The following is a 57075-nucleotide window of genomic DNA, read 5'->3' as shown; positions in this document are numbered from 1 at the left end:
TGGCCGCCGCCCTGGCCGGTCCGGCCGCCGCGGCGGCGGAGGCGGCGCCGAGCCGGTCCGGCCAGGTCGTCGACGCGGCGACGGCCGCCACGACGGCAACGACGACGACCGGGGCGATCGACGGGCGGACCGCCGGGCTGGAGTGGAACAGCACCACCTCCGACTGCGTCGTCCCGCCCGGCCGGACCACCTGCCACTGACCCCGCCGGAGGACACCGGACGGCCGCCCCTCCCGGGCGAGTGCCCGGGGAGGGGCGGCCCGTTCAATCCGGTTCCGGCGCAAGCTCGGCGAGGAGCGCCTCGGTGTCGGCCGCGTTGGGCAGGGCCAGCCGCTCGAACAGGGCGTGCGCCTGCCGGAGGTGCCGGCGGGCGGGCCCGGTGCGGCCGAGGTCGGCCAGTGCCCGGCCGAGCACCACCAGGGCGAGGGCCCGGTCGCGTTCCGCACCGAGCTCCTCGCAGATGGCCAGCGCCTGCTCGGCCCGGTGGACGGCCTGTTGCGGGTGGCCCTGGGCGCGCAGGCTGTCCGCGAGCCGGTACCCGGCGTGCGCCTGCCGGGCCCGCAGGCCCGCGTCCGAGGCCAGGGTCAGGCACTCGGTGAACCGGACCGCCGCCTCCTCGAAGCGCTCCAGGTCGTGCAGGGCCAGGCCGAGCACGTACAGCGCGTAGGCGGTGCCGGCCGTGTCCCGCAGCACCCGCACCTCCGCGAGGACCTCCTCGCAGGCCCGGGCCGCCTCCGCCGGGCGGCCGCCGCGCAGCCGGGACATCGCGGCGTTGACCGTGGTGGCCAGTTCGCCCGAGCGGTGGCCGAGCCGGCGGGCCAGTTCGATCGCCTCGTCGTAGCAGTCGATCGCCTCGTCGAAGCGGCGCAGCGTGTGCGCGATGAGGCCCAGGTCGTTGAGGGCCTGCCGCAGGATGACGGTGTCGCCCACCTCCCGGCAGGCCGTGGCGGCGAGCCGGGCCTCGGTCCTGGCCTCGGCCAGCCGGGTGGCGCCGAGCGCGACCGTGCCGCTCAGGAAGCGGGCCCGGCCCTCGGCCCGGCGGTCCCCGCCCCGCTCCGCGGCCCGGGCCAGGGCCCCGGCGGTGGAGGCCAGGCGGCCGTACTGGCAGTCCGGGCCGAACGGGCTGAGCGCGATCAGCAGGTCGATCACCGTGCTCAGGTCCGCCGGGGCGCAGGCCGGCTCCGCCCCGGCCAGCCGGCCGGCCAGCGCGATCGCCCCCGGCAGCTCGGCGGTCACCCAGCTCCGGGCCTCCCGCAGACTGCCGAACTCCGGCCCGCCCGAACCCGGTTCACCCGAACCAGAGCCCGAGCCCGAGCCCGACCCCGATCCGCCCGGCTCCGACCCGCCGCCCGGGTACCCGCCGTCCGTGTGCCCGAGCCCGCCCGCGTGCCCACCCGCGTGCCCGCCGCCCGTGTGCCCGAGCGCGCCCGCCGTCGGGTCGCCCGGCACGCCCAGCTCGAACGCGGCGCAGGCCCCCGCGAGCAGGACGCCGAGCAGCCGGCCGGTGGTGCGGGCGGACTCCCCGGCGTCCCGGGCGGTGGAGCGGCGCTGCGCGAAGACCCGGAGCAGGTCGTGGTAGCGGTAGCGGCCGGCCACGGGTGATTCGAGCATCGCCACGTCGACCAGCGACTCCAGCAGGTCCTCCGCGCGCCGCACGTCCAGCGCCAGGACCGCGGCCGCCACAGTGAGGCCGATGTCCGGCCCGTCGGCCCAGGACAGCAGCCGCAGGGCGTCGGCCTGTTCGGGGGTCAGCTGGTCGTAGCCGAGGGCGAAGACGGCGTCCACCGCGAGGTCGCCGATCCGCAGTTCGTCGATCCGGCGCCGTTCGTCGGCCAGCCGGTCGGCGAGGTTGCGCACCGTCCAGGCGGGGCGGGCCGCCAGCCGGGCCGCGACGATCCGCACGGCCAGCGGCAGGAAGCCGCAGGCGGCGACGAGTTCCAGGCCGCTCTCCCGCTCGGCGGCCAGCCGCCCGGGGCCGATCACCCGGCCGAGCAGGTCGGTGGCCTCCGCCGGGGTGAAGACGTTCAGGTCCAGCTGGAGGACGGCGGGCAGGCCCACCAGCCTGGTGCGGCTGGTGACCAGGACGGCGCACTCGGCGGCGCCCGGCAGCAGCGGCCGGAGCTGGGCGCTGTCGTGGGCGTTGTCCAGCACGATCAGCAGGCGCCGGCCGGCCGCCATCGAGCGGAACAGGGCGGAGCGCGCCGGGAGTCCGTCCGGGATGCTCTCCGGCGGGGCGCCGAGCGCGGCCAGGAAGGTCGCCAGCACGACGCCGGGATCGGCCGGTTCGCACTCGTTGCCGCGCAGGTCGGCGTAGAGCTGGCCGTCGGTGAAGGCGGGCCGGGCCAGGTGCGCGGCGTGCAGGGCCAGCACGGTCTTGCCGACGCCGCCCATGCCCGCCACGCAGGCCAGCGCGAGCGAGCCCCGGTCGGGGGCGGTGAGGGCGGCCCGGAGTTCCTCGACCAGGTCCTGCCGTCCGGTGAAGTCGGCGATGTCCGGCGGGAGATGGGCGGGCCGGGGGAGCCCGCGGCCGACCGGGTCGGGGCCGGCCGGGTCGGAGCCGTCGGCGGCCGCCGCACCGCCCGCGAGGGTGGACGGGCCGGCCGGGGCGGCGGGCGGCGGATCGGCCGGGGTGGCGACCAGCTCGGGGTCCCCGTCCAGGATGCGCCGCTGGAGCTCGGCGAGTTCGGGCCCGGGGTCGACGCCGAGCTGCTCGGCCAGCAGCTCGCGCGCGGCCCGGAACACCCCGAGCGCGTCCGCCTGGCGGCCCGCCTGGCACAGCGCCCGCATCAGCAGCGCGTACGGCCGTTCCTGCAGGGGGTGTTCGCCGGTGAGGGCCGTCAGTTCGGGGACGCAGCGGGCGCCCCGGCCGAGCCGCAGGTCCAGCCGGATGCGTTCCTCCAGCAGGCCCTGCCGCACCTCGGCCAGCCGGGCCCGCTGCTGTTCCGCGTACGGGCCGGGCACCCCGGCCAGCGGTTCGCCCTGCCACAGGCGCAGCGCCTGGGCCAGCAGGTCCCGGGCCTCCTCCCACCGGTCGGCGGCGGCGGCCAGTTCGGCCCGGTGCGCCAACTGCTCGGCCTGGCGCACGTCGAGGGCGTCCGACGGGAGGACCAGCCGGTACCCGTCGCCCAGCGAGAGCAGCACCTCGGGCGCCGCCCGGTCCGCTTCGAGCACCTTGCGCCAGCGCCAGGCGTAGGTGCGGATCGTGGTGGTGGCCGCGGGCGGCGGCTCCTCGCCCCACAGGGCACTGATCAGCTCCGGCGCGCCGGCCGATCCGCCCGGCCGCAGCAGCAGCACGGCCAGCATGGCCTGCTGCTGCGGACTGCCCAGCTTCAGGCTCACCGCGCCGCGGTAGCCCCGGATCGGGCCCAGCAGTGAGAACGTGAGGTCCTCCACCCTCTCCCCCATTTCTCCGCACAGAAATGCCATCGGCGATCTTGGATCGGCTCAGGCTAGCGGCTGGCAGCTCGTACACCTACCGGTCGAACGGCCCCGATTTCCGGTGCGTCGACGGATTCGTCCACCCGGCGTCGAACGGACCGGCGTCCGCCGGGATCGCGGGTTGATCGGGGGTAGATCACCGCCTCCTACCTTGAGGGCGTCGGCACGGAGCGGGACTTCGGCGAAGCGCCGGCGACCTGGGGCGGGCAAGCCGTGCGCGCCCCGCGGAAAAGGAGGAATTCCCATGGACGACATCTTCGAGCTCGACGTTCTCGAGATCGCCGCCCCCACCCAGGACGCCATCGACGCGGGCGAGCTCGGCGCGAGCAGCTCCTGGCCGTTCTCCTGCGAGTCGACCCGAAACTCGCGCTGCTGCATCTGACCCGTCGGACGCACGTCGGCGGGGCGGCCCCGGGGCCGCCCCGCCGCGCCGTCCCCCCGCACGAGTGACCCGGAGGAGGGGCCGCCATGTCGACTCCCGTACCCGGCAGGACGGCCGGCGCCACCGGCCCGTCCTCGCCCCCCGCTGTCCCCGCTGTCCCCGCCGCCCCGGCTTACGCCTGCGCGGAGGTCGCGCTGCTGCGCGCGGCGGTCCGCCCCCCGCAGGCGGCGCCCGGCGCCGCGCGGACGGCCACCGGCACGTCGCCGACCGACCTCGACCTGCTGCGCGCGGCCGCCCACGATCCGCTGCTGTACGAGGCGGTCGCCGTGGCCAGCGCCTCGCTCGCCCGGGTGCTGGACCGGGTTGTGGCGCAGGAGCCGGTCCCGGCCAAGCAGGTGCGGCGCGCGGCGCGCGCGGTCGCCCGCTACCGGCTGCGGATGACCGGCCGGGCCACCCCGTTCGGGCTGATGGCGGGCGTCGCCCCGGCCGGTTTCGGCCCCGCGGCCGAGGTCCGCTGGGGCTACCAGCACACCAAGGCCGTCCGCCCGGACACCGAGTGGCTCTCCGGTCTGGCGGCCGGTCTGGAGGCCGACCCCGAGGTGCTGGCCGGGCTGCTGGTCAGCGCCAACGACCTGCGCCGGGTGCGCGGCGACCGGGTGGTGCTCGCGTACGCGCCGCTGCTCGGGGGCGAGGCCGGGGCGCTGCCCCAGGAGGTCTCGGTCCGGTGCACGGACGCCGTCCGATCGGCCCTGGAACTGGCCGAACTGCCGCTGCCGTACCGCGAGTTGCACCGACGACTGGGTGCCGCCCACCCCGGGGCGGACCCGCGGGCGGTCGACCGGCTGCTCGGCGGGCTGGTCCGCACCCAGCTGCTGCTGACCGACCTGCGGCCGCCGCTGGAGTCCGCCGACCCGCTCGGCCACCTGATCGACCGGCTGCCCGACCGCGAGCACTGCCCGGTCGGCGGCGAACTGCGGGCGCTCCGGCGCGAGTTGGCCGAGTACGCCGCGGCCCCGCTGGGCGCCGGCCGGCAGCTCTGGCGGTCCGCGACCGCCCGCATGCGCCGCCTGCACCCGACCGACCGGCTGCTCCAGGTCGACATGGCCCTCGACGCGGACGTCGAACTGCCCGCCGTCGTCCGGGAGGAGGTCGAGCGGGCGGCGCAGGCCCTGTGGTCGGTCGCGGCCGGCCGGCCCGGCCCGGCGCACCTGCGCGAGTACCACCAGGACTTCCTGGAGCGCTACGGGACGCAGCGCGCCGTCCCGGTGCTGGAACTGCTCGACCCGGACACCGGGCTCGGGCCGCCCGCCGGGTACCTGGTACCGGCCGGGCCCCGCCGGCCGCGGGCGGGCGCCGAACCGGCCGACGAGCGCGACGGGCTGCTGCTCGCGCTGGCCCAGCAGGCCGCGATGACCGGCGCCGAGGAGATCGAGCTGGACGACGAGCTGCTCGCCCGGCTGTCCGGCACCGGCACCCCGCCGCCCTCCCTCGACCTGCTGGCCCAGCTCCAGGCCGACTCCCCGCAGGAGCTCGACCGCGGCGAGTTCGAGCTGGTCGTGGTCGGCACCGGCCCGACCGCGGGCGCCCTGGCCGGACGCTTCGGCCACCTGCTGGGCGCCGCCGGCGAACGGTACGGCCGGCTGCTCCGCGCGCTGCCCACCGACGATCCGCGGGCCGTCCGGGCGCAGCTGTCCTTCCGCACGCCGCGCCCGAAGGCCGCGAACGTGGCCCGGGTGCCGCGCTGGCTGGAGCACGGCATCACGCTGGGCGCCCACGCCGACCGCGGCGCGCCCGGCGCGCTGGGCCTGGACGACCTCGTCGTGGTCGCCGACCTGGAGCGGCTCGCCGTGCGGTCGCTGCGGCTGGGCCGCGAGGTGGTGGTGACCCTGCCCAGCATGATCGCCACCGACCTGCACGCCCCCAACGCGGCCCGCCTGCTGGAGGAGGTCTCCCGCAGCGGCCTGCCGACCTGGCCGCGCTGGCGCTGGGGACCGGCCGGGTCGCTGCCGTTCCTGCCCCGGGTCCGGCGCGGCCGCACCGTGCTCTCCCCGGCCCGCTGGCAGTGCGCCGAGCCCGCGCTGCGCGACGCCTCGACGGACTTCGGGCAGTGGTGCGCGCTGCTGGCCCGCTGGCGCGAGCGGTGGCGGGTGCCGCGCGAGGTGCAGGCGGTCAGCGGCGACAACCGGATCACCCTGGACCTGGAGGACCGCCACCACCTCGCCCTGCTGCGCAACGAGTGGGCCCGGCAGCCCGACTCCTTCCTCCAGGAGGTGCCGCGCGGCGGCACCGGCTGGCTGGCGCCCGACGGGCGCAGCAACGAGATCGCCTTCTCGCTGCTGCGGCGCGAGCCCGGCACCCGGCACGCCCCGGCGGTCGCCGCGCCGCGCCCGCGCACCGTGCACCCGCCCGGCTCCGACTGGCTGTTCGCCAAGCTCTACTGCTCGCCGGAGCGGCAGGACGAGGTGCTCGCCCGGCACCTGCCCGGCCTGCTGTCCCGGCTGCCGTCCGAGGTGGGCCGCTGGTTCTTCATCCGCTACGTCGACCCCGACCCGCACCTGCGCCTGCGCTTCCACGGCGCCCCGGCCGCCCTCAACTCCCGGCTGCTGCCGGCCCTGGGCGGGTGGGCGGGCGAACTGGCCGGGGCCGGGCTGAGCGGGCGGCTGGTGCTGGACTCCTACGAGCCCGAACTCGAACGCTACGGCGGCACGGCCGCGATGGCGGCGGCCGAGCGGGCCTTCGAAGCCGACAGCCTGGCCTGCCTGGAGCAGCTCGACCTGCTGCGCGGCGGCCGGCTCCGGCTCGACCGGACGGTGCTGGCGGCCGCCAACTACGTCGACCTGGCGCACCGGTTCGGCGAGCCGGAGCACTTCCTGCGGCACTACGCGTCCACCGGCCGGATCAGGACGGCGAACGCGGTCCGCGAGGAGGCCCGGCTGGTCATCGACCCGGACGGCCACTGGCACCACCTGCGCACCCTGCCCGGTGGCCCCGAGCTGCTGGCGGTCTGGGAGCGCCGCGCCGCCGCCGTCGAGCAGTACCGGGCCCGGCTGGGCAGCGCGCCCGACGGCCTCGACACCGTGCTCGGCTCGCTGCTGCACATGCACCACAACCGCCTGACCGGCATCGACAGCGCCGCCGAGGACCGCTCGCTGTCCGTCGCCCGCAAGGCCGTCCACGCCCACCACGAACGCCGGAAGGCCCTGGCATGAGTCTGCAGGAGCGCGCCGCCCGGGCGGTGGCCGGCACCGCCCGGCTGCTGGCCGACCCCGAGGAGGTGGCCCGGCGCCGCCGGGACGCCGGACAGACCTGGACCGGGGGCGGCCTCGCCGACGGCTGCGCGGGCACCGTCCTGCTGTACGCCGAACTCTCCCGCCGGTACGGGCGGTACCGCGCCCCGGCACACGCCTGGCTGGCCGGGGCGGTCCGTTCGGCGGGCGGCGGCCGCGCGCCTGGCGGCCCGGACTCCATCGGCCTGTACGGCGCGCTCCCGGCGCTCTCCTACGCGATGCACCGGGCCGCGCTCACCCCCGCCGACCACCGGGGCGCGCGGGCCCACCTCGGCCGGCAGGTCGCCCTGGTGGCGGGCCGGCTGGCCGACCGCGAACTGCGGCGGATGGCCGACGGGGCCGACTGCACCCGGATGGAGGGCTACGACCTGGTCTCCGGCCTCACCGGACTGGGCGCCCACCTGCTGGAACTGTGCGAGGTCGGCGAGAGCGGCGACGACGCGCTGGAGCAGGTGCTGACCGCCCTGGTCGCGCTGACCCGGCCGCTCGGCCCGCTGCCCGGCTGGTGGGTCGCCCAGGACGTCCGCACCTACGACCCCACCGCGCCCGAGCGGGGGCACGCCAACCTCGGCCTCGCGCACGGCGTGCCCGGCCCGCTCGCCCTGCTCGCCCTCGCCTGGCGCCAGGGCGTCCGGGTGCCCGGCCAGCAGCAGGCCGTCCGCACCCTGGCCGACTGGCTGCTCGCCCGGCGGCGCGAGGACGCGGCGGGGATCTGGTGGCCGGAGTCGGTGGAACTCCCGCCGGAGACCCGACCGGAGACCCTGTCCGAGACCCCGTCCGAGACCCCGGCGGAGCGCCCCGCCGCCCGGCCGCCCCGGGCCTCCTGGTGCTACGGCACCCCGGGGATCGCCAGCGCCCTCCACCTGGCCGGCACCGCGCTCGACGTGCCGCACTGGCGCGCGGCGGGGATCTCCGCGCTGCGCCAGGCCCTCGCCCGCCCGGACGCCGGACCGACCGACGCCGGCCTCTGCCACGGCCGGGGCGGACTGCTCCAGGTCACCTGGCGGCTGGCCCGGGAGAGCGGCGACCCGCAGCTGGCGGCCGAACTCCCGCGACTCGCCGAGCAGTTGCTCGACCGCTACGAGGAGGCGGGGCCGTTCGGGTTCGCCGCCCCCGCTCGGCGCGGCGACTGGGCGGACGACCCGGCCGGCTTCCTGACCGGCGCGGCGGGCGCGGCCCTGGCCCTGCACACCTTCGCCACGGACACCGCCCCGGCCACCCGCTGGGACCGCGCCCTGCTCCTGGCCTGACCCACCCCCGTCCACCGCAGAGACCACGCCACGCAGAGATCACGCCACAGAGAGAGGCACCCATGACCGGGGACGAACTCCCGCGCTGGGTCGGCGACCCGGCCGCGTTCCACCGCGAGCACTGGCGCCGGCGCCCGGCCGTGCTGCGCCCCGCGCACCCGCCCGCCGCGCCGATGACCCTGGCGGACGTGGACGCGGCCCTGGACTCCGGGCTGCTGCGCACGCCGTACGTGGAACTGGCCAGGGCCGGCACCACCGTGCCCGCGGCCGCCTACACCAGGAGCACCACGGTCGGCGGCGAGCCGGTGCACGGCCTCGCCGACCCCGCCGCGCTGCTGGCCCGGCTGGCGGACGGCGCCACGCTGGTGCTCCGCAACACCGAGCACTGGCACCGGCCGACCCGCGCGCTCACCGAGCGCCTGCAGGCCGAACTCGGCCGCCGCGTCGAGGCGTTCTACTTCGTGACGCCGCCCGGCGCCCAGGGGCTCGACGTGCACCGGGACGACGCGGACGTGCTGCTGCTCCAGGTCGCGGGCCGCAAGCGCTGGCGCGTGCACGGCGGCCCGCCGGACGGCTCCTGGGGGCCCGGCGAGGTCGCCGAGCCCGGCCCGGTGCTGCTGGAGGAGACCCTCGGCGAGAACGAAGTCCTGTACATCCCCCGGGGGTTCGCCCACGCGGCGGTCGGCGACCAGGGGCTCTCCGCGCACCTGTCGCTGACCGTGCGCGAGGTCGGCAGCCGACAGCTGTACCGCGCCCTGCAGGACCTCCTGCTCGGCGAACACCGGCCGCCGGCCCGCCCGTTGGACGACGACGCCCTGCTGGCGGGCGGGGCGGCCATGATCGAGCGCCTCCGGCACGGGCTGGCGGCGGTCACGCCCACCGCCCTGCTCGACGCCGCCCGCGCGGCCCAGCGCGCCGCCGCCCCGGCACCCGCCGCCACCGGCGGCCTGACCGCCCTCGCGGAGCGGCTCCGATGACCACCGCCCTCACGCACGCATCCTCCCCCGCCGCCTCCCCGGTCCCGTCCTCCTGGCGCCTGCTGGCCCGTCACCTCCGGCCGCAGGCCGCCCGGTTGGCGGCCGGCGCCGCCCTGACCGTGCTCGGCGGCCTGGCCGGACTGCTCCAGCCCGTGGCGGCCGAGTCCCTGATCGCCTCCCTCACCGCCGGCCGGTCCGTCGCCGCCCCGGCCGCGGCCCTGGCCACCCTGGTGCTGACCGGCGCGCTGCTCGGCGGCCTCGGCGACTACCAACTGCAGTGCACCGCCGAGGGCGTGGCCCGCCGGGCCCGGACCCGGCTCACGGCCAGGGTGCTGCGGCTGCCGGTGGCCGAGTTCGAGCGGCTCCCCCACGGCGACCTGATCTCCCGGCTGACCTCCGACAGCTCACTGCTGCGGGTCGCCGCCGGCCAGGCCCTGGTGGGCTCGGCCACCTCGGTGCTGACGGTGCTCGGCGGGCTGGTGGCGATGCTGCTGCTCGACCCGGCCCTGTGCGGCACCGCCGTGGGCGTGATGGCGCTGGTCGGCGCGGTCGCGGCCGTCACCCTGCCGCGGATCATGCGCACGGCCCAGCAGGGGCAGGCCCTGGTCGGCGAACTCGGCTCCGTCCTGGACCGCGCCCTGGGCGCCTTCCGGACGGTGAAGGCCAACGGGATGGAGGAGCAGCTGACCGCCGAGGCGACCGCGGTGGCCGACCGCGCCTGGCGCAGCGGCGTACGCGGCGCCGGCCTGCTGGCGGTCGCCGACGCGGCGGCCCAACTGGCCGTCCAGCTGGCCTTCCTGGCCGTGCTCGGGGTCGGCGGCGCCCGGGTGGCCACCGGGCAGCTGCCGCTCCCCGGGCTGATCGCCTTCCTCTTCTACCTGGTCTTCGTCGGCCCGCAGGTCCCGCAACTGGTCAACCACACGGGCGTGTTGCAGCGCGGCCTGGCCGCCGCCCGGCGGATGGCCGAGATCGAGGCGCTCCCGGTGGAGCCCACCGGCCCGGTACCCGTGCCCACCGGCGCCGCCCCGGCCGCCCTGACCCTGCGGGACGTCTCCTTCCGCTACCCGGGACGCACCGCCGGCGCCCTGCACGGCATCCGCCTCGACCTTCCCCCCGGCGGCCTGACCGCCCTGGTCGGCCCCTCCGGCGCGGGCAAGAGCACCGTCTTCGCCCTGCTGGAACGCTTCTACGAGCCGACCTCCGGCCGCATCACCCTGGACGGCCGCGACCTGCGGGACTGGCCGCTGGCCGAACTGCGCGGCGCGATCGGCTACGTCGAGCAGGACACCCCCGTACTCGCCGGCACCCTGCGGGAGAACCTGCTGGCCGCCGCCCCGCACGCCACCGAACCGGAACTGCGCCGGGCCCTGGCCGCCACCCGCCTCGACCACCTCCCGGACGGCCTGGACACCCAGCTCGGACAGCGCGGCGCCGCCCTCTCCGGCGGCCAGCGCCAACGCGTCGCCATCGCCCGCGCCCTGCTGCGCCGCCCCCGCCTGCTCCTGCTCGACGAGGCCACCTCCCACCTGGACGCCGTCAACGAACAAGCGCTCCGCGAGGTGGTGGCCGAACTCGCCCGCACCACCACCGTCCTGGTGATCGCCCACCGCCTCTCCACCGTCACCGAGGCCGACCGCATCCTCGTCCTCGACAACGGCCGGATCAGAGCCGCCGGCACCCACCGCACCCTGCTCGCCTCCGACCCCCTCTACACCGACCTGGCCCGCACCCAGCTCCTCACCACCCCCTGACCCCGGGGGGGCCGGCGTCAGTCGAGCTGCACGACCAGGGAGCCGTAGGAGGGGATCATCACCTTCCGGGCGTAGGTGCGCGAGACGATCCGGTAGGGGCGGCCGGGGGCGTGGACGGCCTCGACCATCCGGGCGATCTCGGCGCGGGCGACGGGCGCGCCGAGGCAGAGGTGGCGCCCGGCGCCGAACCAGAGCTGGCGGGAGCGTGGGTCGTAGGGGCGGGTCAGGTCGAAGCCGCCGGCCCGGTTGTCGGCGGCGTGCGTGACGAGCAGGATCCGTTCGTCGCGGAGCAGGCGCCGGCCGGCGACGGTGACGTCCGCGCCGACATGGCGGCCGATCACGGGGGCGGGGGTGGTGACCCGCAGTCCCTCGCGGACGGCGTCGCGCAGCAGCTCCGGATCGGCGCGCAACCGGCCCTGCTCCCCGGTGTCGTGGAGCAGGGCGACGGTGCGGGCCATCGCACTGGCGGCGGTCTCGGTGCCCGCGACGAGCAGCAGGGCGGCGAGTCCGGACGCCTCCTCCAGGGTGATGCCGGACGCGCGGCAGCGGCCGAGCAGGGTGTCCGGCCCGGCGTGCTCGAAGGCGTCGGGGACGTCGGCGGTCAGGGTGGCGACGATCTGCTTCGCCGCCGCGATCCGCTCCGGCGGCAGCTCGGTGGACCCCGCCGTGTCGAGGGCCAGCGCGGCCAGGCGCTCGCCCGCGGCGAAGGTCTCCAGGTACACGGAGTCCGGGCTGCCGGGCGGGATGCGGAGCCCCAGCAGGTCGGCCATCAGCCGTCCGACGACCAGCCGGGCGGCAGCCGCCACGTCGACCCGCCCTCCCCCGGCCAGGCGCTCGGTGACGTCCGCGTACACCGGTCCGGCGGCCCGTTCGACCAGGGCGGCGGAGTTGTCCTCGGTGAACAGGTCGCGGGCCCGGCGGCGCAGGTCCGCGTGGCCCGGGCCGTCGAACAGGCGGGTCACGTACGGTCCGAGGACCTGCTCCCACAGGTGGCCGACGCCGCCCTCGCCGAGCAGCGTGAAGTGCTCGTGGTCGTTGAGCACGGCCCGGATCAGCGCCGGGTCGGCCGCCACCCAGCCCAGCCCGGGCACCCGCCGCAGCGCGCCGAAGGGTCGCGACACCGTCACCCTGGTCAGCGCCCACAGCGCGGGCCGGCTGGCCCGCAGCAGCCTGCTCTCGTGCCGCCCCGCCGTCGTCGTGCTCATCGTGCCGCCCCCGTCCTCATCGTGCCGCCCCGTGCTCGTGGTCCCGCCCCGCGCTCCTGGTCCCGCCGCCCGTGCGGGGAAACGTACCGTGCGCCGGGGCGGGCCTGTGGCATGATCACCGGACCGGGCGGCCGGGCGGACGTGGAGGGGCGTCGATGACCGAACTGTGGGTGGTGGTACCCGCCTACAACGAGGAGGGCTCGCTGCCGGGCACCCTGCGCGCGCTCGCCGCGCAGACCGACACCGACTTCGAGTGCGTCGTGGTCGACAACGGCTCCACCGACCGGACCGCCGAGGTGGTCCGGGAGTTCGCCCGCACCAGCCCCTTCCCGCTGCACCTGGTCACCGAGGCCCGCAAGGGCACCGGCGCGGCCGCCGACACCGGCATGCGCCACGCCATCGCCGCCGGCGCCCGCTACCTCGCCCGCACCGACGCCGACTGCCTGCCCGTCCCCGGCTGGACGGCCGCCGCCCGCCGCGGCCTGGCCGGCGGACTCGACCTCGTCACCGGCCAACTGCGGCCCCGCACCGACGAGTTCCCGCTCAAGTTCTGGGAGGCCCGGCTGCTTCCGGCGGTCGTCTCCCTCGCCGCCCGGTTCGGCCGCTACCGCCCCGGCAACCGCGACCCGCAGTACCTCGGCCCCTACCTGATGTGCCCCGGCTGCAACCTGGCCCTCACCGCCGACCTCTACCGCCGCAGCGGCGGCTTCCCCCGCACCGCGATCGAGGAACTCCACGAGGACCGCGCCCTGGTCAACCAGGTCCGCCGCCTCACCGCCGCCTACGGCACCGTCCCCGGCATGCGCGTGCACGGCTCGGTGCGCCGCCTGCGCGCCTTCGGCCTGCTCAACACCCTCGCCTGGTACGCGGACCACCGGTACCGGCCCGAACAGGTCGACATCCGATGACGCCGCCGGGAGCCACGCTGACCGGGCGGATCGCCGAACACGCCCGCCGCACCCCCGACGCCGTCGCGCTGGTCGACACCCGGGGCCCGCTCACCTACGGCGCGCTCGCCCGCCGGGTCGCCGCCACCGCGAGCGGACTGCGCGCCGCCGGCCTGCGGCCCGGCGACACCGTGCTGTTCGCCGTCCGCCCCGGGCGCGACGCCGCCGTCCTCGGGCTCGCCGTCATGACGGCGGGTGCCGCCGTCGTGGTCGCCGACCCCGGTGCGGGCCCCGAACTCGACGCCGCGCGCGGACGCCTCGTCGGCGACGCCTCGCCCCGCCGGCCTGGTCGGCCGCCGAGTCCTGGCTCGCCGCGCTCGCCGCCCGGCGGCCGGGCCGCGCCCTGCTGCGCCGCTTCGGCCTCGACCTGCCCGCGCTCGCCGACCCGGCGCTGCGCCTGGTCCACACCGGCCCGCGCCTGCCCGGCCTGCCCGCGGACTCCCTCGCTGCGGACTCGCTCGCCGCGGCGTCGCTCACGGGCAGCAACCCGGTGCCGCCCGCCGACCCGGACCGGCCGGCGCTGGTGGTCTTCACCTCCGGCACCACCGCCCGCCCCCGCGCCGTCGTGCACAGCCAGCGCACGCTGCTGACCGGCGGCGACCTGCTCGCCGCGAGCCTCGGCCTGCCCGGTGCCGCCGAGCACGCCACCGTCCACTCCGAGCAGTTGATGATCGCCTTCGCGTTCCTCGCCGCCGGCGCGACCTGGTCGGTGGCCCCGCTCCCGGTCCGACCCGCCCGCTTCCTGCGCGACCTGCGCCGCCGGCGCGCCACCCACACCTTCGGCACCCCCGCCGCGCTGGCCCGCCTGCTCGACGCCGGACCGCTCCCCGCCGGCCTCGGCACCGTGCTGCTCGGCGCCGCCCCCGTCCCGCCGCCCGTCCTGCACCGCCTGCGGGCGGCTCTCCCGGCGGCGCGGATCGCCGTCGTCTACGGCGCCACCGAGATGCTGCCGATCGCCGTCACCGACGCCGACGCCAAACTCGCCGCCGCCGCCGACGGCGACCTGGCCGGTCTCCCGCTGCCCGGGGTCACCGCGCGGCTCGGCGAGGACGGCGAACTCCTGCTGCGCGGACCGCACCTGGCCGTCGGCTACCTCGGCGAGGGACCCCTCGGCGAACTGCGCACCGGCGACCGGGCCCGGATCGACGAGCAGGGCCGGATCGTGCTGATCGGCCGGCTCAAGGACATGCTGATCCGAGGCTCCTTCAACCTCTACCCCGGCCTGTACGAACCCGCGATCGCCGCCCTCCCCGGCGTCGCCGAGGCCGTGATCGTCGGCGTCCCCGACCCGCAGACCGCCGACGAGTCCGTGGTCCTGGCCGTCCGCCCCGACGGCACCCTGCCGGAGGCCGAACTGCTGCGCGCCCTGCACCGCGCGCTCCCCCGCGCCATCGACCACGCGGCGCTCCCGGACCGGATCCGCTGCCTCCCGGAGATCCCCCGCCGGGGGCGCACCGAGAAACCCGACCGCGACCGGCTGCGCGAACTGCTCCGGCACGACCCGCGGTCCTGACCCACCGCACCCGCCGACCGGCCGAGCATCACCGGGCCGCGCCACCATCCGGAGTCGAACCTCCGCCCGTCCCCCGCGGTCGCCCCGAGGAACCCTTGTACAGACCGTGTTCGTCGACTTCCCCACCGCCATCCCCGGACCGGGCTCCCGGCCCGGCTTCGCGCCGCTCGACACCGCCGTCAACTCCGAGGCGGTCGCCGCCGACCCACCGCGCCCTGGCGGCTGCACCTCGACTCCGGCGAGGGCGCGATGCCGGCCCGGCTCGACCGGCGGGTGCGGTCCGGCACCGAGGTGTCCGTCGAGCTCGCACCGGAGCCGAACACCTGCTACGGCCGCACCCGCGACGCCGCCGGCCACTGGTACGAACCGCGCGGCACCCTCACCGACCGCCGCGCCTTCCCCGGCGACACCGACCCGACCGCCACCCGCACCTTCTCCGGGGCAAGCGCTGGCACCCGGACATCCTCTTCACGATCCACCTGACCGTCGGCGGGACCACTCCCTCTCCCCCGAGCCGAAGCAACTCGGCCGGGCACTCACCAACCTGGCAGACGCCGCAGCGCAGTCGGTCGGCTCGTTCCTCGGAGGGACCGGAGTCCAACCGACCGCTTGGGCACCCAAGGCCCGCCGCTCGTTCGCAGCCGGTTCCAGTTTTCGGTGACCCGACCATCCTGGTCCGAGGCAATGCCCGTCTTCCCCGACCAGGCCGTTGCAGGAGCTCATCGCCGCGATTGCCAACTGGCTCGCCGCCTTGCGACTGCCCACCCACATGGCGGATCTCACCCTGCGGGAGAGGACCCGGCAGCCGGTCGAACAGGACGACGGAACCCGTCGCGCCTTACCGGAAGCCCAATGTTCGGACACCGGCTCAGGCGCTCCGTTGTAGGTTTGGCCCAGTCATCAGCGCGGCCCGCCGGGCTTCCCTCCCAGGACATGCCCCCACCCGCACGAGTCACTTCGTGCTGCCTGGGAGCATGTCTTGCTGTTCCGCGACTCCGCGTCCGCGGTCGCCGCCGAGAGGCTGGCCGGATCACTGTTCGTACGCCTCGTCGACCAGTTCGTCCACCGGCACGGCCACAAGCCCGGCCCGTCCGAGGTGCGCTCCTGGGAGATGAGCATCCCCGAACTGACCAACGCCCTCCTGGACGCCGGACTCGGCGCGGTCGAGGTGCTCCTCGAGTACTCCCTCCCGCTGAACAGCAAGCGGGCCGACGCCGTGCTCGCCGGCGTCCACCCGGTCACGGGCGAGCCGTCGTACGTGGTGGTCGAGCTCAAGCAGTGGAGCAGCGCGCTCCCGGAGGACGGCGAGCCGCTGCTGTGCCGGGTCGATGCGTACACCCGGCCGGTGCTGAACCCGATCGAGCAGGTCCGCGGCTACTGCGACTACCTCGTCTCCTTCAACGGGGCGCTCGCCGACCACCCCGAGCGGGTGTCCGGCGTGGCCTTCCTCCACAACGCGACGGAGTTCGGCGCCCAAGGGCTCTACGAGGTGCCGCAGGACGAGCGCGGCCGGCTGTTCACCGCCGAGCGGCGCGGGGAATTCATCGAGTACCTGCGTTCGAAGCTGAAGCCGGCTTCCGGCGCCCAAGCCGCGGATCTGCTGCTCGCGGGCAAGATCGCCCCGTCCCGGCAGTTGATGGCGGTGGCCGCGGACGAGGTGCGCGAGCGCGAGCAGTTCGTCCTGCTGGACGAGCAGCGGGTCGCCTACGAGCTGGTGCTGCGGGCGGTGCGCCGGGCGCAGCAGTCCGACCACAAGCAGGTGGTCGTGATCACGGGCGGCCCGGGCACCGGGAAGAGCGTGATCGCGCTGTCCCTGCTGGGCGACCTGTACCGGCGCGGCATCACCGCTTTCCACGCGACCGGGTCCAGCTCGTTCACCACCACGATGCGCCGGGTCGCCGGGGCGCGGAAGCGCCAGGTGCAGGAACTGTTCAAGTACTTCAACAGCTTCATGACCGCCGAGCGCAACGGGATCGACGTACTGGTCTGCGACGAGGCCCACCGGATCCGCGAGACCTCGGCGAACCGCTACACCCGGGCGGCCCAGCGCACCGGCAAGCCGCAGATCGAGGAACTGATCGACGCCGCCCGGGTGCCGGTGTTCCTGCTGGACGAGCACCAGGTGGTCCGGCCGGGCGAGATGGGCACCGTGGCGCAGATCCGGGCGGCCGCCGCGGTCAAGGGCCTGGAGTGCCAGGTGGTCGAGCTGGACAGCCAGTTCCGCTGCGGCGGCAGCGACGCCTACCTGCGCTGGGTGGTGCGCCTGCTGGGGCTGGAGCCCGGCGGACCCGTCAGCTGGGAGCCCGACGGCAAGGTCGCCCTGGACGTCGTGGACACGCCCGAGGAGTTGGAGGCGTTCCTGGAAGCCCGGCACGCGGAGGGCTACGGCGCCCGCATGTCGGCCGGGTACTGCTGGAAGTGGACCACCAAGGTCGCCCCGGGCGACCCGCTCCCCCTCGACGTGCGCATCGGCGACTGGGCCCGCCCCTGGAACGTCTACGGTGACCGCTCGATCGCCGGCGCCCCACCGGCCGCACTGTGGGCCACCGACCCGGCCGGCTTCGGCCAGGTCGGCTGCGTGTACACCGCCCAGGGCTTCGAGTACGACTGGAGCGGCGTCATCCTCGGCCCCGACCTCGTCTGGCGCACCGACCACTGGACCACCGACCGGACGGCCTCCAAGGACCCCGTCTTCCGCAAGTCCACCACCGACGCCGACATCGACCGCCTGATCCGCAACACCTACAAGGTGCTGCTCACCCGCGGCATGATCGGCACCGTCGTGTACTCCACCGACCCGGAGACCCGCACCAAACTGCGCGAACTGATCACCGGGCAGCAGGCGGAACGGATCGCGGCAGGACAGGGCAGCCGCGGCTGACAGCCGGCCACCGACCGTGCGCAGTCGACGCAGACGGTCGGACGGCCGCGGTCAGACGGCGGACGGCGGGCTCGCGGATTCCCGGGGCTCGCCGTGGAAGACCTGCTCGGCATGCCACTTCCGATGCCGGTCCGCGACCGGGAGGACCCCCTGCTGCGGACCGATGACCGGCCGCCCGGCCAAGGCGAGCACCTGCTGCCGACTGGCCTCACCGCGGCCGACGAAGCGCCGGGAGACCAGGACCCGGTGCCCCTCCCCCAACCCCAGCACGCCCTTGTCGAAAAGCTTGTGGTGCAGGGAACACAGGCACAGGCCGTTGTCGACCTCGTCAGGCCCTTCGAAGGACCACCACCGCACGTGCGCCGCCTCCAACCCGACCGCACTCGTTCCCAGCATCCCGTCGTAGCCGCAGAACGCGCACTGGAACTCGTAGGCGGTCAGCACGAGTTCACGCATCCGCCGGTCCCGCTGCCGCCGCGCCGCCCGCTCCCGCCCACCCGGGAGCGCCCCGGTCACCCCCTCGGTGTCGGCCAGGTCCAGGTCGAACCCGACCGCCTCGCACAAGTCGGTGTGCAGCGACGGCGGGAAGTGGAAGTCCAGCAGCACCCGCGCCAGCCGCCCCAGCAGCGCCGGCTCCTTCCGCAACGCCGCGCGCAACTCCGGCGCGAGCCGCCCAGCCGCACCGCTGGAACGCAGCACCCCCACCCTGGTACCCGGGCTTCCCGGCCCCTGGTCCGTCCTGACCTCCCACACCCCGTCACTGACCAGGTGGTGGAAGGGATACGCAGGGGTGGTCGAATGGGACGGCCCGTACTCCTCCAGCAGCAGCTTCAACTCCTCCTCGACAGCGCTGTACCGCAACTCACCATCGGCATCACGCTGATAACCGCCCAGCGCATACAGCAGCAGCAACGGTTTGTGCGGCGCCCGGACCCCGTTACCCGTCCACCGTCTCAGCTTCGCCACCCGCTCCAGCCAGTCCATGACGGCACAGCGTATTCCGGCGTCCCCGATGCGGGACGTGACCCGACCAAGTGGCAGAAGAACGCGTGGCGGGCACCGGCAGGGCACAACTCGCACTGCCGCAGGTCCACACCGGACTGTACGTCCACCGGAACTCCGGAAGGACGACGTCATGCACGACGCTGGAACGATCTACAAACGGTGCAGCTGCCGCGATCCCTACACCTGTCCGCACATCAACAAAAAGCCGCCGCCCGGGATTTCTCCCGAACAACGGCTTTCCGACATCTCTGTCGGGACGACAGGATTTGAACCTGCGACCCCTTGACCCCCAGTCAAGTGCGCTACCAAGCTGCGCCACGTCCCGTGGTCGTCTGCCCAGTGGCCCCTGCGGGCTCCTCGGCTTTCTGACCTTGCCCCCGATCTCTCGGCGACGTGGAAAACAATACAGCACGTGGGGGGGTGCTCGCTGCCAGGTTTCGGGGGTGTGGCGGGCGGGGGTCAGGGGGTGGGGTGGCGGGCGTCGTAGCGGAGGAAGGCGGGGCGGCGGGCGGCGAGGAGGAGGACGGCGGCGACGCAGGCGAGGCCGCCGGTGAGGATGGAGGCGGTGGGGGTGGTGAGGGCGGCGACGGTGCCGGACTCGAAGTCGCCGAGGCGGGGGCCGCCGGCCACCACGACGATGAAGATGCCCTGGAGGCGGCCGCGCATCTCGTCGGGGGCGGCGACCTGCATCATCGTGTTGCGGAAGATCATCGAGACGGTGTCGGCGCAGCCGGCCACCGCGAGCAGCAGCAGGCCGAGCGGCAGGTTGCGGACGAGTCCGAAGGCGGCGATGGCCAGGCCCCAGGCGGCGACGGAGACCAGGACCGCCGCGCCGTGCCGGTGGATGCGCCCGGTCCAGCCGGAGAAGAGGCCGCCGGCCAGGGCGCCGATCGCGGGGGCGGCCACCAGCAGGCCGACGGTGCCGGTGTCGCCGCCGTAGAAGGGGACGACGACGGCAGGGAAGAGGGCGCGCGGGAGGCCGAAGATCATGGCGGCGAGGTCGGCGAGGAAGGAGGTCCGCAGGTTGGGCTGCTCGCGCAGGAAGCGCAGGCCGTCGAGGACGGTGGCGCGCTTGCCGGAGGTGCTCTGCGGGCGCATCGCGGGGAGCCGCCACATCGCGTAGAGGGTGGCGGTGAAGGCGAAGGTGTCGACCAGGTAGGCGGATTGGAAGCCGTACGCGGCGATGGCGACGCCGCCGAGCATCGGGCCGAGGGTCTGGCCGAGGTTCATGCCGATGGTGTTGAGGGCGTTGGCGGCGGGCAGCTGCCCGGGCGGGACGAGGCGGGGGATCATCGCGGACCGGGCGGGCGAGCTGACGGCGAAGAAGCCGCCTTGGAGGGCGACGGCTGCGTAGAGCAGGACGACCGAGTCGAGGTGCAGCAGGGCCTGGGCTGCGAGCAGCGCGGAGGTGAGGGCGAGGCCTCCGGAGCCGATCAGGCCGAGGACGCGGCGGTCGACGCGGTCGGCGATCACGCCGCCGTACAGGCCGAAGACGACCAGCGGCACCAGGGAGCAGATGCCGACCAGGCCGGTGAGGAAGGCGGAGCGGGTCAGCGAGAAGACCTGGACGGTGACGGCGAGGGCGGTCATCTGCTGGCCGATCGCGGAGACCGACTGCCCGAACCAGAGCCGCCGGTACTCGGGGCTCTCCCGCAGCGGTGTCAGGTCGGCGAACGCGCCCCGGGTCAGCCGCCGCAGCCCGGACGCTGCGGGAGCCGGGACGGAGGCCGGAACGGAAACCGGGCCGGAGGCCGGGCCGACGATCGGCCCGGGAGCCGGTGCGGGAGCCGGTGCGGAGGTCGGCGCGGCGGGCGCCGGCGGAGCGGGGTCGGAGGAGTCGGGCGGTCGGAAGGGCGTTTCGGCTGGCACCCCGCCATGCTCGTCCACCCGTTCGACGGCCCCGTCGGCGGGGTGCCCGCACGGGGCCGCCCCGGATCAGCGCAGCAGCGTCCGGGTGAGCAGCGCGGCGAGCCGGTCGTCGAGCGGTTCGCGGGTGGCCAGCAGCCGGTACCAGAGCGCCCCGAACGCGAGGTCGACGGCGTCGTCGGGGGTGAGGTGGGCGGCGAGCGCCCCGGCGACGTGGGCGCGGGAGACGAGGGCGCCGAGTGCTTCGCGGCGCGGCGCGAGCAGGGTCGCCCGGAACCGTTCGCCGAACGCGGGGTCGATCTGGGCCTCGGCCATCAGTGCGCGCAGTGCCTCGACGGTGGGCGGGGTGGCCGCGGCGAACGTCGCGCCGAGGAAGGCCCGCAGGTCGGCGGCGTGGTCACCGGTGTCGGGCTGCGGGATGTGCCGGCGGGCGTGCACGGTGACGGCTTCGAGCAGGACGTCCGCCCGGCCGGGCCACCAGCGGTAGACGGTCTGCTTGCCGGTCCCGGCCCGGGCGGCGATGCCCTCGACGGTGAGCCTCGCGTAGCCGGTCTCGGTGAGCAGCTCGTACGCGGCGGCCAGGATCGCCCGTCGGCTCTCCTCGCTGCGTCGGCGTCCGGGCCGTGCGGGCACGGGAGTTGACGCTTCCTCAGGCATGTCCGGCGCTCCGGGGGTCGCTTGCTCGATCACGGTCGCCACGCTACCTTAATTCGAGACGAGACGTCGCGGTTCGAAATAGCCGGGCCGCGACGCACCGCACCGGTCCCCTCGGCACGCCGAGGGGACCGGGCAGCGAAGGGGGAACAGCCATGACCGAACGCATCGCACTGGTGGTCGGCGGAACGTCGGGTATCGGACTCGCCACCGCGCGCCAACTGCGCGACCGCGGAGCGGTGGTGCACGTGGTGGGGCGCGGCGAGGAGCGCCTCGCGGCGCTCGCGGGCAGCGACCCGGAGCTGATCGGGCACCGCGCGGACGGCGCCGACCGGCAGCAGCTCGTCCAACTCCTGGACACCATCGGCACCTTGGACTGGCTGGTGGTCGCCCTGAGCGGCGGCAGCGGGGCCGGGACGTTCGCCGAACTCGACCTCAGCGTCCTGCGGGAGGCCTTCGAGGCCAAGTTCTGGGGGCAGTTGGCGACCATCCAGGCTGCGCTGCCGTACCTGTCCGAGGACGGGTCGATCACCCTGGTCACCTCGACCTCGGCCCGCTCGGCGATGCCCGGGACGGCCGGACTCGCCGCCGTCAACGGGGCGTTGGAGGCGATGATCCGGCCGCTCGCGGTGGAGCTCGCCCCGCGCCGGGTCAACGCGGTCTCCCCCGGTGTGGTCGACACCCCGTGGTGGGACGGCATGCCGAAGGACGCCCGGGACGCCTACTTCGCCCATGCCGCCCAGCAGTTGCCGGTCCGCCGGGTCGCCGCGCCGGAGGACGTCGCGGAGGCCGTCGTCCTGGCCGCCACCAACCGCAACCTCACCGGCACCGTCCTGGAGAGCGACGGCGGCCTGCGCCTGACCCCGGCGAGCTGAGCCGCGTCCGTCCGCAACTGCCCCCCACCGCAAGGCGATCGGGTCAGCGCGCGGCCACCGCCGTGGTCTGCGCCGTTCCCAGGATGTGCCCGCCCAGGCTGAACGCGGTGACGGCCGGCGGTGTGGCGGCGGGCAGCGCCAGCGAGGGCACGTCCAGCGCGTAGACGGTGATCCGGTAGCGGTGCGGGCGGTCGCCGACCGGCGGGCAGGGGCCCAAGTAGCCCGGCACACCGGCGTCGTCGGTGCCCGCCACCGCGCCGGGCGGCAGCGCCCCGTCCAGCCGGGTGGCGGTCGCGGGCAGGTCCCAGTTCAGCCAGTGCCAGAAGCCCGAACCGGTCGGGGCGTCCACGTCGAACATGGTGACGGCGTAGCTCCGGGTCGCGGCGGGAGCGCCGTGCCACTGCAGCCGCAGCGGCCGGTTGCCGCCGTCGCAGCCGAAGGAGTTCGCCCAATTCGCCTGCGGGAAAGCGCCGTTCACCAGGTCGGGGCTGCTGACGGCGAACCGGGGCAGCCCGGCGGGAATCCCCGACCGCACCGCCGAATAGCCGAACTCGACCCGCTTCCCGCCCACTTGGGCGTTCGAGTCGGCCGCGCCGAACAGGACCAGCGGCACGGCGGTGGCGGCGGACACCAGCACGGCGGCCGCCCCGGACGGACGGCGGAACGGACGCGACGGAACGCGGAACGGAGCTGACACGGGGCGGCCTCCTCGGTACGGGCCCGGCGCGGAACCGGACCGGATGCCCCCAACTCTCTTCTGCCGCAGGGGACTCGGGGAGACCGCCCCGATGGTGGTGTCCGGCGTACCAGGATCAGCCCTGGACGGACCGGCCGCCCCGCGGCGATCATCAAGGGCATGACCGCCGGAGCAGGAGCAGGAGCAGCCACCCCCAGCAGCCCGACCACCTCCGCCGGAACCGCCTCCGGCCCCGCCGGACGGCCGTTGCCGCGGACCGGACGGCCGCTCCCGCAGGCCGAGCTGGCCGCCTTCCTGCGGGCCAAGCGCACCCGGCTGCAGCCCGAACAGGTCGGCCTGCCGCGCGGCCCGCGCCGCCGCACTCCGGGGCTGCGCCGCCAGGAGGTCGCCCAACTCGCCGCCGTGAGCGTCGAATGGTACGTCCGGCTGGAGCAGGGCCGGGTCGGCACCCCCGGCGCGGCCGTCCTGGACGCGGTCGCCGAGGCACTGCGCCTCACCCCGGACGAGCGCCGCCACCTGCACCTGATCGCCCGCCGGGAGAGCCCGGCCCCGCCCGCGGACACCACTGCCGCGCCCCGCGACTCGCTGCGCCGCCTGCTGGACGGCATCCCGCTGCTGCCCGCCTACCTGACCGACCACCGGCTCGACGTGCTCGCCCACAACGCGGCCGCCCGGGCCCTGTTCGGCCCGTCGTTCCGCGCCGCCGACACCCCGACGCCCGGCACGGGCACCGACGCGGGGAGCGGCATTGCCAGCAACCTGGCCCGAATGATCTTCCTCGACCCGGCCGCCCGCACCGCCCAACTCGACTGGGAGCAGGTCGCCCGCGAGACCGTGGGCCACCTCCGGGCCGCCGCCGGACGCCGTCCCGACGATGCCCGACTCACCGCCCTGGTCGGTGAACTCCGCCACCGGAGCGGCGAGTTCGACCTGTGGTGGAACGACCACACGGTCCTCGACCGATCGGCCGGACACAAGCGCGTACGCCACGCCGAGGCCGGCGTCCTGCACCTGCACTACGACATCCTCGGCACCGGTCCGCACCTGCTCTACACCCTCACCCCGGCCGACCCCGCCACCGAACACGCCCTGCGCCGCCTGGTCACCGCCCACACCGCGGCAACCGCCTCCACCAACTCCGTCCACCCGCTCACCGCGGCCTGAGCCCGGCCCGGCCCTCCCCCACCGGGCTCCCCCGCCCGGCTGTCGGCGGGCCGGCCGATACTGGCGACATGTCGCCCACCGCGTCCTCGCCGTCCGTCGCCGCCCGGATGAGCCGCCAGTCCTCGCGGGACACCGCCCAGGAACTCGCGGTCCGCCGCCTGCTGTACGCCGCCGGCCTGCGCTACCGGGTCAACGCCCGCGTCCCGGGGATGCCCCGCCGCACGGTCGACGTGCTGTTTCCGGGGCCGCAGGTCGCGGTGTTCCTCGACGGCTGCTTCTGGCACGGCTGCCCGGAGCACGCCACCAGCCCGAAGTCCAACGCCGAGTGGTGGCGCACCAAGCTGGACCGCAACGTCGCCCGCGACCACGAGACCACCGAGCACCTCACCACCACCGGCTGGACGGTCCTGCGCTTCTGGGAGCACCAGCCCGCCGAGGAGATCGCCCGCGCCGTCACCGACACCGTCCGGGCCCGCCGGGCCCGCAGCCGGGCCGCACGGTCAACTCGGTGACCAGGTAACTGGGTGACGAGGCGACCGTGGGAGCACCGGCCGTCAGGAGCGCAGTGCCGCCCGCCGGTCGAGGACGCCGAGGGTGAACTCGCCCCAGCGCAGGTTCTCGCGCTCGAACTCCATGCCGCGCAGCAGGGTGAGGTAGGGGCCGACGCGTTCGGCCTCGTTGAGGTGCTGCTCCTCGGTGCGGCCGTCCAGCAGGCGGTGCCGCAGGCGCTCGTAGCGGGCGAGCTTGCCGCGCGACCACTCCATCCGCTCGATGATCGCGGCGCGGACGGCGGTGGCGTCCCCCGCGTCCACGCTCTGCACCTTGACCAGCAGTTCGTCGCGGATGGTGCTGGGCCGGGACGGGGGTTCGGCGGTGTAGGCGCGGACGGCGGCGCGGCCGGCCTCGGTGAGGGAGAACAGGCGCTTGTCCGGGCGCTTCTCCTGCCGGACGGTGCGGGCGCCGACCAGCCCGTCGGCGGCCAGCCGGTCGAGTTCGCGGTACAGCTGCTGCGGCGTCGCCGCCCAGAAGTTCGCCACCGAGGCGTGGAAGCCCTTGGCGAGGTCGTACCCGGAGGCCTCGCCCTCCAGCAGGGCCGCCATCAGCGCGTTCCGCAGTGCCATGCGACCCAGGCTAGCACCGGTACTCAACAGGACGAGTACGCGCGCGAGCGCCTCCACCCCTGGACAGTCGGCCCGCAGCCACCTGATACTCGCCGGTAGGCATACTCAACAAAGTGACTATTCAAGGAGCTCCGTCATGCACCCGTTCCGCCAGGCGGTCGAGGCCCGGGACGAGCAGGCCCTGATCGCGCTGCTCGCCGACGACGTGGTGTTCAACAGCCCGGTGGCGTTCAAGCCGTACCCGGGCAGGCCGATCACCGCCGCGATCCTGCGGGCGGTGCTGCGGGTGTTCGAGGACTTCCGGTACGAGCGGGAGATCGGCGGGGCGGACGGGGCCGACCACGCGCTGGTGTTCCGGGCGAAGGTCGGCGGGCGCGAGGTGCACGGCTGCGACTTCCTGCACGTGAACGAGGCCGGGCTGATCGACGAGTTCACCGTCATGGTCCGCCCGCTGTCCGGCGCGCACGCGCTGGCCGAGGCGATGGGCGCCCAGTTCGAGCGGATCACCGCCGAGGCCCTCGCGGAGGCCGGTGGGCAGTAAGGCGGACGGTGGGCAGTAGGGCGGACGGCGGGGCGCCCGTCAGCCGCCCTGCGGGAAAGGCGAATCACGCTGTCTGTACAAGATGCGGGTGAGCTGTTCACACTTGTCCGAACAACTCAAGGCATTCGCTCGACGTACGCCGCTCGGTCACGAGCGGTCCGCCCGCCGGTACCCCGCGCACGCTGTCCTGAGGGGCACCGCCCACCCACCCCTCACCCCGCAGAGGCGACTCACCCATGGCCGATCCGAACCGGCGTCGTTTCCTCCAACTGGCCGGCGCGAGCGTGGCGTTCTCCGCCCTGGCGCCCAGCATCGCGCGGGCTGCCTCGATCGCCCCGCAGGGCACCACCGGCACCATCCAGGACGTCCAGCACATCGTGGTGCTGATGCAGGAGAACCGCTCCTTCGACCACTACTTCGGCGCGATGAAGGGCGTCCGCGGCTTCGGCGACCCGCGCCCGGTGACCCTGCCCAGCGGGAAGCCGGTCTGGTACCAGACGAACAGCGCGAAGAAGGAGATCCTGCCGTTCCGGCCGCAGGTGAACGACCTCGGCATGCAGTTCGTACAGGACCTCAACCACGACTGGGCCGGCAGCCACAAGGCGTTCAACAACGGCAAGTACGACCAGTGGGTGCCCGCCAAGACGGCCACCACGATGGCGTACCTGACCCGGCAGGACATCCCGTTCCACTACGCGCTCGCCGACGCGTTCACCCTCTGCGACGCGTACCACTGCTCGTTCATCGGCTCCACCGACCCGAACCGCTACTACATGTGGACGGGGTACACCGGCAACGACGGCACCGGCGGCGGGCCGGTGCTCGGCAACCAGGAGGCCGGCTACTCCTGGACCACCTACCCGGAGCGCCTGGAGGCCGCCGGCGTCTCCTGGAAGATCTACCAGGACGTCGGCGACGGCCTGAACGCGGCCGGCTCCTGGGGCTGGATCGGCGACGCCTACCGCGGCAACTACGGCGACAACTCGCTGCTCTACTTCAACAACTACCGCAACGCGCAGCCCGGTTCGGCGCTGTACGAGAAGGCCCGCACCGGGACGAACGCCAAGGCCGGCGAGGGCCTGTTCGACCGCCTCCGGGCCGACGTACAGGGCGGGACGCTGCCGCAGATCTCCTGGATCGTCGCGCCCGAGGCGTACACCGAGCACCCCAACTGGCCTGCCAACTACGGTGCCTGGTACGTCTCGCAGGTGCTGGACGCGCTCACCTCCGACCCGGACGTGTGGGCCCGCACCGCGCTGTTCATCACCTACGACGAGAACGACGGCTTCTTCGACCACGTGGTGCCGCCGTTCCCGCCGTCCTCCGCGAGCCAGGGCTTGTCCACGGTCGCCACCGGCCCCGACCTGTTCGCGGGCAACATCAGCTACGCGGCCGGCCCGTACGGCCTCGGGCAGCGGGTGCCGATGATCGTGGTGTCGCCGTGGAGCACCGGCGGCTACACCTGCTCGGAGACCTTCGACCACACCTCGGTCCTGCGCTTCATGGAGCAGCGCTTCGGTGTCGCCGAACCGCACATCTCGCCCTGGCGGCGGGCCATTTGCGGCGACCTCACCTCGGCCTTCGACTTCACCTCCTCGAACACCGTCCCGGCCGTGCTGCCGTCCACCGCGGCGTACCGGCCGGCCGACGGCAACCGGCACCCCGACTACGTGCCGACCCCGCCCGCGACCGGCGTCATGCCGCGCCAGGAGGCCGGGGCGAAGCCGACCCGTCCGCTCAAGTACGCGCCGTACGTGGACGGTTCGGCCGACGTGGCGGGCGGCAAGTACACCCTGACGTGCGGCGGCGGGCCGACGGCGGGCGCCCAGTTCCTGATCACCTCGGCGAACCGCACCGACGGGCCGTGGACGTACACCGCCGAGGCCGGGAAGTCCGTCGCCGACACCTGGAACACCACGTACTCCAAGGGCGTCACCGACCTCACGGTGTTCGGGCCGAACGGCTTCCTGCGCCGCTTCCGCAACCCGGGCAAGACCGCGGGGCCGGAGGTCGCCGCCCGCCACAACGCCGCGACCGGCAACCTGGACCTGACCTTCACCAACCCGGCCGGCACCACCGCGGTCCTCACCGTCACCAACGCCTACGCGGGGCCCCCGCGCACCGTCACGGTCGCCCGCAGCGCCACCGTCACCCTCACCGCCGACCTCTCCACCTGCCGCCGCTGGTACGACCTCACCATCACCTCCGACCAGACCGCCGACTTCGTCCGCCGCCTCGCCGGCCACGTCGAAACCGGCGCCCCGTCCCTCTCCGACCCGGGCATCCTCACCGCCTGATCCCTCGGCGCTCGCCGGTCCGGACACCACCCGGCGTCCGGACCGGCGTGCCGCCCGCACCGTCCGGCTTGCCGAACCACGAACGGCACCGCTTGGATCGACGGAGAACACGCGGCCCGAAGAGGCCGAAGAGGCCGAAGAACCGAGCGGAGACCGCGGAGGACGCGGAGGACGCGGAGGACGCGACAAGGAGCGGAAGATGCCCGGACCGACGGACCCGAACGGGCTCCTGGCCCTGGACGCCGCCGTGCGCGGCGCCGTCGCCGTCCGGCTGACCGGGGTGGGGCGGGCGGAGGCGTCTGCGGCCGTCACGGTCGACCTGCGGGCGGAGGACGAACTCCACTCCCTGCGCGCGGCGTTGGCGCTGTCGGAGCTGTCGGGCTCGGTGTGCATGTGCCTGGGGGACGTCCGGCTGGAGTTCCTCGGCGCGGCCGGTGACCGGCTCGCGCAGGTGGCGCTGCACCACGGGCGCACCCTGGCCCGGTCCGGGTGGGACGGCCAGGCCGTGCTCGCCGACGGGAACGCGCTGCTGCGCTGGCTGGCGGGGCACGGCTGTTCCGAGCCGCTACGGCTGGCCGAGCAGGACGCCGAACGGCGGGCGGTCGAGAACGCCGAAGAGGCGTCCTGGCTGGCCGCCGTCCCGGCCGCCCTCACCGACCTGACCGGCCCCCTGCTGGAGCCGTCCGTCACGGGCGGCGTCCCGTCGGACGCCTTCCTCGCCGAACTGCGAGAGCGCCTGCGGGCGGCCACCCCCGATCCGGTGGCCCGGGTCCTGGAGGTGCTGGCCTGGTACGGCGCGGGCAGTGGCCGTTACTCGGGTTTCGCCGCCCACGAGGCGACACCGGGCCGGCTGCTGGGCGAGGTGCCGATCGCCGGGATCGTGGCCGCCCTGCTCTCGCCGGACGCCGGGCGGCGCCACGAGCTGGGCGCGGTAAGGCACTTGATCTCCTGGCGGAGCCGTCCGCGGCAGCAGCAGGACGTGGACTCGCTCCCCCGCGAGCTGCGCGCCCGCCTGTTGCGGGCGGCCCGGGAGGACTACGACCCCGAGAGCCTCGCGGTGGCCGAGCGGTGGCTGGCCCCGAATCGCTGACTGCCCGCACCGACCGGGCCGCTCCGGTCCGGACGCCCCGGACGCTCCGGACACCCCTTTGACACCGGATGCCCCAATGGTCTAGACCTACCCACAATGGCGGGGCGGGTGGAGGAGCGGCGGCTATGCACACGGTGACCTGTCCGGGTTCGGCGGGGGACGATCACCTTGCACCGAACGGGGGTTGACGTGCCGTCCGGGCTCCGCGCCCCCGAGCCGGAGGACGTGGTCGGGCGCACCGGGACGGAGCGGCTGATCGGGGCGGCCGCGGTCCGCGGCCGGCTGGCCGAACTCGCCGCCGCCGCCCGCGTCCAGGTCCTGGCGTTCGTCCCCGACCCCGACCCGGAGCAGCGGCCCCCGGACGAGGAGGCGCTCGCCCGGGGCGTCGAGGTGCGCACCCTGTACCTGGACGCGGTGCGCGGCCACCGGCCGACCCTCGACCACGCGCACCGCCTGGTGCGGCTCGGCGGGCAGGTGCGCACCACGGCCGTACTGCCGCTGCGGATGGTCGTGGTGGACCGGCACAGCGCCGTCCTCCCGCTCGACCCGGACCGGGGCGACACCGCCACCGTGCTGCACGGCCCCGGCCCGGTCGGCGCGCTGTGCGCCCTGTTCGAGCAGTTCTGGCACGCCGCCGCGCCGCTCCGCCACCCGCGCGGCCGCGACCGCGACGGCATGACGGAGCAGCACTACACGCTGCTGCGCATCCTCCAGCAGGGCGCCACCGACGTGGTCGCGGCCCGGCGGCTCGGCATCTCCGAACGGACCGTCAGACGCCTGACCGCCGAAGCCCTGGAAGCGCTCGGCGCCCGCAGCCGCTTCCAGGCCGGGGCCCGCGCCGCCGAACGCGGCTGGCTGCGCTGACCCCGGCCCCACCACGCCCCACCACGCCACGCCACGCCACGCCAAGCCCCACCGAGGCACGGGGAACGCCCCCGCCCCGACCGGCCGGAAAGGCGGGACGGGACGGGGGCGTCACCCCCTACTGCTGCCGCGGCGCCGCCGCGTATCCCGCGGGCCGGGTGGTGAAGGTCCCCCGGCCCTGGGTACGGCCGCGCAACGCGCCCGCGTAGCCGAAGAGTTCGGCCAGCGGCACGGTCGCCGTCAGCACGGCGCTGCCGCCGCGCGGCTCGGAGCCGTGCACCCGGCCGCGCCGGGCCGCCAGGTCGCCGAGGACGCCGCCGACGCTGTCCGGCGGCACCGTCGCGGTGACCTCGACCACGGGCTCCAGCAGCACCGGGGTGCCGCGCCGCAGCGCCTCGCGCAGGGCGAGCCGCCCGGCGGTGCGGAACGCCAGGTCGCTGGAGTCCTTCACGTGGGTCGCCCCGTCGGTGAGGGTGACCCGGACGCCGGTGACCGGGTGGCCGAGCGGGCCGTCCGCGAGGGCGTCCCGGCAGCCCGCCTCGACGGCCTGCACGAACTCCTGCGGGACCCGCCCGCCGGTGACGGTGGAGCGGAACTCGAAGCCGTCGGTGCCGGGTTCGCCGAGCGGGGCGACGTCGACCACGATGTGCGCGAACTGGCCGGAGCCGCCGTCCTGCTTGACGTGCCGCAGCACCAGGCCGGCCACCACCGCCGAGAGGGTCTCCCGGTAGGCGACCCGGGGACGGCCGACCGCCACCTCCAGGCCGGCCAGGCGGAGCTTCTCCACCGCAACCTCCAGGTGGAGTTCGCCCATCCCGGACAGCACCCGCTGCCCGCTCTCCGGGTCGGTCCCGACCACCAGGGACGGGTCCTCCTCGGCGATCCGGGCCAGCGCGACCGCCAGCCGGTCGGTGTCGACCGAGCGGCGCGGCTCGACCGCGACCGTCATCACCGGGTCGGCGGCGACGGCCGGTTCGAGCACCAGCGGGGCCCGCGGGGCGCACAGCGTGCTGCCGGCCCGGGCCGCCTTCACCCCGACCACCGCGACGATGTCGCCCGCCACGGCGGTCGCGGTCTCGGTGTGCCGGTCGGCCTGCACCCGCAGGATGCGGGCGATCCGCTCGCTGCGGCCGGTGCGCGCGTCGAGCACGGTGTCCCCCTTCCGCAGCGTGCCGGAGTAGATCCGCAGGCTGCCGAGCCGCCCGGTGGTGGTCGCGGTGACCTTGAACACCAGGGCGGAGAACGGCTGTTCGGGATCGGCGGCGCGTTCCTGCACGCCGTCGGCGGACTCCCCGCGCACCGGCGGGACGTCCAGCGGGGACGGCAGGTACGCCGTCACCGCGTCCAGCAGCGGTTCCACGCCTCGGTTGCGGTACGCGGAGCCGCACAGCACCACGACGACCTGCCCGTCCCGGGTGAGCTGCCGCAGCGCCCGGCGCAGCGTGCCGCCGCCGACCGTCCCGGTCGCGCAGTACTCGTCCAGCGCCTCCGGGTGCAGTTCGGCCACGGCCTCCACCAGCGCGGCCCGGCGGCGGGCCGCCTCCGGCGCCAACTCCTCCGGGACGTCGCCGACTTGGACGGCCGCCAGGGCCGGTTCGGCGGCATCCGGCCAGGTCAGCGCGCGCAGGTCGAGCAGGTCGACCACGCCGGTGAAGTCGCCCTCCCGGCCGATCGGCAGCTGCACCGCCAGCGGGACGGGGTGGAGCTTCTCCCGGATCGAGTCGACGGCGGCGTCCAGGTCGGCGCCGGCCCGGTCCATCTTGTTGACGAACGCGATCCGCGGCACGCCGTGCCGGTCCGCCTGCCGCCACACCGACTCGCTCTGCGGCTCCACGCCCGCGACCGCGTCGAACACGGCCACCGCGCCGTCCAGCACCCGGAGCGAACGCTCGACCTCGTCGGCGAAGTCGACGTGGCCGGGCGTGTCGATCAGGTTGAGCCGGTGGCCGTCCCACTCGCAACTGACGGCGGCGGCGAAGATGGTGATGCCGCGGTCGCGCTCCTGCGGGTCGAAGTCCGTGACGGTGGTGCCGTCGTGGACCTCACCGCGCTTGTGGACCGCGCCGGTCAGGAACAGCACGCGCTCGGTGACGGTGGTCTTGCCCGCGTCCACGTGGGCCAGGATGCCCAGGTTGCGGACGGCGCCGATCGCGGCGGCTGCGGCTGCGGCTGCGGCAGCGGAGGCGGAAGTGACGGCGGTCGTGGTGGTGGCGAGGTCGGTGCGCATGGCCCGGGCCTTTCGGGGTCTTGTTCCAGGAATCGACAGCGCGATCCACGGGCCCGCACGCCCGTCCCCCGACAACTCACCCGCACGGCACGGCAGATGAAACGCCGCATACCGCACACGGGTGCGCGGCGCAGCGCGCCGACCCGTCGACGGGCCGGACTCACAGGGGGATCGGGCAGAACTCGCGGGTCCTCTACCGGCACCGGCCGCGCAGCGGGCGCCGGTCCGCCCAGGACACCAGGATCACCTCGAACCGCGACGGGGGAACGACAACGGCGGCAGTACGCACGGCCGGTCCCTCCCTCTCCCTGTCACGGTGCGCCCGACGGCCATCCGGCCCGGGCGTCTTACGGCGTGCCGAGTCTAGGCACGCCCGCCCGCCACCGTCACCGGCTTTTCCCGCCCCGGCCCGCCGACATGCCGACATGCCGGTGCGGCGGCCCCGGCCACCGGCCGGAACCGCCGCTCCCCTCCTACCGCTCCCCCGTTCCCCGCTTCCCCGCTCCCTGTTCCTGCCGGCTCCCCACCCGCCGCCGGGCGCCGGGCGTCAGACCACCAGGTCGTGGCGCTTGACGTACCAGAAGTGGAAGCCGAACAGCGCGCCCAGCACGGCCAGCCACTGCAGCGTGTTCGCCAGCGGGACGGCCCCGATCGGCAGGGTCAGCGCGAACGCCACCCGGATCAGCGCGTCCAGGGCGAAGCCGGCGCCCCAGACCAGCGTCAGCAGCCGCAGGTGGCGGCGGAACGCCGGGTCGTACTCCCACTGGCCCGCCCAGGCGTCCGCACCGGCCGGGCCGATCTTCGCCGCCACCACGCCGCGGGCCGCGCCCAGCATGAACGGGCGACGGCTCAGCAGGCTGCCCAGCACCCAGGCGCCGAGCAGGCCGAACACCCAACTGTCACGCACCAGCAGCACCCTGGGGCTGCCGCTGACCGCCGAGAGCAGGCCGCCGACCGCGATCATCAGCAGGGCGAACACCGGCATCGGGTCCAGCCGGCGGTTGCGGACCAGGCCGTACAGCACCCACGGCAGCGCCGCCAGGCCGCTCAGCGTGATCGCCAGCCACTGGCCCGCCCCGAAGCCCAGCAGCAGGTAGTAGGCCGCCAGCGGCACGCCCAGCTCGAACACCAGCGACCGCGCCATCTGCCGCTTCCCGCGCGCCGCCCGCTCCTTCGCGCTCGCGCCGTCCCCCGCGTACGCCGCCCAGTCGACCTTGCCGTCCGCGTCCCGCGGCAGCGCCCCCGGCCCGCCGGCCGCTCCCCCGGCCGCCCCGGCCCCCGTCACGCCCGCCGTACCCGTCACGCCCGTCGCCCCCGCCATGTCCGCCGCCCCCGCTTCGATCCGCTGCTCGCTCATGACTCTTCACCCCATGTCCGATGCGCTTCCATGCAGACCTCGGCCGGACGCACCGCCCGGTCGAACAGATCCGCCAACTCCCTTCCGCAGGCCGCGGCGTCCAGCTCCGGCTCGCGCAGCACCCGCACCAGCAGCGCGTCGATCGCGCCCTGGACGGCCGTCACCAGCACCCGGGCGTCGAACGGGCCGAACGCCCCGGACTCCTGCGCGGCCCGGACCCGCTGCTCCTGGAACTCCATGACGGCCTTCCGACTCGCCGCGAACTCGTCCTGCGCGTCGTCGCCCTGGAGGTTCAGCACCTCCAGCAGCGCGGCCATCTCCTTCGGGTGCACCGCCGCCAGCTCGATGTTCGAGGCGATGAAGACCCGCTGCCGCTCGCGCGGGCCGGACTGGGCCTCGATCCGCGGCAGCATGTACGCCTCCGCGACCCGGATCACCTCCGCGACCACCTCGCGCAGCAGGTCGCCCTTGCCCTTGAAGTGGTACGAGATCATCCCCGTGCTGCTCAGCCCGGCCTGCTCGGCGATCCGCGCGTACGTGGCCTTGGCGTAGCCCGCGTCGGCGATCACCTCGATGGCCGCCGCCACGATCTGCCGGCGTCGCGCCGACTCGGTGAACGTCCGCCCCACGGCGCACCTCCTTGCCCGTCCTTGCTCGCCCGAACAAGCTCTTGCTTGCCTGAGCAAAACGATAGACCTGTTTGCTCGCCCGAGCAACACCTTGCGCGAACAAGCAGAAGGACCGCCCGCGCGGTGCGGACGGTCCTTCCGGGATGCTCCCCCGATCAGCCGATCAACCGATCAACGGGGCAGCCGATCAATAGGGCAGCCGATCGACGGGGCAGCCGATCAGCCGGGCAGCTGCCCGTCCCGGATCACCCGGGCGTACCAGCGGGCGCTGTCCTTGAGGGTGCGGCGCTGGCTGGCGAAGTCGACGTGGATGATGCCGAAGCGCTTGCTGTAGCCGTACGCCCATTCGTAGTTGTCGAGCAGCGACCAGAGGAAGTAGCCCTGGACGGGGGCGCCGTCGGCGATGGCGCGGTGCACGGCGCCGAGGTGGCCGTGCAGGTAGTCGATCCGCTCGGGGTCGTGGACGGCGCCGCTGGGGTCGGTGTAGTCCTCGTAGGCGGCGCCGTTCTCGGTGACCAGCAGCGGGACGCCGGGGAGGTCGTCGCGCAGCCGGGTGAGGAGTTCGTAGAGGCCGTCGGCGTCGACCGGCCAGCCCATGGCGGTGCGGGTGCCGGGGGCGGGCAGGAAGCGGATGCCGTGGTCGGCGGGCCAGGGGCTGCCGCCCTGGTGGCCGTCGCCGCGCGGCCCGTCGGCGGCGGCCGCCGCGGCGTCCTCGGCGGCGACCACGGTCGGCGTGTAGTAGTTGATGCCGAGCGAGTCGATCGGGCGGGAGATCTCGGCCAGGTCGCCGTCGCGGACGAAGGACCAGTCGGTGACGTCGGCGGTGTCGGCGAGGACGTCCTCGGGGTAGCGGCCGTGGAAGACCGGGTCGAGGAAGATCCGGTTGGCCAGGCCGTCGATCCGGCGGGCCGCGTCCAGGTCGGCGGGGTCGGTGGAGAGCGGGCGGACGGCCGCCAGGTTGAGGGTGAGCGAGACCTGCGCGTCGGCGGGGAGTTCGGCGCGCAGCGCGGCGGTGCCGAGGCCGTGGGCGAGCAGCAGGTGGTGGTGGGCGGCGAGGGCGGCGGCGTGGTCGGTGCGGCCGGGGGCGTGGACGCCGTTGCCGTAGCCGAGGAAGGCGCTGCACCAGGGCTCGTTGAGGGTGGTCCAGGTGGCGACCCGGTCGCCGAGCCGGCGGCCGGCGGTGCTCGCGTACTCGGCGAAGCGGTACGCGGTCTCCCGGCTGGTCCAGCCGCCCTCGTCCTCCAGTTCCTGGGGCAGGTCCCAGTGGTAGAGGGTGGCGACGGGGTCGATCCCGGCGGCGAGGAGTTCGTCGACCAGGCGGTCGTAGAAGTCGAGGCCGGCCTCGTTGGCGGGGCCGCGGCCGCCGGGCCGGACCCGCGGCCAGGAGAGCGAGAACCGGTAGGCGCCGAGGCCGAGTTCGGTCATCAGGGCGACGTCGTCGCGGTACCGGTGGTAGTGGTCGGCGGCGATGTCGCCGGTGTCGCCGTTGCGGACGGCGCCGGGGCGGCGGCTGAAGGTGTCCCAGATCGACGGGGTGCGGCCGTCCTCGGCGGCGGCGCCCTCGATCTGGTAGGCGGCGGTGGCGGCGCCCCAGCGGAACCCGGCCGGGAAGCGGCGGGCGGGGCCCGGTCCGGCGGGGGCGGTGGCGGTGGCGTCCTGGGCGAGCGTGTCGACGGTCATGTCGCGTTCCATCCAAACAGTTTGAGGGTGAGTCAGCCCTTGACGGCGCCTTGCATGATGCCGCCGACGATCTGTCGGCCGAGCAGGGCGAACACCACCAGCACCGGCAGGGTGCCGAGCAGGGTGCCGGCCATCACCACGGACTGGTCCGGGACGTAGCCCTGGCCGAGCGACTTGAGCGCGACCTGCACGGTGGGGTTCTGCGAGCTGAGTGCGACGATCGGCCAGAAGAAGTCGTTCCAGGTGGCCATGAAGGTGAGCATGCCGAGCACGGCCATGCCGGGCCGGGCGACGGGCAGCACGATGGAGCGGAAGATCCGCAGCAGCGAGGCGCCGTCCATCCGGCCGGCCTCGACGAGTTCGTCGGGCAGGGCCTGCACCAGGTACTGGCGCATGAAGAACACGCCGAACGCGGAGACCAGCGAGGGCAGGATCACCGAGGGCAGCTTGTTCTGCAGGTCCAGCTTGACGATCACCATGAACAGCGGGATGACGCCGAGCTGCGGCGGGATCATCATGGTGCCGACGGTGAGCGCGAGCAGCGCGCCGCGGCCGCGGAAGCGGAGCTTGGCGAAGGCGAACCCGGCGAGGGTGGAGGAGAGCACCACGCCGGCGGTGACCACGCTCGCCACGATCAGCGAGTTGAGCAGCGCGGTGCCGATCTCGGCCTGCTGCAGCGCCTCGCCGAAGTTGTGGAACAGGTTCGGCCCGGGCGTCAACGCGGGTGTGGGGGAGCTGAGTTCGGCGTTGGAGCGGCTGGCGGCGACCAGTGTCCAGTAGAACGGGAACACGAACATCAGGGTGGCGCCGATCAGCACCGCGTAGGCGAGCGGTCCGCCGCTCAGCGGGGAGCGGCCCCGGCGGGCCGGACGCCCCTCGCGGTCCGAACCGCGCGGCGCCGTACGGGGCTTGTCGATCACGTGGGTCATCGGGTCACCGGTCCGTGCGGTTGCGGCGGGCGGCGATCGCCGCGTTGAGCAGGGCGAGTACGACGATCAGCAGGAACATCACCCAGGCGACGGCGGCGGCCCGGCCGAGGTGGAAGAAGGTCCAGCCCTGCTCGTACAGGTAGAGGCCGAGGGTCTGGTACTGGTGCGAGATGCCGCCGCCGGAGTTGCCCTCGTAGAGCAGCGGTTCGCCGAACAGCTGGGTGGCGCCGATGGTGGAGACGACCACGGTGAAGACGATGGTGGGGCGCAGCCCGGGGACGGTGACGTGCCGGAACTGCTGCCAGCGCGAGGCCCCGTCGACGGCCGCGGACTCGTACAGCTCGGCGGGGACGGACTGCATGCCGGCCAGGTAGATCAGCGCGTTGTAGCCGGTCCAGCGCCAGGTGACGATGGCGGAGACGCCGAGCTGGGAGGCCCAGGTGTCGGCCTGCCAGTCGACCGGGTGGACGCCCAGGCTGCTCAGCACCCAGTTGATCAACCCGTAGTCGCGGCCGAAGAGTTGGGCGAAGACCAGGGTGGCGGCGGCGACCGAGGTGGCGTACGGCATCAGCATCGCGACCCGGAAGAAGGTGCGGCCGCGGAGCCGGTAGTTGAGCAGGTGGGCCAGGCCCAGGGCCATCAGCAGCTGGGGCACCGTGGAGAGCACGCCGATGGTGAACGTGTTGCGCAGCGCGTTCCAGAAGAACGGGTCGTCGAGCAGCCGGGTGTAGTTCTGCAGCCCGAGCCAGTCCATCCGGTCCGAGGTCTGCAGTTCGACCCGGTGCAGCGACACCCAGGCGGTGTAGATCAGCGGGAACAGGCCGAACGCGGCGAACAGCACGAAGAACGGGGTGAGGAAGCCGTAGGGGGCGAGCCGGCGGCGGGCGCGGCCGGCCGGCTTCGCGGGTGCGGCGGGCTCGGGGGGCCCGGCAGGCAGCCGGGCGGTGGAGCTGAGGGCCATGGGCGGGTCCTTCGACGGGGCCCGGCCCGCCGGGCGAACGGCGGGCCGGTGCGCGGGAGGTGACGGCTCGTCAGTTGCCGTTGGCCTTCTTGACGTTGTCCAGGGCGTGCTTCCAGGCGGCGTCCGGGGCGGTGTTGGTGCGCTCCACCTCGCCGAGGGCGTCGGTGAACGCCTTGCCGATCACGCCGTCGTCGGTGCCGAGCACCTGCGCGGGCATCGCGTTGGCGGACTCGCTGAAGATCTGCCCGATCGGGGCGTTGTTGAAGTACGGGTCCTTGACGTCCTTGATGGCCGCCTGCGCGCCGGTGGAGGACGGGAAGGAGCCCTGCTTGGTGAACAGGGTGGCCTGCTGCTCCTTGGCGTTCAGCCACTTGATCAGCTCGGCGGCCTCCCTGGGGTGCTTGGCGGTGCGCGGCACCGCCAGGTAGGAGCCGCCCCAGTTGCCGGTCCTGCCGGGGCCGGCGGCGATGTCCCACTTGCCGGAACCGGTGTCGCCGGCCTGGCCCTTGATGTAGCCGATCATCCAGGCGGGGCAGGACAGGGTGGCGAACTTGCCGGTGGAGAACGCCTTGTTCCACTCGGGGGTCCACTGGGCGAGCTTGGCGGACAGGCCGTCGGCGACCAGCTTGGTGGAGTCGGCCCAGGCGGTCTTCACGGCGTCGCTGCTGTCGTAGACGGGCTTGCCGGCCTCGTCGGCGTAGCGGACCTTCTGCTGGCCGACCTCGGCGGTGAACATGCCGGCGGCGCTGTCGGTCCAGGCGTTGCCCGCCTCGGCCTTGGCGGCGTACTGCTTGCCGAGGTCGAGGTAGCCCTGCCAGCTGGACCACTTGGCGGCGAGTTCGGTGCGGTCGGTGGGCAGGCCGGCGGCCTTGAACAGGTCGGTCCGGTAGCAGATCGCCTCCGGGCCGATGTCGGTGCCGGCGCCGAGCACCTTGCCGTCGGGGGTCTTGATCGCGGCGGCCTTCCAGGCGACCAGGCCGTCGTTGACGTCGCCGATGCCGAGCGTCTTGAGGTCGGTGAACTTGTCGGACTGCTTCTGCACCACGCTGGCCACCCGGCCGACCTCCAGGCCCTGGATGTCGGCGAGGCCGCCGCCGCCCGCGAGCTTGGTCTGCAGGGCCTGCCAGTACTGGCCCTCGTCCTGGGTGTCGGTCTGCTTGATGGTGATGTTCGGGTGCAGCTTCATGTACTCGTCGTACAGCCCGGCCTCCTTGAACCCGAAGGTGCCGAACAGGTCCACCGTGAGGGTCACCTTGCCGCCGGCCGAGTCGGTGGACCCGGTGCCGCCGGAGCTGCCGCAGGCGGTGACCAGCAGGGCGGTGGCGAGGACGGCGCTGCCGAGGGCGGCGGTGGAACGGCGGGCTCTGACGGGACGCATGGCATGGCCTCCAGGGCGGGGCGGGAGCGTGGGAGAGGTCGTGGAGAAGCGGGTGCCGGTCCGGGAGAGCACCCAGAATCTGAGAGCGCTCTCAACCGATGCCGAGAGAGTGCCCAACCGGAAGTTCGCCCGTCAAGCCCTCGAAACCTGAACGTAATCTCCCGATCGACCCGACCTGGGGTTTCGACTTCTGAACGCAACAGTGTGTGTCACGGCAGTTGACACCCCTTCAGGACCGCCCGTACGGTCCGCTGGCTGAGAGCGCTCTCATACTCCCCGCCCGCCCCCCACTCGAGGTGGACACACGATCATGAAGCTCCGCTCGCTCCGCGGCCCGACGGCCGCGCTCACCACGCTGGCGCTGGCCGCCGCGGCCACGCTCACCGCCGCCCTCGGCGCGGGCACCGCCTCCGCCGCCACCGTCCGGGTCGGCCTCGGCGGCTACACCGACGCCCGCCCGGCGGGCACCGTCGGCCCGAGCAACTCCGACGGCGCGCCGGTCACCCCGAAGGTGACGCCGCGGATGGCCGGACAGGCCGCGCCCACCAACGACTGGTGGTCCTCGCTGATCTACCAGCGCTTCGCGGGCAACCCGTACTCGGAGAACCTGTACCCGCACCCGATGACCTTCAAGGCGCAGGCCGCGGGCCTGGAGGTCGGCTACCCGACCACGCCGACCATCACCTCCGACGGCCGCCAGTACGACTACACCCACACCCGGGACCTCACCCTGGGCGTGGCCGGCCTGAACTCCCCCGACACCAAGGTGGACGGCTGGTCGGACTGGACCGTCACCCCGTACTGGGCGGACGGCGCGCACACCTTCAGCGCCACCATCGGCCACGGCCTGCCGTACGTGTACGCGCACGCCACCGGCGGCGCCGCGCAGGTCACCACCGCCTCGGCGCCCACCGTGTTCAGCAACCAGGGCAGCGTGCTCGGCATCACCGTGGCCGGCCACAACTACGGTCTGTTCGCGCCCACCGGCTCCAGTTGGAGCGTCAACGGCAGCACCGTCACGGCGAACCTCGGCAGCAAGGACTACTACTCGGTCGCGCTGCTGCCCTCCACCGCCGACCTGGACCGGTTCCGTTCCTACGCCTACAACTTCGTCACCGACACCAAGGTCGGCTGGAACTACGACGAGGCCGCCGGGAAGCTCACCACCACCTTCACCGCCACCACCACCGCCCAGGAGGGCACCGGCACGGGCACCCTGCTCGCGCTCTACCCCCAGCAGTGGCAGGCCACCCCGGACCCGCTCACCGCCCTGACCTACACCTCGCCGCGCGGCACCATGAAGGTCCGCCAGGGCAGCGGGTTCTCCACCGTGCAGTCCGTCACCGGCGTGCTGCCCTCGCTGCCCGACGTCGGCGCCTACGACCGCACCGCACTGGACGGCTACCTCCACCAGGTCGCCGACGCGAGCGACCCGTTCAGCGCCGCCACCGACACCTACTGGACCGGCAAGGCCCTCGGCCGCCTGGCCCAACTCGTGCCCGTCGCTGACCAGTTGGGCGACACCGCGGTGCGCGACAAGATGCTCGGCCTGATGAAGGGCAAGCTGCAGACCTGGTTCTCCGGCACCGGCTCGCCCGGCTTCGCCTACGACTTCACCTGGAAGACCCTGATCGGCTACCCGGCGTCCTACGGCACCGACGCCGAACTGAACGACCACCACTTCCACTACGGCTACTTCGTGCAGGCCGCGGCCACCGTCGCCCGCTACGACACCGCCTGGGCCGCCGACTCCCAGTGGGGCGGCATGGTCAAGCTGCTCGCCAAGGACGCCGCCAACACCGACCGCACCGACAGCCGCTTCCCGTGGCTGCGCAACTTCGACCCGTACGAGGGCCACGGCTGGGCCTCCGGCCACGCCGCCTTCGCGGCCGGCAACAACGAGGAATCCTCCTCCGAGTCGCTGAACTTCAGCGCCGGCCTGCTGCTGTACGGCGCCGCCACCGGCGACACCGCGCTGCGCGACCTCGGCGTCTACCTGTACACCACCGAGGCCAACGCCGTTCAGCAGTACTGGTTCGACGCCGACCACCAGGTCTTCCCGGCCGCCTTCCAGCACGCCACGGTCGGCATGGTCTGGGGCTCCGGCGCCGCCTACTCCACCTGGTGGACGGCCGCGCCCGGCATGATCCACGGCATCAACTTCCTTCCCGTCACCTCCGGTTCGCTCTACCTGGCGCGCCGCAAGGACGATCTGGCCGCCAACCTGGCCGAGTTGAAGGCCAACAACGGGGGCGCGTTCACCGACTGGCGCGACCTCCTGTGGGAGGCCGAGGCGTTGACGAACCCGGCCGCCGCCAAGGCCGACTGGGACGCGGGCAACGCCGGCTACACCCCCGAGGAGGGCGAGTCCCGGGCCCACACCTACGCCTGGATCTACGACCTCGCCGCACTCGGCACCCTGGACCCGGCGACCACCGCCGACACCCCGACCGCGGCGGTCTTCGCCAACGGCTCCACCCGCACCCACGTGGCGCACAACTTCACCACCACCGCCCGGACGGTGCACTTCTCCGACGGCTACACCCTGACCGTCCCGGCCCGCTCCACCGCCTCCGAACGCGGCACCAGGCCCGACGGCGGCACCGGCGGCACCACCAACTCGCCCTCCCCGTCCGCCTCCTCCTCCCCGAGCCCGTCCACCGGCCCGTCGACGAGCCCGTCCCCCTCCCCGTCCGCCACCGCCCCGCAGACCCGCGCCGGCACGCTGTACCTGCAGCCCGGCGGCGCCCTCACCGCGGCCTACGGCACCGGCGCGACCAGCAGCACCGTCCCGTCCGGCGGCGGCGCCAACCACGACGGCGCGCCCTACCAGCCGCTGACCTTCACCCTCGACCACCTCACCGGCACGCTCCGCCCCGGCGGCGCCACCGACTTCGACCTGTACGTGGACGCCGGATCCACCGTCGCACTCGCCCAACAGGCCCGCGTCTCCTACGACTTCAACGGCGACGGCACGATCGACCGGACCGAGACCTACCGCTACTTCGCCACCGACCCGGTCCCCGGCTGGGAGCGCTACAGCGCCACCGCCGCCGGCCTGCAGGCCGGCACCGGCGCCCCGCTCGCCAACCTGAGCAACGGCACCGTCAAGGTCGAGGTCTGGCCCGCCCTCGGCAGCGCCCCCGCCCAACTCCGCACCGGCGCAACCCAGTCCCAGGGCAGCGCGTCCGTCCTGCGCCTCCCCTTCGACTGATCCCGCTCCCCCTCCCGAACGCCGCCGGGGCCCACCGACAGGGGCCCCGGCGGTCGGCCGTTCCGTGCTTGCGGAGCCGGTGTGCGGATTCCGCGAACACCCGGCACGGATCGGCGCGCGCCACCCGGCCCGCGCCCCGCGCCGGGGCATGCTCGTCGGAAGTGCACGACCCGACGCGCCGCCCGACGGAAGGACCCCGGATGGAACCGCAGTTCCGACGCCGCCTCCTGCTCGGCGGGCCCGCCGCGGCCGCCCTCGGCCTCGTCGTGCCCCCCGCCGCCTCCCCCCGCACCGACCTGACCGGCCGCTTCCGCGCCCTGGAGCGCGAACACGGGGCCCGGCTGGGCGTGTTCGCCCACGACAGCGGCACGGGGGCGACGGTCCGCTACCGCGCGGACGAACTGTTCCCGATGTGCTCGACCTTCAAGACGCTCGCCGTCGGCGCGGTGCTCCGCGGCGGCGACGACCTCACCGCGCGGGTCCACTACACCGCGGCCGACGTCACCGACTCCGGCTACGGCCCGGTCACCGGCCGGCCGGAGAACCTGGCCGGCGGCCTGACGGTGGCCGAACTCTGCGCCGCCGCCATCGAGTTCAGCGACAACGCGGCCGCGAACCTGCTGCTGCGCCGACTCGGCGGTCCGACCGCCGTCACCCGCTTCTGCCGTTCGATCGGCGACCCGGTCACCCGGCTGGACCGCTGGGAGCCCGCCCTCAACTCCGCCGAACCGGACCGCGTCACCGACACCACCACCCCGCACGCCCTGGCCCGCGACTACGCCCGCCTGCTCCTCGGCCCCGTCCTCGCCCCGCCCGACCGGGACCTGCTCCGCGACTGGCTGCTCGGCAACACCACGGGCGCCCACCGCCTACGGGCCGGCCTCCCGCCCTCCTGGACCCTCGCCGACAAGACCGGCACCGGCTCCCACGGCACCGCCAACGACGCCGGCCTCACCTGGCCCCCGAACCGCCCCCCGATCACCCTCGCCGTCCTCACCACCCACCCCACCACCCCGACCGCCACCCCCGACGACCCCCTCCTCGCCACCACCGCCCACCTGATCGCCGAAGCCCTGACCTGACCCCACCCCGGCCCACCCGACCCACCACGGACGAACTCCCGCCCCACCGCAGCCAGGCCCCTCCCCCGGGCGCAGCCCGTCCCGCCACAGGCGCAACCCATCCGACCCACCGCAAGCGAACTCCCACCCGGCACAGCCCCGCACCCCGCCGTCAGGCGGTCTCCGCCCTCAGCCCGCCCCAGGCGCAGCCCACCCCACCCGACCAGCCCCGCCAGCACGCCGCAGGCAGGCCCCGAGCCACGGCCCGCCCTGCCAACTTCCGCACCACCCGACCCCAGCCGGGTCTCCCCCAGACACAACCCATTCCGCCGCAGGCGACCCCAGGCGCAGCCGCAGCCCGCCGCAGGCGAACTCCCACCCTGCCATCAGGCGGTCTCCGCCCTCAGCCCGCCGCAGGCGATCCCCGCCCCAGGCGCAGCCCACCCCACCCGGCCGGCCCCGGCGGCTCCCCGGCGTCAGGCGGAGGCGCGGACGACCAGCTCCGTCGGAATGATCACCGACGACGGCGCGGACGCCGAGGGGTCGTTGAGGCGGCGCAGCAGGAGCCGGGTCATCAGGCGGCCCATCTCCTCGATCTGCTGGCGGACGGTGGTGAGCGGCGGCTCCGTCCAGGCCGCGATGGACTCGACGTCGTCGAAGCCGACCACCGCGACGTCCTCGGGGACGCGGCGCCCGGCCGCCCGCAGGACCCGGATCGCGCCGGAGGCCATCGCGTCGGAGGCCGCGAACACCGCGTCCAAGTCCGGTCGGCGGGACAGGAGTTCGGTCATCGCCCGGCCGCCGCCGTCCGCGGTGAAGTCGCCGACGGCGATCAGGTCGCCGTCGCCGTCGGGCAGCAGGTCGCGGTAGCCGTCGAGGCGGTCGATCGAGGAGGTCTGGTCGAGCGGGCCGGTGATGGTGGCGATCCGGCGGCGGCCGATCGCGCGCAGGTGCTGGACGGCGAGCCTGGCGCCGCCGCGGTTGTCGTTGTCGACGTAGACCAGGTCGCGGTCGGACTCGGCGCCGGGCCACCCGGGCCGGCCGCCGATCACGAAGGGCAGGCCGAGGCGGTGCGCGGTGGCGGGGGTGGGGTCGGAGCGGTGCAGCGAGAACAGCAGGACGCCGTCGACGTGGCCGCCGGCCAGGTAGCGGCCGATCCGCTCGTGGTCCTGTTCGTCCTCGGCGAGCAGCAGCACCATCTGGTTGTCGGCGGCGGCCAGTTCGCGGCTGATGCCGCGCAGGTGCTGGGCGAAGAACGGGTCGGAGAAGAACCGGGCCTCGGGTTCGGCGACGACCACGCCGATGGCCCGGTTGCGGCGGGTGACCAGGGTGCGGGCGGCCAGGTTGGGCACGTAGCCGAGTTCGTCGACGGCCTGCTGGACCTTCTCGCGGAGCGCGGCCCGCACGCCCGCCCCGCCGTTGACCACCCGGGAGGCGGTGGCCCGGGACACGCCGGCCCGTTCGGCCACCGACTCCAGGGTGGGCCGTCCGCCCGGTTCGGCGCCGGTGCCGTTCCCGGGGCGGTGCTCCGCCCGTGCTTCGGCCACCGTGGGCTCCTCTCCAGCGTCCGCGGCTGCCCGGCCGGCAGTTCCGCTGGCGATCAGCCTAGCGCCCGCCACCCCGTTCTGAGAGCGCTCCCAGAAACCGATCCGCGACCGCGCGGCTCGGCCCCGGCCCCGACCCCGGCCCCGGCCCCGGCCCCGACCCCGACCCCGACCCCGACCAAGCATCGCCCCGGGACCGGTTCAGACGGTGACCACCTGCCGTTCGCCCGCCTCGACGGCGACGGTGAGCCGGTTCCCGGGCGGCGGGAACGGGCAGATGAAGTGGTCGGCGAAGGCGCACGGCGGCAGGAAGGCCCGGTTCAGGTCGAGCACGGTGTTGCCCTCGGCGTCGGGGGCGGGCAGCGTGACGAACCGGAACCGGTAGGTCTCCCGGCCGCTGGTGGTGTCGGCGAGGACGCCGCTGAGCCGGCCGCCCTCGCCGCCGACGGTGAGCGTGTGCGGCTGCCCGGCCAGGGTGAACGCGATCCGCCCGGTGACGGTGAGCGGGCGGGCCCGGCCGTCCGCGTTCTCCACCAGCACGGACTGCCCGCCGGTCTCGAAGGGGGTGAAGACGGCGGGCACCGCCCAGTCCGGCGCGTAGGGGTAGACCGAGATCCCGGCGAACGCGGCCCGGGCGGGGGCGGCGGGGTCGAAGACCCGCAGCGCGAGTTCGCCCTCGCGCTCGATCGGCACCAGCCGCAGGTCGTCCAGGACGGCGATCCCGGGCTCCCGGTCGGTGTCCGGCCGCAGCTCGACCCGGCCGGTCAACTCCCGCTCCCCCGAACCGTGTTCGAGCCGGACGCCGTCACCGAGCCGCAGCTCGGCGCAGACCGTCCCGTTCTCGGCCCACCAACGGCCGGGCAGCCCGGGGAGTTTCGCGGGCTCCGGCTCCAGCCAGTGGGTGCCGGTCAGGGCCAGCGGCCCGTGCGGCGCGCCGACCGCGGCGTTCCGCGACTCCGTCCAGCGCTGCCAGCTCTCGGCTGCGGTGTCGGTCATCTGACTGCCTCCAAGTCGTCGGTTTCGCAGGGGACTTGCGGCCGTCCGGTCGGCCGCGGCGGGGCGGGTTCAGGGGCGGGCGAGCGGGCGGAACAGGCCCTCCTGCATCACGGAGACCACCAACTGCCCGCTGCGGTCGTAGATCTCGCCCCGGGCCAGGCCGCGCGCGCCGTGCGCGATCGGCGACTCCTGCCGGTACAGCAGCCAGTCGTCGGCCCGGAACGGGCGGTGGAACCACATCGCGTGGTCCAGCGAGGCGAGGTCGAAGTTCCGTTCGCCCCACAGGGGTTCGACGGGGGCGCGGACGGCGTCCAGCAGCGTCATGTCGCTGGCGTAGGTCAGCGCGCAGACGTGGATCAGCGGGTCGTCGGGCAGCGCGCCGTTGGTCTTCAGCCACACTCCACTGCGGGCCTCGACGCCCTTCAGCTCCTCGCGGGTCCACTTCAGCCGGTCCACGTAGCGGATGTCGAAGGGCTGGCGGCGGCTGATGAACGGCGGCAGCTCGCCGAGCCGGGCGCCGACCTCGTCCAGCGCGCTCGGCAGGTCCTCGGGGGCGGGGACGTCGGGCATCGGGAACTGGTGCTCGATGCCGGACGGCTCGGGCTTGTGGAAGTCCGCGGTCAGCGCGAAGATCGACCGCCCGCCCTGGATGGCCAGCACCCGGCGGGTGGTGAAGGAGCGCCCGTCCCTGATCCGGTCGACCTGGTAGACGATCGGCACCCCCGGGACGCCGGGCCGCAGGAAGTACGAGTGCAGCGAGTGCACCGGCCGGTCCTCGTCCACCGTGCGGCCCGCCGCCACCATCGCCTGGCCCGCGACCTGGCCGCCGAAGGTCCGCTGCAGGGCCTCCTCCGGGCTGCGGCCGCGGAAGATGTTCAGCTCGATCTGCTCCAGGTCGAGCAGGTCGACGAGCTGGTCGACGGGGGTTCCCATGTATCGCTCCCTCTCCGGGTGCCCGGCGGGCAGGGGTGTGCCGCCGGACGCCTTCCTCGTCCAGCACAAGTCTCCGCGCCGACCCCGCATTCCCGCCCTCCGGCACGCGGGCGACTCCCCCTCGCCCGCTCGGACGCCCGCCTCCGGGCCGCACCGCGCGGCGCCCCGGCGCCGCGGGGGCCCGCCCGGCCCGGGCCTTTCGCCGACGCGCAGCGCCCATGGCCGGGCGGTGCGTGACGACCCTCGTCACGCACCGCCCGGCCATGGGCCCGCCCCCGTGTGCGGGCCCCGGTGTCGGCCCGCCGTCAGCAGCTGGTGTTCCAGCCGCCGCCCTGGTCGGCGCCGTTGCTGTAGTTGTGCCAGTCGGAGTCGAAGAACACGCTGCAGCCGTTCTCCAGCCGGAGCCAGCCGCGGGCCTGGAACACCTTGCCCGAGTTCAGCGACACGTAGCCGGTCTGGGCGGCGTACTCGGTGCCGTACCCGCGGGTGTCGCCGTGCAGGATCTGACCGTTCTGGTCGGCGATGTCGACCGCGAGCCACCACCTGGTGGGCACGGAACGCAGGTTGAGGATCGCCGCCTCGGTCGCGTACTTGCAGTCGTCGTAGACCAGTTCGATGGCGAACGCGGGCGAGCCGCCCATGTAGACGTAGTGCTCCCCGGGCATGACGACGGGGCCGTGGCACGTCCGGGGGAGGACCGCGGCGGTGCTCGCGCCGGCCGACAGGGTGGTCAGGCCGACCGCGGACATGGCCAGGACCAGGAGTCGGACGAAGCTGTTCCTGAGGAGCGGACGGTTCTTGGCGCGCATGTGCTCTTCTTCCCTGGGGCTCCTTGGAGCGGTGTTCTTCGGACGCAGACCATCCTGGGCGCGGCGGGCGGGCCGCTCCACTGCGTACCCTTTGCGTTTTCCTGGCGCTTGATCACGGCAGGCCCTACTGTCGTGTCAGCGTCAGCGGAACAGGTGCAGGGGGGACGTCGGTGGCCGGGGGTTTCGGGGGGATGCTGCGGGAGCAGCGTCGACGGGCCGGATTGACGCAGGAGGAACTCGCCGAACGGGCGGGGGTCTCGGCGCACGCGATCAGCATGCTGGAGGCCGGCCGACGGCGGCCGCGCCTGTCGTCGGTCACCCGGCTCGCGGCGGCGCTCGGCCTGGACGAGGCCGCCCGGACCCGGCTGATGTCCGCGGCGGAAGGCGCCGCCGAGGGCGCCGCGGACACCCCGCCCGCCGCGGGAACCGCCGCCGCAGCCACCGCAACAGCCACTGCCGGAACCGCAGCAGCCACCGCCGCCGAGCCGCCGAACGGCGCCGCCGGGGCCTCGCGCTGCCAACTCCCCGCCGACACCCGGCTGTTCACCGGCCGCGCCAAGGAGCTCGACCGGCTGCTCGCCCTCGCCCGGGAGGCGCCCGCGGGCAGCGACGCCGGGATGGTGGTGATCTCGGCGATCGACGGGATGGGCGGGGTCGGCAAGTCCGCGCTGGCCGTGCACGCCGCGCACCGCCTGCGCGGGAGCTTCCCCGACGGGCAGCTCTTCATCGACCTGCACGGCCACACCCCCGGCCTGGCGGCCCTGGCCGCCGAGGACGCGCTGGACTGGTTCCTGCGTTCGCTCGGCGTGCCGCCCCAGCTGATCCCCCAGGACCTGGGCGAACGCGCCGCGTTCTACCGCGACCGCCTCGCCGGCACCCGGACGCTGATCGTCCTGGACAACGCCGTCAGCACCGCGCAGGTCCGTCCGCTGCTGCCCGGCACGCCCGGCAGCCTGGTCATCGTCACCAGCCGCAAGCGCCTCACCGGCCTGGACGACGCCCACACGCTCGCCCTGGACACCCTCGCCCCGGCCGAGGCGGCCGCGCTGCTGCACCGGGTCGCCGGCCCCGGACGCGTCCCGGAGGACCACCCGGCCATCGCCGAACTGGCCGCCCTGTGCGGCCACGTGCCGCTGGCCGTCCGGATCTCCGCCGCCCGCCTGCGCCACCGCCGCGCGCTGCGGATCGAGGACCTCGTCGACGAGCTGCGCGACGAACACGACCGCCTCGACCGGCTCCGGGACGAGGGCCGCAACCTGACGGCCGTCTTCGACACCTCCTACGCCGCCCTGCCGGAGGCCGAGCAGCACCTCTTCCGCCGCCTCGGCCTGGTCCCCGGGCCGGACTTCGACGCCTTCGCCGCCGCCAACCTGACCGGCACCGACCACCGGACGGCCGACCGCCTGCTGGAATCCCTGCTGGACCACAACCTGCTCACCCAACACGTCCCGGGCCGCTACCGGTTCCACGACCTCGTCGGCCTGTACGCCCGCACCCTGGACCGCGCGGACCGCCTCGAGGAAGCGGAGCACACCGAGGAGGCCGAGCGCGCCGCCGCGCTGGAGCGGCTGCTGGACTACTACCGGCACACCGCCGACGACGCCGACCGCCACCTCGCGCACCACAGCCGCCCCGGCGCGCCCCGCCCCGCCCCGGCACCCGCCGTCGCGCCCGTGCTCCCGGACCGGGCCAAGGCCCTGGCCTGGATGCGGAGCGAGCGGAACAACCTGCTGGCGGCCGTCGCCGGGGCCCGCCCCCGGCACCTGATCGACCTCTCCGGCGCCCTCGCGGCCTTCCTCCAGCAGGAGGGGCCGTGGCACCAGGCCGCCGCCCTGCACGGCACCGCGGCCGACACGGCCCGCGCGCACGGCGACCGGCCGGGCGAGGCGGGTGCCTTGGAGGACCTGGGCCGGGTCCGGCACGCGCTCGGGGAGTTCCGGACCGCCGCCGACCTGCACGAACGCTCCCTGGCCCTCTACCAGGACCTCGGCGACCGGTTCGGCGAGGCGGGCGCGCTGGAGGACCTGGGCCGGGTCCGGTACGTGCTCGGGGAGTTCCGGACGGCCTCCGAGCTGCACGAACGCGCCCTGGTCGTCCACCAGGACCTCGGCGACCGCCTCGGCGAGGCGGGCTCCCGGTGGAGCATCGGCCGGGTCCGGCACGCGACCGGGGACTACCCGGAGGCGGTGGCCCTGCTGGAGCGGGCGCTCGAAACCTACCGGGGCCTGGGCAACCACCACGGCGAGGCGAACACCCTGTGGGACCTGAGCCGGGTCCGGCAGGCCACCGGGGACTACTCCGCCGCGGGGAGCCTCCAGGAACAGGCCCTGACGATCATGCGGCAGCTGGGCAACCGCCACGGCGAGGCGAACGCCCTGTGGAACCTGGGCCGGGTCCGGCTCACGACGGGGGACGCGACCGCCGCGGCCGCCGCGCTGGAGCGGGCCCTGGAGATCTACCTCGACCTGGGCAAGCGCGACGGCGAGGCGTACGCCCTCAAGGACCTGGGCCGGGTCCGGCTCGCGACCGGGGACACCGCGGCCGCCGCCGACCTGCTGGACCGGTCCCTGGAGATCTTCCGGAAGGTCGGCCAGCGCTACGGCGCGGCCAACGCCACCCACGACCTGGGCCGGGTCCGGCACGCCACGGGGGACACCGCGGCCGCCGCCGACCTGTTCGCGCAGGCCCTGGCCTTCTTCCGCGAGGTCGGCGACCGCCAGGGCGAGGCCGAGGTGCTCACCAGCACGGGCGCGCTGACCGCCGACACCACCGGGGCCGACGAGGCAGCGGCCCTCTACCGCCGGGCCCTGGACCTGGCCCGCCGGGCCCACAGCCCCCTGGACGAGGCCCGGGCCCTCGAAGGCACCGCCCGCTGCGCCGCCCGGACCGGCGACCACGCCACCGCCCTCACCGCCCTCCGCCGGGCCGTGGCCCTCTACCGGCGCCTCGGAGCCGCCGAGGCCCCGGCGGCCGCGACCCGCCTGCGGGCCCTGGAGGACGCCGACCGCGGCTGAGCGGGCGCCGCCCGCCTCAGGCCATCCCGGACTGCCGCACCGTGATGTTCAGCCGCCCCGTCAGGCCGAGTTCCGGGTCCGCGGTGCCGGGCAGCGTCCGCGGCACGCCGTGGTACGCGAAGCGGGCCTCGCCGCCGAACACCAGCAGGTCGCCGCTGCGCAGCTCCAGGTCCGTCCACGGGCCGGTCCGGTGCTCCGCGCCGCCCAGCCGGAACACGCACGCGTCGCCCAGCGACAGCGACACCACCGGGGCGTCGACCCGCTCCTCCCGGTCCTGGTGCAGGCCCATCCGTGCGCCGTGCGGGTAGTGGTTGACCAGCGCGACGTCCGGCGCGTACCCGGCCGCGCCCGCGACCCCGCCGCCGTCCGCGCCGTACGCCTCCCGCACCGCCCGCCGGGCCAGCGCGTCCAGCAGTGGCGGGAACGGCTTCACCGGCGCACCGTCCCCGTCCACCACCGTCCGCGCGTAGCCGTACGGGTACCAGTGCCAGCCCAGGCACACCGTCCGCGCCGACATCACCCCGCCGGAGGGCAGCCGCACCACCCGCATCCCGGCCGGCGGCCGCGCCCACTCCCGGCACGCCGCCACCAGCTCCCGCTGCTCCCCCGCCCCCAACCACCCGGGCACCAGCACCACCCCGGGCACCGGCTCCTCCCGCCCACGCCCGAACAACTCCCCGACGAACACCCCACCACCTCGCACCCCGCCATGCTGCCATCCCCCACATGCGCGGCACGCCCTCGCGGCGGACCCTGGGAAGGAGCTGCCGTCCGGAACGGCGCGTCGAGGAGGCGTGATGCATCCGCTGGAGTTCCGCGTGGTGGACCTGCCCGCGGCCTCGCTGCACAAGGCCGTGGTGCTGGTGCTCGGGCAGTACCGGGCCGTGCTGGTGGGCACGGGGTTGCGGCTGTCGGACGGGCGGCGACTGGTGCGCGAGGTCGGGCGGTCGGGGCGCCGGCTCGCGGCGGTCCTGGTCGCGGACCACGCCGCCGACTCCTGGCTCGCCGCCGAGGTGCTGCGCGACGCGTTCCCGGAGGCCCGGTTCCTGGCGCCCGCCCCGGTCCTGGCCCGGATCGGGCGCGAGCACGCCGCCGTCCGGGCCGGCTGGGCCGGCCTGGGGGCCGAACTCCCCACCCGGCTGGTCGCGTTGGAGCCGCTGCCGGGCGACGCCGTCGAACTGGAGGACCACCGGCTGGAGCTGCGCGGGGCCTCACTCGGCCTGCCCGACCACCACTACCTGTGGGAGCACCGCAGCCGGACGCTGCTCGGCGGGCCGCTGCTGCGGCAGGACGTCCACCTGTGGCTGGCCGACACCCCGCGCCCGGCCGAACGCACCGCCTGGATCGGCCTGCTGGACGAGATGGCCGCCCTGGAGCCGCTGCGCACCGTCCCGGGGCACCGGCTCCCGGACGCCGCCGGGCCCGAGCCGATCGGGTGGACGGGCGACTACCTGCGCGCCTTCGAGACCGAGCTGGGCAAGCCCGTCCCGGCGGAGCAGGTGGAGGCGGCCCTGCTGCGCCGCTTCCCGGCGGCCGCGCTGCCGGGCCTGGTCGGGCCGGGGGTGCGGGCCGCCCGGGCGGAACTCGCCGCGGCCTGAGCCGAACTGACGCCCCGTCGGGACTGTTCCTCTGTACCTACTGGTATGTACAGTGCTCGACGTGACACCCCCCAGCACACCCAGCACGCCAAGCACACCCAGCACGCCCAGCACGCCCAGCACCGCCGACCGCCTGGTCGAGAGCACCCGCGAACTCCTCTGGGAGCGCGGCTACACCGGCACCAGCCCGCGCGCCATCCAGCAGCGCGCCGGGGCGGGGCAGGGCAGCATGTACCACCACTTCGCGGGCAAGCCCGAGCTGGCGCTCGCCGCGATCACCCGCACCGCGCAGGAGCTGCTGGCCGTCGCCGAGGGCCTGCTCGCGGGGCCGGGCACCGCCGTCGAGCGGGTCACCGCGTACCTGCGCCGGGAGCGCGAGGTGCTGCGCGGCTGCCCGGTCGGGCGGCTCACCCAGGACCCGGACGTGATGGCCGACCCGGTGCTGCGCGCGCCCGTCGAGGAGACCCTCGGCCGACTGCGCGGCCGCCTCGCCGAGGTGCTCGCCGAGGGCCGGGCGGCCGGCGACCTGCCGCCGCACCTCGACCCGGACGCCACGGCCGCCACCGTCGTCGCGGTGCTCCAGGGCGGCTACGTGCTGGCCCGCGCGGCCGGCGACCCCGGCCCGTTCGACCAGGCGGTCACCGGCCTGCTCACCCTGCTCGCCCCTCCCCCGCACCCGCAGGAACCGCACCCGTAGGAACCCCACCGCCCGAAAGGCCCCCCGTGCAAGCGAAGCAGTACGCGATCACCCTGCCCGCCGACTACGACCTCGACGTCGTCCGCCGCCGGATCGCGGCCGGCGCCCCGCTGCTGGACGACCGGGCGGGGCTCGGCTTCAAGGCCTGGCTGCTGCGCGAGCGCGGCACGGCGGGCTCGCCGGTGAACGAGTACGCGCCGTTCTACGTGTGGCGCTCGGACGGGGAGCTGGCCCGGTTCCTGGTCGGCGGCGGCGGGTTCGAGAACATCGTCCGCGACTTCGGCCGCCCCGTGGTGCGGCACTGGACGGTGCTCGCCCAGTTCGCCGGCCCGGCCCGCACCGGCGAGCGGGACGCCCCGGCGCCCGCGTCCGCGGTCCGCGCCCGGAGCGCCGTCCCCGTCGGCACGGACCCGCTCGGCCTGGCCGCCCACGTGGAGCGCGAGGTGGAGCGGCTGCGCGAGGCGGCCCGGGAGCCCGGGGTGCACACCGCGCTGCTGGCGCTCGACCCGGACCGGTGGGAGCTGCTGCGCTTCACCCTCCGCACGGACCGACCGGGGGCGGTGCCGGCGGACGGCACGGAGGTGTTCGGGGTGCCGCACCTGTCCGCGCCGGGCCTGGCGTACCTGCCGGAGGGCCGGGCCTGGTGAGCACCCGGCCCTCGCCGCGCCCCGCCGCCGCTCGGGCATGCCGATTACTTGAGCATGCCGATCTCGCGGGCGCAGCCGCCCCAGGCCCGCCAGCCCTGGCGGCGCAGGATCTCCTCGGCGACGGTGATCTGCTGGCGGCGGGTGGCCCGGTCGGGGCGGTCGGCGTAGCGCGGGCCGCCGGCCTCCCGCCAGGTGGGCGGCCAGATCTGGAGTCCGCCGTAGTAGCCGTTGCCGGTGTCGGCCTGCCAGTCGCCGTCGCTCTCGCAGTCGGCGAGGCGGTCCCAGACGGTGTCGGGGGTGGGCTGCGGGGCGAGGGCGAGGGTGCCGGCGGCGGGGAGCAGCAGGGCCAGGGCGAGCAGGCTCCGGCCGGGGAGGGGTATCCGCATCCCTCGACGCTACGCAGCGCGTCGGCGCGGCCACCCGCCGAACGCCCCCACCCGGGCGACGGGGCGGCCGGGAACGGCGGAAGCCGCCGCCCCGGGTCGGGGCGGCGGCTTCACGCCGACAGGGTGGGACCGGTGGGCGGTCCCGGGGAAGCGGTGCTTCCGGGGGTGGGTCAGACGGAGAGGACCTGGCCCGGGTAGATCAGGTCCGGGTTGCCGCCGACGACACCGGTGTTGCCGTTGTACAGGTTGTGCCAGTCGACACCCAGGCCGCCGGCGATGCTGGAGAGGGTGTCCCCGGCCTTGACGGTGTAGGTCTTGCCGGACTTGGCGGTGTTGCCGGCCGCCGGGGCGGACTGGGTGCTCTTGGCGCTCTTGGTGTCCTGCTTCGGGGCGTCCTGGACGGCCTTGGGGGCCTGGGCGCGGGTCTCGGAGCGGGAGGCCTTGGCGTTGTTGTCCTTGGCGGCGTTGTTCGACTTCGCCGAGTTCGAGCCCGCGGCGGAGTTCGAGTTGTTGGTCGAGCCGGAGGTCGACTTCGAGGAGTTGCTGCTGCTCGGGGCCGAGGTGTCGACCTGGGCGGCGGCGCCGCCCTTGGTCAGGCCGGCCTTGACCGAGCACACCGGCCAGGCGCCGGGGCCCTGGGAGGCGAGCACCTTCTCGGCGACGGCGATCTGCTGCGCCTTGGTGGCCTGGTTGGCCTGCGCGGCGTAGGCGGTGCCGCCGAAGGCGGCCCAGGTGGAGGAGGTGAACTGCAGGCCGCCGTAGAAGCCGTTGCCGGTGTTGATCGACCAGTTGCCGGTCGACTCGCACTGCGCGACCTTGTCCCAGGTGGAGACGTCGGCGGCGGAAGCCGTGTTGGCCGTGACGAGGCCGGCCACCGGGGCGGCGAGCAGGGCTCCGCCGACGACAGCCGCGCGGACGCGGTTGCGCTTGGGGGTGGTGGTGGCAGCGGCGGTCTCGTTACGGAAGATCATGAGATTCCTCTCGACATTCCCGGGATGGGCAGGCGGAACCAGGCCCCTGCGGGGCCGTGTTCGCTCGCCGTAGTCCGTCGGGCGACCGTGCACGTGTCGGACGTGCCGCCTGTCGCCCCGGCCACCTGTCCGCATCCCCGGCGGCGGCTGGCTGCCGTCGCGCCGGTGGCGTCCGGTCCGCGGTCCGGGGTGAGCCGGGGCGGGGTCCGTACGTCGGGGGTGAACCCGGGAGGTGCTCGTTGCACCGGCCAAAAACCTACGATTCGGCACCCGGAGTGCCAAACAGTTTCGGGTCGTTCCAGGTCAAAGCGGCGTTACCGGCGGTATTGATCAAGCATTTCGAGGCTCGATGCCCGATTTGTCCGCTTTTACCAAGATCAAACCTTCTGTACATATGGTCCCGGTCACAGTTTCACCGGTGTGACCTCGGGCACAGCATCGACAGAATGTGACCGTCCGGGCACACGGAGCAGTCATCGGCCGCGCAAAACCCGTCGTCCGGACGCGGACCCGTGACCCCAGCCACAACCTCCCGTTGGTAATGGCGGTCGGCGCTCCCCGCGCCGCGCACCCGGACCGTCCCCGATCCGGTGCACCCAGAACGTCAGGGCGAACGAGGAGTCTTTGTGCCGCGCATGCTTGAGGTGAGCGAGGACGTACGCGCCGAGATCGGCGACGACGAGGCCGAGAGCCTGCTGGCGGGCGCCCACGCCCCCGACTCGTACGACTGCACCTCCTGCCGACAACCGGGTGACTCGCTGCGCGAGCCCACCAGCACGGTGCTGTTCGTCGGCGACGAGACCGCCGTGCTGGCGTTCGCGCACGCCCGCTGCGTCCCGTCCCAGGTCGTGCCGGTGGACGAGCAGCAGCTGCGCGGCGCCGTCGAGTCGATCGGGCAGGCCGCCCCGGCGCCCGCCGCCGTGCCGGTGCCCGCGCCGCTCGCGCCCGAGCCGGTGGTGCGGGTGGCCGTCCCGGAGCCGATCACGGCCTCGCCGACGCCCCCGCCCGGCCAGCCGCAGCCCGCGGTGCTCGGCGTGACCTGCGGCATCGTGCTGTGCGGCGACACCCAGCACGCCGCGCTGGTGGTCGAGCCGACCGGCCCGGTCGGCCGCCCGGGCGGCGAGATCGGCCAGGACGAGTTCCTCTCGCTGCTGACCGAGCACGGCTTCCAGCTGGTGACGGACGTCAACCTGGCGCCGGTCCGGCCGCGGGCCGGCTGGTCGGTGCTGATGGCGATGGGCCAGTTGCACGCGATCCTGCAGCCCTCCGCGACCGGCGGCTCGGCCGCCTGGTGGCAGGCCCACCAGCCGCTCCAGGTCACCCCGGGGTGGCGGGCCGCGGCGGCCCGCAAGTCCGAGGTGATCATGTACGCGGTGCCGGCCGGCACCATCGGCCGCCAGCCCCGCGAGGACCTGCTGCGCCTGGCCATGGACCGGGCCGCCGCCGGCGGCCTGCTCGCGGCCGGCATGCTGCCGCTGGCCGGCACCTGAGCGGGCCGGGCCGATGACCGACCCCGTGAACGACCCGGCCGCCGACGGGACGCCCGGCGGCGGCCCGGCGGCGGCCGCCGGAACGGCCGCTGACCAGGAGCGGGAGGCGCCCGCCGGGATAGCACCGGGGGCGGCGCCCCCGCATCCCGAACCGGTCTCGCTCGTTGGCTCCTACGTGTACAGCTACGACCTCGCCTCCCCCGGCCGTCCCTCCGCCCCCACCGGCCCGTTCGGCGCCGGTGCCGGCCGGTCGATCCCGAGCATGCGCCCGTCGTACGACGCGGAGCACCCGGTGTCGCCCACGCCGATCTACGACACGCTGTACTCCGAGTACCGGCGCCTGTTCCGCGCGCTGCCGGGCGACCGCTCCGGCGAGGAGGGCATGCGGTTCACCGGCTTCGCGGTCCGCGACCCGCAGCCCCGCGAGGCCGAGCGGCGCGAGGCCCCCGGGGCGCACCCGGCGTTCGAGTCGTACGCCGGGCCGGGCGCCGCGCCGTTCCGGCCCGGCCCGGCGAACGGGAACGGGCAGGGCTGGGTGGCGTCCGGCTACCTCGGCCCGGTGCCGCCCGCGGCGGGCGGCACCGCGGGCGGGCGGCACCGCTCGGTGCTGTCGCTGCCGCCGGGCCGCGAGGGCTGACCGGCCCCGTACACACGGCAGTGGGGGGGGGGGGGGGGGGCCCCGCGCCCCCCCCCCCCCCCCCCCCCCCCCCCCACCCCAGGGGGGGGAGCCCCACCCCCCCCCACAGCCCA

47 protein-coding genes and 1 tRNA gene (1 of these 48 running past the window's edge) are annotated in these 57075 nt (G+C 75.0%); 26 read left to right on the top strand and 22 right to left on the bottom strand.

Annotation, left to right across the window (positions count from 1 at the left end):
* Positions 1–200: the 3' portion of a hypothetical protein gene (locus ACIQBJ_RS05170; RefSeq protein WP_400703777.1), read on the top strand. 70 nt of this gene lie to the left of the window's left edge; the window shows 200 of its 270 coding nt (coding positions 71–270); the start codon falls outside the window, past its left edge; its stop codon occupies positions 198–200.
* Between the two features lie 63 nt (positions 201–263).
* On the opposite strand, the gene ACIQBJ_RS05165 is transcribed toward ACIQBJ_RS05170, so the two are convergent.
* Positions 264–3392 (bottom strand): AfsR/SARP family transcriptional regulator, encoded by a 3129-nt coding sequence (locus tag ACIQBJ_RS05165; RefSeq protein ID WP_400703774.1) that lies wholly within the window; start codon positions 3390–3392, stop codon positions 264–266.
* 289 nt (positions 3393–3681) lie between these two features.
* Here ACIQBJ_RS05165 and ACIQBJ_RS05160 point away from each other — a divergent pair, with 289 nt between their 5' ends.
* The 5 genes from ACIQBJ_RS05160 to ACIQBJ_RS05140 all read left to right on the top strand — a co-directional run bounded on the left by ACIQBJ_RS05160 (position 3682) and on the right by ACIQBJ_RS05140 (position 11084).
* Positions 3682–3819, top strand: a complete 138-nt coding sequence (locus ACIQBJ_RS05160) for a hypothetical protein (RefSeq protein WP_400703771.1) — start codon at positions 3682–3684, stop codon at positions 3817–3819.
* An 86-nt stretch (positions 3820–3905) separates the two neighbouring features.
* Entirely contained in the window at positions 3906–7028 is a 3123-nt protein-coding gene (locus tag ACIQBJ_RS05155) for a lantibiotic dehydratase (protein WP_400703768.1), read from the top strand.
* Positions 7025–8356, top strand: coding sequence for a lanthionine synthetase C family protein (locus tag ACIQBJ_RS05150; protein WP_400703765.1), 1332 nt, complete (start codon positions 7025–7027; stop codon positions 8354–8356). The genes ACIQBJ_RS05155 and ACIQBJ_RS05150 overlap by 4 nt, the downstream gene beginning before the upstream one ends.
* A gap of 62 nt (positions 8357–8418) precedes the next feature.
* Positions 8419–9333 (top strand): JmjC domain-containing protein, encoded by a 915-nt coding sequence (locus ACIQBJ_RS05145; RefSeq protein ID WP_400703762.1) that lies wholly within the window; start codon positions 8419–8421, stop codon positions 9331–9333.
* On the top strand, positions 9330–11084 hold the full coding sequence (locus tag ACIQBJ_RS05140) for an ABC transporter ATP-binding protein (RefSeq protein ID WP_400703759.1): 1755 nt from the start codon (positions 9330–9332) through the stop codon (positions 11082–11084). The genes ACIQBJ_RS05145 and ACIQBJ_RS05140 overlap by 4 nt, the downstream gene beginning before the upstream one ends.
* A gap of 17 nt (positions 11085–11101) precedes the next feature.
* On the opposite strand, the gene ACIQBJ_RS05135 is transcribed toward ACIQBJ_RS05140, so the two are convergent.
* Entirely contained in the window at positions 11102–12289 is a 1188-nt protein-coding gene (locus tag ACIQBJ_RS05135; protein ID WP_400703757.1) for a cytochrome P450, read from the bottom strand.
* A gap of 155 nt (positions 12290–12444) precedes the next feature.
* Between ACIQBJ_RS05135 and ACIQBJ_RS05130 the strand changes: the two genes are divergently transcribed.
* From ACIQBJ_RS05130 to ACIQBJ_RS05110, 5 genes are all read left to right on the top strand, one after another.
* Complete coding sequence (locus tag ACIQBJ_RS05130; protein WP_400703754.1) at positions 12445–13197, top strand: glycosyltransferase family 2 protein; 753 nt, start codon at positions 12445–12447, stop codon at positions 13195–13197.
* On the top strand, positions 13194–13826 hold the full coding sequence (locus ACIQBJ_RS05125) for an AMP-binding protein (RefSeq protein WP_400703751.1): 633 nt from the start codon (positions 13194–13196) through the stop codon (positions 13824–13826). Before ACIQBJ_RS05130 ends, ACIQBJ_RS05125 begins: the two co-directional genes overlap by 4 nt.
* A complete protein-coding gene (locus tag ACIQBJ_RS05120; RefSeq protein WP_400703748.1) occupies positions 13727–14749 on the top strand; it encodes a class I adenylate-forming enzyme family protein in 1023 nt (340 codons plus the stop codon). The genes ACIQBJ_RS05125 and ACIQBJ_RS05120 overlap by 100 nt, the downstream gene beginning before the upstream one ends.
* A 249-nt stretch (positions 14750–14998) precedes the next feature.
* On the top strand, positions 14999–15232 hold the full coding sequence (locus ACIQBJ_RS05115) for a hypothetical protein (protein WP_400703745.1): 234 nt from the start codon (positions 14999–15001) through the stop codon (positions 15230–15232).
* A gap of 496 nt (positions 15233–15728) precedes the next feature.
* Positions 15729–17630 carry a DNA/RNA helicase domain-containing protein gene (locus tag ACIQBJ_RS05110; protein WP_400703741.1) on the top strand — a complete coding sequence of 634 codons (1902 nt, stop codon included), beginning with the start codon at positions 15729–15731 and terminating at the stop codon, positions 17628–17630.
* A gap of 51 nt (positions 17631–17681) precedes the next feature.
* On the opposite strand, the gene ACIQBJ_RS05105 is transcribed toward ACIQBJ_RS05110, so the two are convergent.
* The 4 genes from ACIQBJ_RS05105 to ACIQBJ_RS05090 form a co-directional block, all read right to left on the bottom strand.
* Positions 17682–18614, bottom strand: a complete 933-nt coding sequence (locus ACIQBJ_RS05105) for a phosphorothioated DNA-binding restriction endonuclease (RefSeq protein ID WP_400703738.1) — start codon at positions 18612–18614, stop codon at positions 17682–17684.
* A gap of 272 nt (positions 18615–18886) precedes the next feature.
* Positions 18887–18960, bottom strand: a tRNA-Pro gene (locus tag ACIQBJ_RS05100).
* Positions 18961–19094: 134 nt separating this feature from the next.
* A complete protein-coding gene (locus ACIQBJ_RS05095; RefSeq protein ID WP_400703735.1) occupies positions 19095–20504 on the bottom strand; it encodes an MFS transporter in 1410 nt (469 codons plus the stop codon).
* A 66-nt stretch (positions 20505–20570) separates the two neighbouring features.
* Complete coding sequence (locus ACIQBJ_RS05090) at positions 20571–21134, bottom strand: TetR/AcrR family transcriptional regulator (RefSeq protein WP_400703732.1); 564 nt, start codon at positions 21132–21134, stop codon at positions 20571–20573.
* Positions 21135–21310: 176 nt separating this feature from the next.
* On the opposite strand from ACIQBJ_RS05090, the gene ACIQBJ_RS05085 reads away from it, so the two are divergent.
* Positions 21311–22030, top strand: coding sequence for an SDR family oxidoreductase (locus tag ACIQBJ_RS05085; protein WP_400703730.1), 720 nt, complete (start codon positions 21311–21313; stop codon positions 22028–22030).
* A 43-nt stretch (positions 22031–22073) separates the two neighbouring features.
* Here ACIQBJ_RS05085 and ACIQBJ_RS05080 read toward each other — a convergent pair whose 3' ends face one another.
* The gene (locus tag ACIQBJ_RS05080; RefSeq protein WP_400703727.1) at positions 22074–22727 is read right to left on the bottom strand and encodes a YbhB/YbcL family Raf kinase inhibitor-like protein; all 654 of its coding nucleotides are present in this window, start codon (positions 22725–22727) and stop codon (positions 22074–22076) included.
* A 159-nt stretch (positions 22728–22886) separates the two neighbouring features.
* Between ACIQBJ_RS05080 and ACIQBJ_RS05075 the strand changes: the two genes are divergently transcribed.
* On the top strand, positions 22887–23891 hold the full coding sequence (locus tag ACIQBJ_RS05075) for a helix-turn-helix transcriptional regulator (protein WP_400703723.1): 1005 nt from the start codon (positions 22887–22889) through the stop codon (positions 23889–23891).
* A 68-nt stretch (positions 23892–23959) separates the two neighbouring features.
* Positions 23960–24403, top strand: coding sequence for a very short patch repair endonuclease (locus tag ACIQBJ_RS05070; RefSeq protein ID WP_400703720.1), 444 nt, complete (start codon positions 23960–23962; stop codon positions 24401–24403).
* 42 nt (positions 24404–24445) lie between these two features.
* On the opposite strand, the gene ACIQBJ_RS05065 is transcribed toward ACIQBJ_RS05070, so the two are convergent.
* Entirely contained in the window at positions 24446–25012 is a 567-nt protein-coding gene (locus ACIQBJ_RS05065) for a PadR family transcriptional regulator (RefSeq protein ID WP_400703718.1), read from the bottom strand.
* A 136-nt stretch (positions 25013–25148) separates the two neighbouring features.
* Between ACIQBJ_RS05065 and ACIQBJ_RS05060 the strand changes: the two genes are divergently transcribed.
* The 4 genes from ACIQBJ_RS05060 (at position 25149) to ACIQBJ_RS05045 (ending at position 29804) form a co-directional block, all read left to right on the top strand.
* Positions 25149–25553: a nuclear transport factor 2 family protein gene (locus ACIQBJ_RS05060; RefSeq protein WP_400703715.1), complete on the top strand. Its 405-nt coding sequence runs from the start codon at positions 25149–25151 to the stop codon at positions 25551–25553.
* A 236-nt stretch (positions 25554–25789) separates the two neighbouring features.
* On the top strand, positions 25790–27850 hold the full coding sequence (locus tag ACIQBJ_RS05055) for a phosphocholine-specific phospholipase C (RefSeq protein WP_400703713.1): 2061 nt from the start codon (positions 25790–25792) through the stop codon (positions 27848–27850).
* Positions 27851–28049: 199 nt separating this feature from the next.
* Positions 28050–28940 (top strand): hypothetical protein, encoded by an 891-nt coding sequence (locus tag ACIQBJ_RS05050; RefSeq protein ID WP_400703711.1) that lies wholly within the window; start codon positions 28050–28052, stop codon positions 28938–28940.
* Between the two features lie 189 nt (positions 28941–29129).
* A complete protein-coding gene (locus ACIQBJ_RS05045) occupies positions 29130–29804 on the top strand; it encodes a hypothetical protein (RefSeq protein WP_400703708.1) in 675 nt (224 codons plus the stop codon).
* Between the two features lie 118 nt (positions 29805–29922).
* On the opposite strand, the gene fusA is transcribed toward ACIQBJ_RS05045, so the two are convergent.
* The 7 genes from fusA to ACIQBJ_RS05010 all read right to left on the bottom strand — a co-directional run bounded on the left by fusA (position 29923) and on the right by ACIQBJ_RS05010 (position 38965).
* The gene (fusA, locus tag ACIQBJ_RS05040; RefSeq protein WP_400703705.1) at positions 29923–32031 is read right to left on the bottom strand and encodes an elongation factor G; all 2109 of its coding nucleotides are present in this window, start codon (positions 32029–32031) and stop codon (positions 29923–29925) included.
* Between the two features lie 547 nt (positions 32032–32578).
* Positions 32579–33388 (bottom strand): VC0807 family protein, encoded by an 810-nt coding sequence (locus ACIQBJ_RS05035; protein ID WP_400703702.1) that lies wholly within the window; start codon positions 33386–33388, stop codon positions 32579–32581.
* Positions 33385–34017, bottom strand: coding sequence for a TetR/AcrR family transcriptional regulator (locus ACIQBJ_RS05030; protein ID WP_400703700.1), 633 nt, complete (start codon positions 34015–34017; stop codon positions 33385–33387). The genes ACIQBJ_RS05035 and ACIQBJ_RS05030 overlap by 4 nt, the downstream gene beginning before the upstream one ends.
* A gap of 219 nt (positions 34018–34236) precedes the next feature.
* Positions 34237–35697, bottom strand: coding sequence for a GH1 family beta-glucosidase (locus tag ACIQBJ_RS05025; RefSeq protein ID WP_400705789.1), 1461 nt, complete (start codon positions 35695–35697; stop codon positions 34237–34239).
* 32 nt (positions 35698–35729) lie between these two features.
* The gene (locus ACIQBJ_RS05020; protein WP_400703697.1) at positions 35730–36626 is read right to left on the bottom strand and encodes a carbohydrate ABC transporter permease; all 897 of its coding nucleotides are present in this window, start codon (positions 36624–36626) and stop codon (positions 35730–35732) included.
* Between the two features lie 4 nt (positions 36627–36630).
* Positions 36631–37587, bottom strand: coding sequence for a carbohydrate ABC transporter permease (locus tag ACIQBJ_RS05015; RefSeq protein ID WP_400703694.1), 957 nt, complete (start codon positions 37585–37587; stop codon positions 36631–36633).
* Between the two features lie 70 nt (positions 37588–37657).
* Complete coding sequence (locus tag ACIQBJ_RS05010; RefSeq protein WP_400703691.1) at positions 37658–38965, bottom strand: extracellular solute-binding protein; 1308 nt, start codon at positions 38963–38965, stop codon at positions 37658–37660.
* Between the two features lie 310 nt (positions 38966–39275).
* On the opposite strand from ACIQBJ_RS05010, the gene ACIQBJ_RS05005 reads away from it, so the two are divergent.
* Both ACIQBJ_RS05005 and bla read left to right on the top strand, forming a co-directional pair.
* Positions 39276–42179, top strand: a complete 2904-nt coding sequence (locus tag ACIQBJ_RS05005) for a glycosyl hydrolase (protein WP_400703688.1) — start codon at positions 39276–39278, stop codon at positions 42177–42179.
* Between the two features lie 200 nt (positions 42180–42379).
* Positions 42380–43261 carry a class A beta-lactamase gene (gene bla, locus ACIQBJ_RS05000; RefSeq protein ID WP_400703685.1) on the top strand — a complete coding sequence of 294 codons (882 nt, stop codon included), beginning with the start codon at positions 42380–42382 and terminating at the stop codon, positions 43259–43261.
* A gap of 455 nt (positions 43262–43716) precedes the next feature.
* Here bla and ACIQBJ_RS04995 read toward each other — a convergent pair whose 3' ends face one another.
* From ACIQBJ_RS04995 to ACIQBJ_RS04980, 4 genes are all read right to left on the bottom strand, one after another.
* Positions 43717–44787, bottom strand: coding sequence for a LacI family DNA-binding transcriptional regulator (locus tag ACIQBJ_RS04995; protein ID WP_400703682.1), 1071 nt, complete (start codon positions 44785–44787; stop codon positions 43717–43719).
* 198 nt (positions 44788–44985) lie between these two features.
* Complete coding sequence (locus ACIQBJ_RS04990; RefSeq protein WP_400703679.1) at positions 44986–45780, bottom strand: DUF1684 domain-containing protein; 795 nt, start codon at positions 45778–45780, stop codon at positions 44986–44988.
* 69 nt (positions 45781–45849) lie between these two features.
* The gene (locus tag ACIQBJ_RS04985) at positions 45850–46713 is read right to left on the bottom strand and encodes an acyl-CoA thioesterase (RefSeq protein WP_400703677.1); all 864 of its coding nucleotides are present in this window, start codon (positions 46711–46713) and stop codon (positions 45850–45852) included.
* A gap of 305 nt (positions 46714–47018) precedes the next feature.
* Complete coding sequence (locus tag ACIQBJ_RS04980; RefSeq protein ID WP_400703674.1) at positions 47019–47522, bottom strand: hypothetical protein; 504 nt, start codon at positions 47520–47522, stop codon at positions 47019–47021.
* 191 nt (positions 47523–47713) lie between these two features.
* On the opposite strand from ACIQBJ_RS04980, the gene ACIQBJ_RS04975 reads away from it, so the two are divergent.
* On the top strand, positions 47714–50536 hold the full coding sequence (locus ACIQBJ_RS04975) for an ATP-binding protein (protein WP_400703672.1): 2823 nt from the start codon (positions 47714–47716) through the stop codon (positions 50534–50536).
* Between the two features lie 16 nt (positions 50537–50552).
* Here ACIQBJ_RS04975 and ACIQBJ_RS04970 read toward each other — a convergent pair whose 3' ends face one another.
* On the bottom strand, positions 50553–51182 hold the full coding sequence (locus ACIQBJ_RS04970) for an alpha-ketoglutarate-dependent dioxygenase AlkB family protein (RefSeq protein WP_400703670.1): 630 nt from the start codon (positions 51180–51182) through the stop codon (positions 50553–50555).
* Positions 51183–51333: 151 nt separating this feature from the next.
* Between ACIQBJ_RS04970 and ACIQBJ_RS04965 the strand changes: the two genes are divergently transcribed.
* From ACIQBJ_RS04965 to ACIQBJ_RS04955, 3 genes are all read left to right on the top strand, one after another.
* Complete coding sequence (locus tag ACIQBJ_RS04965) at positions 51334–52134, top strand: MBL fold metallo-hydrolase (RefSeq protein WP_400703668.1); 801 nt, start codon at positions 51334–51336, stop codon at positions 52132–52134.
* A 61-nt stretch (positions 52135–52195) separates the two neighbouring features.
* The gene (locus tag ACIQBJ_RS04960; protein WP_400703665.1) at positions 52196–52831 is read left to right on the top strand and encodes a TetR/AcrR family transcriptional regulator; all 636 of its coding nucleotides are present in this window, start codon (positions 52196–52198) and stop codon (positions 52829–52831) included.
* A 26-nt stretch (positions 52832–52857) separates the two neighbouring features.
* On the top strand, positions 52858–53478 hold the full coding sequence (locus tag ACIQBJ_RS04955; protein WP_400703662.1) for a DUF4865 family protein: 621 nt from the start codon (positions 52858–52860) through the stop codon (positions 53476–53478).
* 44 nt (positions 53479–53522) lie between these two features.
* Here ACIQBJ_RS04955 and ACIQBJ_RS04950 read toward each other — a convergent pair whose 3' ends face one another.
* Together ACIQBJ_RS04950 and ACIQBJ_RS04945 are read right to left on the bottom strand one after the other, a co-directional pair.
* Positions 53523–53864: a transglycosylase family protein gene (locus tag ACIQBJ_RS04950; RefSeq protein ID WP_400703659.1), complete on the bottom strand. Its 342-nt coding sequence runs from the start codon at positions 53862–53864 to the stop codon at positions 53523–53525.
* 170 nt (positions 53865–54034) lie between these two features.
* Complete coding sequence (locus ACIQBJ_RS04945) at positions 54035–54835, bottom strand: transglycosylase family protein (protein WP_400703656.1); 801 nt, start codon at positions 54833–54835, stop codon at positions 54035–54037.
* A gap of 635 nt (positions 54836–55470) precedes the next feature.
* Here ACIQBJ_RS04945 and ACIQBJ_RS04940 point away from each other — a divergent pair.
* The gene (locus ACIQBJ_RS04940) at positions 55471–56325 is read left to right on the top strand and encodes a hypothetical protein (protein ID WP_400705786.1); all 855 of its coding nucleotides are present in this window, start codon (positions 55471–55473) and stop codon (positions 56323–56325) included.
* 13 nt (positions 56326–56338) lie between these two features.
* Entirely contained in the window at positions 56339–56962 is a 624-nt protein-coding gene (locus ACIQBJ_RS04935) for a hypothetical protein (RefSeq protein WP_400703653.1), read from the top strand.
* Positions 56963–57075: the final 113 nt, after the last annotated feature.

The organism is Kitasatospora sp. NPDC088391, assembly GCF_044753345.1.
Taxonomy (GTDB): domain Bacteria; phylum Actinomycetota; class Actinomycetes; order Streptomycetales; family Streptomycetaceae; genus Kitasatospora.
The sequence above is the reverse complement of the archived record's forward strand: the minus strand, read 5'-3'. Positions and strand labels throughout refer to the sequence as shown.

Bases quoted from the DNA above. Each gene is read 5' to 3' on its own strand.
- ACIQBJ_RS05160 (WP_400703771.1), top strand. From the start codon at position 3,682: ATGGACGACATCTTCGAGCTCGACGTTCTCGAGATCGCCGCCCCCACC.
- ACIQBJ_RS05155 (WP_400703768.1), top strand. From the start codon at position 3,906: ATGTCGACTCCCGTACCCGGCAGGACGGCCGGCGCCACCGGCCCGTCC.
- ACIQBJ_RS05150 (WP_400703765.1), top strand. From the start codon at position 7,025: ATGAGTCTGCAGGAGCGCGCCGCCCGGGCGGTGGCCGGCACCGCCCGG.
- ACIQBJ_RS05145 (WP_400703762.1), top strand. From the start codon at position 8,419: ATGACCGGGGACGAACTCCCGCGCTGGGTCGGCGACCCGGCCGCGTTC.
- ACIQBJ_RS05140 (WP_400703759.1), top strand. From the start codon at position 9,330: ATGACCACCGCCCTCACGCACGCATCCTCCCCCGCCGCCTCCCCGGTC.
- ACIQBJ_RS05135 (WP_400703757.1), bottom strand. From the start codon at position 12,289: ATGAGCACGACGACGGCGGGGCGGCACGAGAGCAGGCTGCTGCGGGCC.
- ACIQBJ_RS05130 (WP_400703754.1), top strand. From the start codon at position 12,445: ATGACCGAACTGTGGGTGGTGGTACCCGCCTACAACGAGGAGGGCTCG.
- ACIQBJ_RS05125 (WP_400703751.1), top strand. From the start codon at position 13,194: ATGACGCCGCCGGGAGCCACGCTGACCGGGCGGATCGCCGAACACGCC.
- ACIQBJ_RS05115 (WP_400703745.1), top strand. From the start codon at position 14,999: ATGCCGGCCCGGCTCGACCGGCGGGTGCGGTCCGGCACCGAGGTGTCC.
- ACIQBJ_RS05105 (WP_400703738.1), bottom strand. From the start codon at position 18,614: ATGGACTGGCTGGAGCGGGTGGCGAAGCTGAGACGGTGGACGGGTAAC.
- ACIQBJ_RS05085 (WP_400703730.1), top strand. From the start codon at position 21,311: ATGACCGAACGCATCGCACTGGTGGTCGGCGGAACGTCGGGTATCGGA.
- ACIQBJ_RS05075 (WP_400703723.1), top strand. From the start codon at position 22,887: ATGACCGCCGGAGCAGGAGCAGGAGCAGCCACCCCCAGCAGCCCGACC.
- ACIQBJ_RS05070 (WP_400703720.1), top strand. From the start codon at position 23,960: ATGTCGCCCACCGCGTCCTCGCCGTCCGTCGCCGCCCGGATGAGCCGC.
- ACIQBJ_RS05065 (WP_400703718.1), bottom strand. From the start codon at position 25,012: ATGGCACTGCGGAACGCGCTGATGGCGGCCCTGCTGGAGGGCGAGGCC.
- ACIQBJ_RS05060 (WP_400703715.1), top strand. From the start codon at position 25,149: ATGCACCCGTTCCGCCAGGCGGTCGAGGCCCGGGACGAGCAGGCCCTG.
- ACIQBJ_RS05055 (WP_400703713.1), top strand. From the start codon at position 25,790: ATGGCCGATCCGAACCGGCGTCGTTTCCTCCAACTGGCCGGCGCGAGC.
- ACIQBJ_RS05050 (WP_400703711.1), top strand. From the start codon at position 28,050: ATGCCCGGACCGACGGACCCGAACGGGCTCCTGGCCCTGGACGCCGCC.
- fusA (WP_400703705.1), bottom strand. From the start codon at position 32,031: ATGCGCACCGACCTCGCCACCACCACGACCGCCGTCACTTCCGCCTCC.
- ACIQBJ_RS05035 (WP_400703702.1), bottom strand. From the start codon at position 33,388: ATGAGCGAGCAGCGGATCGAAGCGGGGGCGGCGGACATGGCGGGGGCG.
- ACIQBJ_RS05025 (WP_400705789.1), bottom strand. From the start codon at position 35,697: ATGACCGTCGACACGCTCGCCCAGGACGCCACCGCCACCGCCCCCGCC.
- ACIQBJ_RS05020 (WP_400703697.1), bottom strand. From the start codon at position 36,626: ATGACCCACGTGATCGACAAGCCCCGTACGGCGCCGCGCGGTTCGGAC.
- ACIQBJ_RS05015 (WP_400703694.1), bottom strand. From the start codon at position 37,587: ATGGCCCTCAGCTCCACCGCCCGGCTGCCTGCCGGGCCCCCCGAGCCC.
- ACIQBJ_RS05010 (WP_400703691.1), bottom strand. From the start codon at position 38,965: ATGCGTCCCGTCAGAGCCCGCCGTTCCACCGCCGCCCTCGGCAGCGCC.
- ACIQBJ_RS05005 (WP_400703688.1), top strand. From the start codon at position 39,276: ATGAAGCTCCGCTCGCTCCGCGGCCCGACGGCCGCGCTCACCACGCTG.
- bla (WP_400703685.1), top strand. From the start codon at position 42,380: ATGGAACCGCAGTTCCGACGCCGCCTCCTGCTCGGCGGGCCCGCCGCG.
- ACIQBJ_RS04990 (WP_400703679.1), bottom strand. From the start codon at position 45,780: ATGACCGACACCGCAGCCGAGAGCTGGCAGCGCTGGACGGAGTCGCGG.
- ACIQBJ_RS04985 (WP_400703677.1), bottom strand. From the start codon at position 46,713: ATGGGAACCCCCGTCGACCAGCTCGTCGACCTGCTCGACCTGGAGCAG.
- ACIQBJ_RS04980 (WP_400703674.1), bottom strand. From the start codon at position 47,522: ATGCGCGCCAAGAACCGTCCGCTCCTCAGGAACAGCTTCGTCCGACTC.
- ACIQBJ_RS04975 (WP_400703672.1), top strand. From the start codon at position 47,714: ATGCTGCGGGAGCAGCGTCGACGGGCCGGATTGACGCAGGAGGAACTC.
- ACIQBJ_RS04965 (WP_400703668.1), top strand. From the start codon at position 51,334: ATGCATCCGCTGGAGTTCCGCGTGGTGGACCTGCCCGCGGCCTCGCTG.
- ACIQBJ_RS04950 (WP_400703659.1), bottom strand. From the start codon at position 53,864: ATGCGGATACCCCTCCCCGGCCGGAGCCTGCTCGCCCTGGCCCTGCTG.
- ACIQBJ_RS04945 (WP_400703656.1), bottom strand. From the start codon at position 54,835: ATGATCTTCCGTAACGAGACCGCCGCTGCCACCACCACCCCCAAGCGC.
- ACIQBJ_RS04940 (WP_400705786.1), top strand. From the start codon at position 55,471: ATGCTTGAGGTGAGCGAGGACGTACGCGCCGAGATCGGCGACGACGAG.
- ACIQBJ_RS04935 (WP_400703653.1), top strand. From the start codon at position 56,339: ATGACCGACCCCGTGAACGACCCGGCCGCCGACGGGACGCCCGGCGGC.